Here is a 55,289-nt window from a genome sequence, read left to right on the forward strand (position 1 = left end):
ATGGTGTAATGGCAATCGTACCATTAAAACAAACGGTCACAAGGCGAAGGAAGTCGGGCGATCTCGATATATGGGGCAATCCTTCGGAAGTGGAAACGGTCGAGTTAAAATGTCGTGCGGTCGAGGGTTCGCATACCACAACCGATCGAAATAGTCAGATGCACGGCGCTACGATCGTAGTCGATCTTAAATTATTACTAGATAAGCTAGCCGATATTACGTATGCGGACGAAATAGAATACGCCAATGAGTTAGGAACGGCGTACAAAGGTAATCCAAAAAACATTAACATTCAGCGGGATTTTAGCGGTAAACCGTTAATGACCGTGGTGTATATCTAATGAGCTCGCTTACGTTCGATCTAGGTAGCTTTAACAGTAACATGACACGGATTGCTAACGGCTCAGATGCGGCGGCAATGACTGCTATGAATGATTGCGTAGATGATCTCGCACGGATTGCGTCAAATATCGCACCGATCGATAAAAGTAGTCTACGTAAGTCGCATAAGAAGAGTGTTAAGAAAGAAGGCGGAAACATAGTCGGAGAAGTCTCGTTTTCGGCGTACGGTCGCGGTAATTTTAATTACGCAATTGCGATGCATGAATGGTCGTACACACCGAGTCAACCAGGCGGTTTTAATGGCTATGCGGTCGATAGTAAGTATCTAGAACGCCCGTTAAAAGGCTAATCGCAAAAGTACCTAAAGTGGTTGGGCGAAGGTATTTTGAAGGGATTGAAGTAGATGGACATCAAACAAACAGTAGCCTACGTAAAATCGCTAGTGCCTAATAACACGTATTATGCGTTTAGTTATCCCACGACTTCGAAAGACGATTGCGTATTGGTCTTAATTCATGGCGGAATGCCTACCGAAAATACGGGCGTTAGACGACCGACAATGCAATTCTTAGTACGGGGGAAGCCGAACGATAGTAGCGGCGCATTAAAGGCGGCACTAGCTCTTTACGAAGAGTTTAAGTATAAGGAAGAAATTATGATCGGCGATACGTCGGTTACATATATACAGGCGTTACAATCCTATCCGATATGGACGGGAACGGACGAGGCGAAACGTCCTATATTTTCGCTAAACTTTCAATTAACTATTAGGAGGAAATAAAATGACAAAGAATAAATCTATCAATGTACCTATCGGTGCTGCAATCGTAGAATACGGAACGGGCGAAGATATGGTTAAATTCGATATTACAAAAGGCGGAATTAACTTCGGCGTATCTACTTCGGTACAAGAAGTTACAGTCGATCAGTACGGCGAAACACCTGTTAAATCGATCATGAAAGGTCGTAAAGCAGAAACGACTGTACCATTCGCATTACATGATTTAAAGCGACTGGGCAAAGTAATGCCTAACTCTAAATTCGTAGAAAGTGGCGATAAGCAAGCGTTATTCGTATCAGCGCAAGCGGGCTTCGATATGTTATCTACTGCGAAGAAAATGGTTATCAAGCCAACCGATCCGAACGCTACGGCTAACGATTGGATTACAGTACCAAACGCAGCGGCGTCGGCTGATCCTGATTACACGTTCGATCCCGATAATGAGCGTATTGCGAACATTACGTTCAATGCGTTCCCTGATACTGACGGCACTCTATACATCTTAGGTGACGAAACTATCAAAGAGAAAGAAACCGTGGGAGCTACGGGCAAATAAAATAAAGACGATAATCGACGACTAGGGCTACGGCTCTAGTCTTTTTTGTCGTTTATCGGCGTTTATATAAACACGAAGCACAATCAATGTGTTTTATCAACTTCGACAAGGAGGAAGATATATGCTTACGAAAATCAAAAACGTATTTACACGCAAGGAAGCACAAACGGCGATGTTATCGGACGATACGTTAACGCTAGGGTCAAAGAAGGTACGAGTTAGAAAGGTAACGCCGAAAGAGTTTAAAGAGCTAATGACGGTTACGGGAAACGTTCCGAACTTAGTAATTCAAGTTATGGGCGCGCCCGAAGATCAATACGTAGCGTATGCACTCGCAGCAGTCGAAGCAGCAACGGACGATTTCGTAACGATCACTTCGCAGCTAACGGGAATCGACGAAGATTACCTTCACAATGACGCAGGTATGGCGGAGATCGTCGAATACCTCGTACAAATGACGAAATATAACGATCTAGATCGTATGGTAAAAAACGTAATGAGCCTATTACCGAAAGCGCCGACGACGAAAGCGAAGAAGAGCGAAGAGACGACGGAAGTTTAGAAGATCCGTTCGATAGTTTCCTTCTAGAAATGGCGTCAGTAATGGGCGTAACCCAACGACAAATCGAAGAAGATTATTACCTTATCGACCTCGCAATTTATGCGGAAAAGTCGAGAAATCAAAAAGCAGCGAAGAAGCTAGACCTATTAACGATAGCTAATTCGAAAAACTTAGAACAAGAAGACTACCGCAATTTAGTCCGTAACTGGACGCGAGAAGCGGGAATAAAACCGAGGCGCGAGAAGTTCAATCGATCTAAATTCGAAGAGCTACGAGCACTATCATAAAGGGGGCATTATAGATGGCGAATGCAGGAGAAATAAGAGCTAGATTAACCCTCGATAATGCGCAATTTAGACAGGGGATGCAGGAAGCACAAAGAGAAATGCAAAACACGACTAGCAAGTCGAAACAAACTTCGGAAGGTATTTCGATGTTAAATAAAGCATCGGCGGCGGCGGGAATTGCCGTCGTAGCTGCGGTAGGTGTTTCCGTTAAAGCTGCGGCAAACTTCGAACAGTCAATGGCGAAGGTTAAGGCGATATCAGGCGCAACTGATACGGAATTCAAACAGTTAGAATCAACCGCGAAGAACTTGGGAGCGACGACACAGTTCAGCGCCTCGCAAGCGGCGGACGGACTCGCCTTCCTATCGTTAGCAGGTTTCAAAGCACAAGACAGTATCGACGCAATACCGTCGGTATTAAACTTAGCTGCTGCGGGGGCTATCGATCTAGGTAGTGCCGCCGATATCGCATCTAATATCATGACGGGTTTCGGACTAACTGCGCAAGATACGCAACATGCTACGGACGTACTAGCGAAGACCTTCACGACTGCAAATACCGATATGAATCAATTAGGTATGGCGATGAAATACGTAGCACCAGTAGCAAACGCATTAGGTTGGGGTATCGAAGATGCAGCGACCGCAATCGCTAAAATGTCCGACGCAGGTATTCAAGGATCGCAAGCAGGTACGTCGCTTCGTGCTGCACTACTATCATTAGCGAATCCAACGGGACAAACGGAAAAGGCGTTCGAAAAGTTAGGAATTTCGGTCGTAGATGCAAACGGAAGTTTCAAGCCGTTACCCGAATTGATCGGACATATTAGTTCGAAAATGGAAGGCATGACGGAAACGCAGAAGACTGTAACGGCGGCGCAATTAGTAGGTACGGAAGCGTCAGCGGGATTCTTAGCGTTATTAGCACAAGGCGAACCCGCATTGCAGAAGTATAAAACAACGTTAGAAGAATCGGGCGGAACTGCTCAACGAGTGGCGGAAATTCAGCAAGCTACGTTATTAGGCGCATGGACGCAATTACAATCCGCTTCCGAAGGTTTGGCGATCAACATCGGGCAACAATTAATACCTGCATTAACGTCTGTAACATTAGGTGCAGCAAATCTAGTAGGTGCGCTAGGGCAAGTAGACCCCGCCTTCTTAGTCGCAGGATTAGCGGCAGCAGGTTTCGCAGCTACGGCGACGCTCGTTTACCTAAATATCGGTAAGATTACAACGGCTATGAAAGTTATGGGAGCTACACTTATTTCAAGCCCTGCCACGGCATGGATCGTCGGCGTATCCGCAGCAGTCGGCGCATTATCGTTAGTACTCATGAAAGCAAAGGGCGCTACGCGAGAGTATAAAGAGGTTTCACTAGATACATATCAATCGTTAGGCGAGCAGGCACAAGGAATGTATGACTTAGCGGACAAGCACGACCAACTAAAAGGGAAAATCAACTTAACTACGGACGAGTTATTACGATATCGCGATCTAACCACCGAAATCCACAAGGCGGAAGAAGGCGCAGAAAAGCAAAAACTTATCGACGAATACGAACAGTTAGGTCAAAAGTCAGGCGCTACGAAAGACGAACTAAAAGAGTATCTAGGTGTTAATGCGGAAATCATTTCGAAAGCACCTGCGACCGAACAAGCCTTCGACAAGAAAGGTAATGCGATCGCTAAAACTTCGGACGAGGCTCGAAAGCTAGGAGATTCGTATAAGGAAATGCAGCGTATCGAACTCGAATTGCAACAAACGCAACTTATGATTAATCAGAAAAAGGATCTCGAAGATATGGTCGAGGCTTCGAAGAACTATCAGACTTCGCTAAAAGAGCGTAAGGGACTCGAAGAAGCGCAAGCCGAAGCGCAACAACGCTATAACAAAGCACGAAAAGAATATAACGACGCCGTAGATCGTGGGGACGAAAGGCAAATCAACAACGCAGGGCTGATACTAAATAGCCGACGAGATTCCCTACAAACTGCAAACGCCGATCTAGCGGTTAATAAATCTGCGGGTACTGAATTAAAGGGACATCTTAACGCAGCGCAACAACGCTTACAACTAAGTCAGAAGACAACCGACAAGATTATCGAAGAGCACGCCGCAGCCGTAGGCATTACGGGAGCAGTCGGAGAACTGGCGGGAATGGTAAACGAAAGATTATCAGCAGAGCAAAACGTCGTATCCGAATTAGAGAAGCAGAAGCAGTCAGGCGCGGTACTAACTACGGAGCAAGAAAACCAACTCGCAGCAGCGAAAGAACAAGTCGAAAAGCTACAGGAAACGAAGACGGCGATCGATCAGGCTAAAGATAATCACGCAACATATAAGCAGGGTGTCGAAGATACTACGGATTCTATCGAAGATATGAATGAGGCGCTAGGAAAGCCCGTCGATAAAAACGTAAAAACGAACATCGACGAAGAGAAGAAAAAGGCGGATGAACTGCAAGAAAAGGCGGAAAAGGATGCGACGAAGAAGACGAAAGGCGATACGTCCGATTTCGACGCGAAAGACGCAGAGGCGAACAAGAAAGGGTCGAAGGAGAATACAAAGAAGACGAAAGGCGATACGTCCGATCACGATAAGAAGAACGCCGAAGCCGATAAGAAAGGGTCGAAGGAAAACACGAAGAAGACGAAAGGCGATACGTCCGATCACGAGAAAAAGAACGCTAAAGCCGATAAGGATGCGCAAAAGGAGAATACGAAAAAGACAAAGGGCGATATCGCAGACGTAGAGAAGAAGAATGCCGACGCTGAAAGGAAAATGAAAGAAGAAGTTACGAAGAATCTTAACATGGACGATAAACAGGCGAAAGCGCGTCTCGCGGAAATTAAGAGGGAAGCGACGAAGCCCGAAGAGAAGCCCGTCTATATTCGCGTATTCGAGTCGATACAACGTACAGTATCGGAAATATTCTCGGGAGCTGAAAAGCGACATAACGGCGGTACACTATCGCAAGTAACGAAACGTCCGAAGTATCATAACGGCGGTAATCCTCGCGGACTACCTGCGGGACATCGACCGAAATTCGACGAAGTGGACGCAAGGTTATTAAAAAATGAAATGGTCTTAACACAAGCGCAGCAAGCGAATTTATTCAATATGATTCGTACGGCGAATAGACCTAGTGCGCAAGTTCCCGCAAATACAAACGGAACGGCTAAAACGAACGGTGAACGCAAAGTAACGAATAACTTCCAAATCGCGGAACTTCATGTGCGAGAAGAGGCGGACGTAGAAAAAGTGGCGGAACAATTAGCGTACTTAGAACGCTCTAAACAAAGGGCTAGGGGGATATAAATATGGCATTCATCTATCGAGGGCAACACGCTAGCAGGTACATGTTAGTTAATACGATTCAGCGGGATCTATTACCGCAGAAATCTGCGAATCTACTAAAGGCGTCGGGTAAAATCGGCGCTTATGATTTCGGATCAGAAATGGACGTAATGCGATACGACGTTATTGCAACGATTACGGCTGCTACTGAATTAGAAAGAGAAACGAAGCTAGATGCGATACGCTCATGGCTAAATAAAGACGACGGCGAATTAATCTTCGACTTTAAAAACCACGTAAGCTATACGGCAAAGCTCGACGGATCTTCACCGATAACACCAATCGGTACAAGCTGCATGATCCAGTTTACGTTACTATGTTCCGATCCAGTAGGCGACGGACTAGAGAAAGAATACGAGATCAAGCGCGGCAATATGAAAACCGAAGTCGTGAACGAAGGGACTACCGAAGCATATCCGAATGTAAAAGTCAAGTTCATGGAAGATACGCCGACAATATCGATTATCGGTAAGGATTATGCGGTAACTGCGGGACAATCGCCCGACTATACGAAAAGTACAGTTCCGTACGAAGAGCGCGTACTTTATGACGAGCTTATCGATCCGAGACAATGGAGAGACGCAAGCGACATCTATAACGGGGTCGTTCACGGTACATTCGAAAGTAACGGCTACTTATTCCATCAAAAAGGATGGGATTACGGAAAGGCGAAAGAAGGCGAAACCGATCCGAAGTTTAACGGATGGCACGGCGCATCAATGTATCGAAACATCCCCGAACCTATCGATAATTTTATGGTCGAGCTGCATTCTACGTTTAGATCATGGGATCGTCGAGATATGGGAAGAGTTGGATTCTACCTACTAGATCAGAACGGGCGAAAGTTCGGTAATGCGCATATTAACGATGTTACATGGATGAAAACGCAGCAGCTTGCGACGGTTAAGTTCGGCGATCTTAACAACGGAATCCAAATGGTTTACGATCGTGGCGGCTTCGATGGCGTATGGTCGGAATGGAATGACGGCATTATTCGATTCGGGCGAAAAGAACGTAAGGGCTACGTTACATGGTTTACGTATTTCGCGTTAAAGGATTCGAAAACAGGTCGATTCCATACCGAACTATATCGAGAATATGCCGATTATACTGGGCGTTATCTTAACAAACTAGCGGGCGTTCAACTAGAAACGTCGATGTTAGGTAATGGCGACAAACGTTATTACATGACGCTAAATCACGTTAACATATTCAAGTATAACGAGAATCAGCGCGATCAAGTAAATGATATGGCGTTCAAAAGCGGTGATACGCTAGAGGTCGATATGGGGTCGGCTGCAATCTATAAAAACGGAATTCTCGCAAACGATCTACTAGATCCGTCGAGTGATTTCTTTAGTATTCCGACGGGACGATCAGAACTAGCGATATTCCCCACGAGCGCGGGCGATACGAATATTACATTCACAAATAAATACCTTTAACACATTAAAGTGATCTTGTCAAATTACCGACGGGATCGCTTTTTTGCGTTTATATATACGTCGCTAAAGCGGCAAAGAAAGGCGGTATACAATGGCGAATATCAAAACAAACAACATGATTATCGTAACAGATCCATACGGTAGGCAAAAAACGATTCTTACTAACTACCTACCGAAAACACCTAAGTTTTTCGAGGACGGTCATTTAGAGCAACTGGACGGACTTCTAACGTATCAATTTAGTACGTTGGCAAGTGATCCCGCTACTGCGCACTTAATCGCAGGTAATAACGTGATCGTACGAAACAAAGATCGTAAGTTAATACTATTTACGATTATCAGAACGAGAGAAGAGCGCAGGGACGGAAAGTACGTCCGAACTGTATTCGCAGAAAATGCAGCTATCGACGATCTATACAATAGCGTAGTAGATGGCGAAGAGCTGCGAGCAGTTAGCGCAAAAGACGCAGCGACGAAAGTACTAGAGGGCACGGGTTGGCAATTAGGAATGATCGATTATGCAGGACTAGAAAACGTTAACCTTCACGAATACCCTACGGCATTAGCTGCGCTGCATCAGATTCGCGATACATTCGGTTTCGAAATGGAATTTACGGTAAGTTTCATCGGGACGCAAGTACGCGAGAGATTCGTACATCTAATTAAGAAGCGCGGAAACAACACGGGTAAACGATTCACATTCGGAAAGGATCTGACGGGCGTTACGCGTCAAGTAGATAGATCCGACATCGCAACGGCTATTATTCCAATCGGTAAAGCAGACGAGAACGGAAAGCGCCTTACGATCGAAGCATTCCAAAATATACACGACGGTTACGTATCACCTAAAGGTCAAAAATGGGTCGGAGACGATCAGGCATTGCAGCTATACGGAAAGAACGGAAAGCATCTATTCAAACGTTTAGATCTAAGCGGCGTAGAAAACGAATACGAGTTAATGAAAGCAGCAGTCGAAGAATTAAGACGCGTTAAACAACCGCGAGCGACGTACGAAATGTCCTGTTTACTACTCGAATCATTAACGGAATATGAACACGAGAAAGTACGACTAGGCGACGAGATTCTAGTAAAAGATACGACGTTCGATCCTGTACTAGCCGTAAAAGCGCGAGTAATTTCGATCTATCGATCTTATACAGATCCTTCGAAAGATTACGTCGTACTAGGCGAATTCGTGCCGCTAGTGATCGATAAGAACAAGCAGATCGAAGCGATTCAACAAACGATTAATCAGAATATAACAAAATGGGAACAAGGCGGCGAAGTAGTTCTTAAAAGCCCGAATGAACCCGTTAAAAGTAAACGTACGCCCGATATGCTATGGCTAGATACTTCGGCACAACCAAACATTATGAAACGTTGGGATGCTGAAAACAATCGCTGGGTTAATTCGTCGGCAACTACGCCGCAGGAAATCGGAGCAGAAACGCCCGAAGGAGCGCAGGATAAGGCAAACAAAGCCGAAGGGACTGCAATCGCAGAAGCAGCGGAAGACGCAGCGATTAAGGCGAAGAAGGCGGAAGACAAGGCGATTGAAGTAGCCGAAGAAATGGACGAAGAAATTAAGATCGAATTAAAGTCGCACGTCGAAGGTCTAGTCGAAGAAGTCGAAAAGGAATTAACGGAAGTAGCCGACAAGAAAGCGAAAGACGCCGAATTAAATGCGAAACTATTCGTAGAAGGATATGCGGAAAAGGAATGGCACTACGGCGATACACCGCCCGAAGACCTAAAGCAGATATGGTTCGATATGTCAAGTACGCCGAATAAGATCCGCAAGTACAACGAAAAGACGAAAGTATGGGACGCAGCGACGCCAACGTCACCGAAAGATATCGGCGCAGCAGATCCGACGGAAGTACTAGAAGCAGCGAACAAAGCGCGAGACGCGGCGATTAAAGAGGCGAAGACAGAAGCGAGCAAGGCGAAAGACGCAGCGATCACGGAAGCGAAGCGATTAGACGAATCGATCTTAACAGAATCGAAACGTATTGCGAAGGAAGCCGAAGACGCAGCGAGAGAGCATACGAACGAGGTAACAAAGCAGGTCGAAGAAGCGCTAAAAAAAGATTCGCAGAACAAGGCGGATCAAGCGAAAGAGGGCGCACTAAGCGAAGCAGATAAACGAATCAATGCAGCAAAAGAAGCAGCGGCAAAAGATGCACAAGCTAAAGCGGATCAGGCGAAGAAAGATGCGGAAGCAGAAGCGAAGAAGTTGTCGGACGCAGCGAAGAAAGCAGCGGAAGAAGCCGCAGCAGCGGACGCAAAGAAAAAAGCCGATGCAGCGCAAAAAGCAGCCGAAGACAAAGCAGCGAAAGAACTAGCGGACAGAATCGCAGGTTTATCGAATGTCGGTCGTAATTTATTACTGGGCACAAAGGGCGTAACGCACATCGTAAAAGATGGCGAAAACAAGAATCATACGTACTTTAAATTCGTAGATAATGCGATCAAAGATATTCAAGGAAAGTCGCTAACAGTATCGTTAAAAATGTCGGGTAAAGTAGCGTCAATGGGAACGACGAATCCGTGGGTAGGTATGGAAATAAAGATATCGTATACGGATGGGACATTCCAGTACATCAGCGGTAGAGCCGAAACAATCATAAAGCCAAACGTTGAATACAACCGACTTCAATTAGTCGGAACGGGCAATGTATTCGACAAGCCGATTAAAGAATTATCTGCGTATGTGTTAGCTCGCGACTTTACGGACGGAACGATTACGCTAGAAGAATTCAAAGTCGGAATCGGAACAATGGCGACGGATTACGATCAGCCACGAGAAGAGGAATTGCAGGAGGTTCGCGATACCATCGGATCGGCAAGCGGGCAAAACCTAGCGTTAAATAGTGCCGCGAAATTAGGGTGGATTGGTTGGAGCGCTACACAAACGACGCCCGATAAGTGGTCGATTGGTACTACTGGGGCATTAAATGGATTTACGCACGTATTCCGCCTAATTAACAAGCAGCCTTCGACGGCTGAAAACTTCTTAATCAATACGATCCCTGTCGCAAACATTCGCATACTAGGGAAGAAAGTGCAGTTCGGCGGGTGGGTTTATACGGAATCAATGACAACGGGTGGTATTCGTTTCTATGCGAGATTCAGCGGTAAAAACGCAACAGGCGCAGAGGTTTTAAAATACGCAAATGCGGGCGCAGAAAACGACATTCGCGGGAAGCATTGGCAGTGGGTAACGTTCGAATTCGATAACTGGGACGGAATGACGAGTCTTGACGAAGTTCGTATAACTGCGAACTGCTTAAAAGGATCAAACGGCGAAGCATGTGTTACTGGCGTAATGATGAAAGTATCGGAAGTATCTTCTCAATGGACGCCATCGCCGCTAGATTTCGAAGAGTTAGCGAGCGACGCGGGCGTTCTTACAAAGGGTACGTTATCAGCCGAAAGATTATACGGACAGACTATCGACGGGAATAAAGCTAACTTCGTAAATCTTAACGCTAGCAACATTAGTACGGGAACGTTAAGCGCGGAGCGTTTAGAGTTCGGCGGACGTCTTCGCAATGTCGCAGGTAATGCTAAAACAGAATATAGCAGCGGAAATTTAATAGCTAACGGAATGACGGGAATTGATAATATAGCAGTTCCACGATGGATCGTTAATAATACATTCCCTGCGACGGCTACTATCGACCTAACTACGATAGTCGGCGAAGTATGTAAGATCGGATTCACTACGTATTACACAACGGACGCACGATACATTCCGAAGAGTTTCAAAATCGAAACATCGCTAGATGGTACGAAATGGGACGGTGTAGCGGATATAACGAACAATACGTCAGGAGAGCCGAAATCATACACGTTCGGAGGTCGTCAAGTGCGATACGTTCGTATGATCGTAAGAGAGCCGCAAGCAGGACAAACCGTATGTAATATAGCTAACTTCGAAGTATTGGCAACGCAAGGCGGGTCGATCCTTACGGGCGATTCAATTCTAACAGGGCGCATCGATGCTACGAAAGTAGATGTCGATAACCTTAATGCGGGCAACATTAAATCAGGTACGCTACATTCAGATCGTATCGCAGCGAATTCGATTAATGCGGAAAAGATCGCAGCAAATGCGGTTACGGTTACAAAGATTCATGCGAATGCAGTCACGGCGGAAAAGATCGCAGCGAATTCAATCGACGCTAGCAAGATTGCAGCAAATGCGATCACGGCGGAAAAGCTGCATATACTGGCGAAGAGTCTCGTTAATAACCCAACGATCACAGGCGACATAAGTATCGGGTGGAACGTAGCTAAACATGCGTCGTCAGGCGTTGTATTGCGTGGATCTTCGAATATGGGTGATACAATTCAGCATACATTCACGACGGCAGATCATGACACGCCAACGCAGTACAATTCGAACTACTTCGAGGTCGATCCGAATCAAACGTATAAATTCAGTATTGGAATGTTTGTCGATAAGAATAATCGAGACGCTTCGCAATACTTCGGATTCAATGCGTACGATAAGAACATGAAAGAGATCGAAACGTACTTCGTTAACGCAAATGGTACGAATATCGACAATACGCCGCGTACAAATCCGTATTTCTGGTCGGGAAAAGAGGTATCGGGATCATGGCGAATGATGGACGGTTATGTAATGAGTTCGCAAGGTCAAGCGTACGAATGTCCTGCGGGTCGTAACGTACATCAGAACTTCAAAATGCACCCCGCTACGAAGTACTTACGTATGCGATTCTATTCGGGATATTATCCAACGAAGAAAAATCAGGCGATGGAAGTATTATGGCACTCACCTTCGGTAACTGCGGTCGATAGCGGTACGATCACGGCTGAAAAAATCGTAACAGGCACAATCGATGCGAATAAAGTCAACGTTACGAATCTAAAGGCGAATAACATTACGTCGGGTACTATGACTGCTGATCGAATTAATGGCGGTACAATCAACGCAACGAATACGAATATTATCAACTTAAAAGCGGGTAATATTACAAGCGGTACGATCGATGCAGCGAAAATCGCCGTTATTAACTTAGATGCGAGTAAGATCACGACAGGAATGTTAAACGTAGGGTCGGCGCAGTTAGCAAGAGGGACAGACTTTAAAGCAGGTTGGTCGCCGTGGCGTAGGTCTGACGATTTAGGCAAATGGTCAATAGGTCAAGACTTTCTAGCTATGACATCTGCGGTAACCGCGGAAAAGTTCATATGGACACCTCGATTTTCTCTAATGGGCGGACAGTCAAAAACTATGACACTATCATACGAATGGCACAGGGACGCAAACACATCGGTACAATCGGAGGTATATGTACTAGCTTCGAAAAAAGATGAAGTCGAGTTAACGGAATCATTCGGACACGACTACGCATTCGTACTAGGTGGAAACGAAAGCCCTGTAGCTCTAGGCAATAATTGGTACAGAGTTACGAAGACATTCAAACTACAAGACGACGTAAAAAGCGCCGTACTTCGATTAGATCATAACGGAAGTACTGACGGTAAAACCGCAAACTATCGCTACCGTAAAGTTATGTTAAATTACGGAGATATTGCGCTATCGTGGTCGCCACACACTGACGAGAGTCTAGGTTATGGCGCTATTACTGCGGACAAGATCCGAGCGGGCGCAATCACTACGAATAAGTTAACCGTCGGAGACTTTACGAACTTAGTACCAAATAACGCATTCATTAACGGAACTCGTGACGAATGGGATCGGGGAAATGTCGTAGGCGCAGCGACTTCGGGCGTACCTGCGGGAGCACCGACGCAATATGTAGGAACGCAAACCGAACGAGATACGTACGTGGGTGATTGGTTCGCAGTCAAAACAGGCGACCGATTCTACTGCGAATTAACTGCGGCAACGGCAAATAGTGGCGTACCGATATCGTTAGGTCTTCACTATGTCGATAAGGATAACAAACCGTACTGGACTGTCTTCACGCCTCGAATCAATCCTACGGGCGGAAAGTGGGTTACACAAGGCGGAGAAATTCACATATCTATCGAAAATGCTACGAAGGCGAAAGTCTTTATGCAGGTGGACGGCACGACGGGTTCGACGTTCGGAACATGGTACATGACTAACGCGAAGATCCATCGTAAGACGGACGCAAATCTACTCGTAGACGGATCGGTAACGGCTTCGAAGGTTGTAGCTAATGCGATCACGGCGGACAAGATCGCAGTAAATGCGGTAACTACCGATAAGATTGCAGCGAATGCAATCAACGCAAGTAAGATCGCAGCAAATTCCATCGATGCAGGAAAGATCGCAGCGGGTTCGATCACTACCGACAAGATCGCAGCAGCAGGAATTACGGCGGATAAAATCACGTCAGGTATTCTCGATGCAAACCGCGTACAAGTTCGAAATCTAAACGCAAGTGTAATTACGGCGGGAACGATGTCGGCGGATCGTATTACGGGCGGAACGATTAACGCAGCGAGTACGAACATCATTAACCTAAAGGCGCAGAACATCGCAGGCGGAACGATTAATGCGGATAACGTAGAGATCAGTAACGGGCGCGTAACGATCAACAAAGACGGCGTAACAGTAACGGACGCGCATTTCTTAGTTAAAGACGCGAGAACGGGACTATTATACACTACGGCGGCTAGTACGAACTTATTATACGATCACTCATTCGAAACGCTACAAGCGGACGGCGGGGCAATCGGTGGAATCTACTACAATGTTATGTGGGACACGGTGTCGGGCGAGCTTAACGATTCGTTTTGGAAGTGGGCGAGAGTAGGTACGCCAAAAATGGCGAATGCTTATACGCACGACGTTCCCGTAGAGGCGTCACCGTTCGGACTAAATGCGGGATTATTCAATCAAGGAAACTACCTAGCGCAGAGATTCGGCGTTACGGAAGGTAAGCAGTATACAATCTCATTCCACGCAGCGAAGCCGATGGGCGGACTAGCGGCGGGACAACCTCGATTAATTATCGAGCACATGAAGGATAACAGCGTAGTTCACTCGGAAACGAAAGACTTCCCGATCCCGTCACCTGCTGCGGGCGATTATGTCAGATATGGCACTACCATCACGGCAAATGGAAATATCGCAGGAGGTCACACAAAATCGATTCGAGTTAGATTTATGACAACGAACGGCAACTGGTGCGTATACGATGGCGTACAGGCGGTAGCGGGTAACAGAGCAGCGCAATACGACGCAGAGGATGCGTTATGGAAGTTCGGACAGAATCGTACAAAGTTAGATAGCATTAACGTACGTAAGGTATACGGATCAGATGTCGTCGAAGGAAAGGTATTACGATCCGAGAATTTCCAAGTTCCGTATAAAAACGGTCGTGCGGTAGTCGATCACGCTAACGGTAACGTATCGTTTAATGCCGCGAGTGGTAATGTTCATATCGGTAACATGAATACAAATGAGATCATCACGGACAAGGTTATGCGCGTACTGCAAGGTATGAGTATTCGAGGTAAGAACGAAAACGGCGTAGGTCTAGAAACTAATGCTATTATCCGATCGTGGGGCGCTAACGTCGAAATCAATGGTGCAGTACTAAGAGCGCCCGCAGTAACCTTCGTTAACGGAGCGTCTTCACCTTCTCACGAAGATGGTACGCTATGGTTTGGTAGCGGTTGGCAAGGTCTAGGTTTCTACGTAATGTTAGGCGGCGGTTGGCATACGGTCGTAGCGGGATTCGGCGCAGGCTAAACCGCAATAACGAAGCAGGCGCGTTTATTTAATCGTAGGCGCGACTCGCTTACAAAATTACTATATGGGGAGACGATAGTATTATGAACGAAACTAAAAACCAAAAAGCAGAACAACCGATCAAAGGACGACCGTTTTTAGGTTTCCTAGTAGATATGGACGAAAGTGGAACAGTGTCGATTCCCGATCACGTATACAAGATTGCGGGAATTGACGCAGGGACGCAAGTAGAAGTACTGGGGACTAGTGACGGCGTACTAGTAAGAACGACTACACGACGTTGTAATATGTGTAATGTTAATGCGAATACGAAGAAAATAGGATCCTTCGAATTCTGCGAACGTTGCTATAAAAGTTTAACGGGCAAGGGTTGGGACGAGGACGAAGACGACATTAACAAACCTGCGCCAAAAGACGAGTACGACGCAAACAAGCCCGTACCGAAAGAAGATCCGAAAGACGACGCTATGATCGTAGAGGTGACGCGTAATGTCTAGTACACAAGTACAAGTAAATGTCGATGAAAGTGCGATTCGTAGCGATCTAGGAAAGCAGCTAGGCGAAGCGCATGTTACTATCGCCGTACTTCGTGAGCAAGTACAAGCGCTAGCAGCCGATAAGATTAATCTAGAAAATCAAGTCGATCAGTTCCGTAACATGTTAGAACCCACGGGCGATACCGAAGTAGTCGACGCACCCGTAGCATAACGAGAGAGGGCGGTATATTACCGCTCTTTTTCTTATCTACTAATTTAGCAAGATGCGAAAAAAGGGGGGGGCGTGAGTATGACGATACACGAAAGGGAAATGACGCTAGCGGACGTTATCTATAAGCAGCAGCAACTAGAAAGAGAGATCGCAAAGCTACGATCAATCACCTATGAGACGCAGCAGGAGACGGAAGAAGCGCATAAAAAGATCGCCGTACTAGAAAGACGTATGGACGAAATAAACGCTCTACTGATCGAGTTAACGAAGTCTAGCGTTAAGCAGGGCGAAAAGATCGATAACTTCGATAAGAAACAAGACGTATTTATGACGAATCAAATGCAGCTCGTTAAGTGGTTCGTAGTAATTATCATAGCGATCTTAACGGTACTGGGCGGTCTAGTTGGAATAAAACTCGCATTACCGATCTAAATCGAGGAAGTGCCGCGTTTATATAGGCGTAGGGCGACGGCACTACACGTTCTATAAAAATTAAATCAGGGGGCGTTTAAATGACAAACGTAGAAGTAGTAATCGATGCAGGGCACGGGGCGCACGATAGCGGCGCAGTAGGAAATGGATTATTAGAGAAAGAGCGAGCGTTAAAACTATCGCACATGCTAAACGAAGAGCTACGAGCAAGCGGCGTAAGCACGTACATGACTCGTACGACTGACGTATTCGTAACGTTATCGGGTCGAGCTAAAATGGCGAATGATCGAGGCGCTAAAGTGTTTATTTCGAATCATCTTAATTCGGCAGAAAATCCGAGCGCACTAGGGTACGAGACATTCGTACTTAATCGTAATGATAAGAATACGAATCACCTGCAAGATCTGATCCATGCGGAAGGTATGAAGGTGTTAGCGCCTTTAGGATTCCGAGATCGTGGGATCAGAACGTCAAACCTAGCAGTATTACGCGAAACGCATATGCCCGCAGTTCTAACAGAAAACGGCTTTATTAGTAATGCGTCAGATATGGCACATATCCGCAAAGACGAAGTGCTACGCAAGCTAGCGCAAGCATACGCAACAGCGATCTGTACGTACTTAGGAAAGCCGTATAAAGGTAGCGGATCTACTGGCGGCAGCACACAACCACCAACGACGGGCGGCGGATCTAACGGAATCGGCATTATTACGATCAGCGGCGAAGGCTTACGAATCCGAACAGGTGCGGGAACTAACTACCCTGTAAAGCGCCCGATCGAGAAGGGCGACTATATCGTATGGGCTACGAAAGACGGTTGGGCGTGTGTAGGCGGCGACGAGTGGGTGTACGCAGATCCTTCGTATACTACTTTAAAGCTAAACGGGCAACCACCTACGCAGAAACCCGTAACGGGCGTTGCGTACATCTTAGGTACTAACGTAAATCTACGTAAAGCACCTAACGTAAACGGCGAATTTATTCGCAAGCTGAATAAGCCCGAAAACTATAAAGTATGGGGCAAGGAAGGCGACTGGCTGAATTTAGGCGGCGATCAGTGGGTTAAATACGATCCGTCGTACATCAGATTCGTACAAGACTAATAGAGAAAGAGGCGATCATATGAATTACGGATATGCGTTAGAAGAAGTTAAGCAGAATCTAAAGGGAATGCGTTTGCCGCAATGGAGCGCCGACGTCGTAGTACGGGCGCAATATCCCGACGATAATAGTAAAATGACTGCGCCGTATCTATACGTAGAATCTCGCTTCGGTCGTGTACCGTGGAAGGCTACTATGATCAAGGAATTCGCGGATAACTGGGAGGTCGTAGAATAATGTTAAAGAAAATCGGGAATAAGGTATTCTTTCGAAAACTAAAACTGCGCCTACTTAATAAGGGAACGTTACTAGCCTTAGTAGCGTTTCTCGTTAAGCAAGGACTCGCATACGGATATATTTCGACGCAAGAAGTTGCGGACAGTATCGTAACGTTAGCGGATTGGTTAACTACTGGACTTATTGCGCTAGGTGTAATTAATAACGCATCTATCGGAACGGGCTTCGGCGATAAACCTGCGGAAAATGTAACGTTCTTAGGATCGGGCGAGCGGTGGCAATACGAGCAGATTACGAAACTAGAACGAGATTTAACCGATAGAGAACTAGGATAGCGTTTATATAGGCGTAAGGGTTGTGGCGATCCTTACGAGGCTTATTCTTTTCTTCATAAAACATCTATCTCCAAAAACTGCGACAACGTTGCGCCCAACTGACGGAGCTCTAGGGCGTTTCGTTTTGTCTTTTAAAATACTACGAATGGGGTACGTGAAATTATTACGCAACTTACGTAAAATAACCGTTGACATTTCTAAGATATCACTTTAACATTAAATTAACAAATACGAATGTAACGAAAAACGGCGAAAGAAGGTACTCGATGATTGTCGACATATTAATAGGAAAATTCTCGATATTAGTAGTCGGAAACGCAGTATATGAAATTACAAAAGGAAGAAGGAAAGAGAAATGAAAAATCATACAATTGAAATGTTCAGGTGGTCACTAAAAGTGGCGGTATGTCTAGGATTTATGTATTACGCAGTTGTGTTATTCTCGAAAGCAATAGTAGCAACGATGTAGGGCGATCAACGGCGATCGCTCTTTTTTATTGCGAAAAACACGTCAATTGTATGTCGTAATTGCAGGGTCGTTGCAGGGCGCAAACTACGCAGCGTGACAATATTTCGACGAGATTCCCGACGGTGCAACTTTTTATTGACAATACGGCGATATCGGTGTATTCTGGTTTTAGGCAAAGAAAAAACCGCCAACGATTGCAGTCGCTAGCGGTAAAGATAAAGCCTTAAATTCAATTTTAAAACAAAAAACAAAAAGAGTAATGACGTACTCTACAAAAATAAAAGGATATAACAAACGTTTTTTCGTAATGCCGCGCCAACGGCAGCACGAAACCTACCACGATTATACTACACATATCCCCGTAGGTAAAGAGGCGTTGTTATAAAAAGGAGATCTTTATAATGACGAATACATCTACAAACAAACACTACATGAGTGAATACGCTAATTTATCGCAGTTTGATTCTATCGAAGTAATGGACGAGACGATCGCAATTGCTAAAAGTTACCACGCAGAAGAGTTAAGCTATACGCAAATGGAAGTTCTAGACTTCATCGCACAACATGCCGTTAAAGTCGTAGGCGTAGCGAAATTACTCGTACAAACTATTGCGGATGCAGTCGGCAAATCACTTCGTACAATTAACTACGCAACTAAGAAATTAGAAGATCTAGGAATCTTATATAAAGTAGAGACTCGCCGCAAGAAATCGGGCGGATTGGGCGCAAATGTTTACGTAGTTTCTAGCGAGATTGCAGGATCAGTTGCAGAGTCAGTTGCAGGATCAATTGCAGAGTGCCAACCTAGCGAAATCCCTTGCGAGAGTAGGGACGATCAGCCGAATCCCGAAAGTGAAACTCTTTCTAAAACCCCAGTTAAAACCCTTATTAAAATCTTAAATAATAAAACATTAAAAGACTTCGAAAAGAATAATAATACTAATCTAGTTAAAGATATAGATCTAGTTGAAACGCAGCTTTTTGCAGATACGCCGCAATGTTTACGAACTGCATACGCAGGTTTAGAAAATGATTTAGGTAACAAACTAACAAAAGATATCGTGATAGCATTCAAGAAAAGCGGACTATCTCAAAAAACAGAGTGGACACTACAAGAGCTATGCACGCAAGACGATCTGTTTGCTGCGGAACTAAGTACACGTATTAGAGATTGCGTAATTAAACATCGTAACGGCGATATACATACGACACTAGGCGGCTATATTTATACTACTGCGTTAGAAATGTTTAAGGATCGCTTAACAATGATCGAAGCGCCTATCGTTGATCCTGACGAAGAACTAGACTTATTTAACAACGAGTATGCAAGTATATTAAAAAACGCGAAGATTGAGCGACCTACCTTCGTAATGACTAACGTTTATGATAGCGTACATACAGGTTTAAATGATTTTAATAACGACGATCTACCGTATTAACTAGTAATACATACATTACGCTACACTTTTGTCGATATTGTGTAGCGGAGTATCGAAAATTATATGAAATACTACCGTTAACTATATTGCACTACGATGTCGGGTGTAGTATAATGTAGTTAACGATAGTTAACTACATTAATTTGGTGGGGGTTATACACATGGCGGTAGATTATATCGGTGTAGAGGCTGCGAATTCGTTCGTAAAAGTTGCATCAGTAAACGAAGATTTATGTTATTTGAACACATCACGAAGAGTAGAATCATTCGAAGATACAACGGGGCTAACGGTTTATACATACGAAGGCGTACGATACGTTATCGGTGAAGAAGAGAGCGCAAGCAGCAGCGCAAGAAATGATGATCGCTATTCTAGTGCGGGATATCGCACAGAAACGATCCTAGCGGTAGCGCAGCTAGTTAAGGACGGCGACGAAGTGGTTATCGGCACGGGACTTCCTAGCGAAGATTATAAAAACGAAGAGAATCACGAAAAGGTAAAACGAAATTTGATCGGAAAACATACGGTTAAAATTAACGATATAGAAAAGACATTTGAAGTAGTTCGCGTTTATACACCTATGCAGCCGATCGGATCGGTAGTGAATCGTATCTACGACTATAATTTAAAGATCCGCAAAGGTATGGAATGGGAAAAAGATGCGCGTAAATTAGTAATTGATATCGGGTTCGGTACTACTGACGTATGCGAAGCGAAGGGACTACGTACAATACGTTACGATGGCGTACAAGTCGGAATGATGGAAGCAAACCGCATTATTAAGGATGAACTTACGAAACAGGGCGCTAGAGGTATCATGTCATTCTTGCATATGGATAGCTTGTTACGAAGCGCTGAACGTGAATACACTAAAGACGAATTTACCGACAAGGAAGTCTTATCGAAAGTAATAATCGAGACGGGCGGCAAGTCATACGAAATTAAAGATATTATGGAACAAGCGCTAGAATATACCGCACGTACTGTAATGCAGCGTGTAGATAATTTAGGCTATGTATTAAAAGACTACGACGTAGTACTATTCACGGGTGGTAGCTTACTAGCATTACACGAATACATTAAACCGTACTTAACAGGCGTTAACACGAAAGCAGAACAAGGCGCACAAACGGCAAACGCGAAGGGCTACGCTAAATATGCGATGGTTCAAGACGTAAAAGCAGCGGTTTAACGAGGGGGTTTACGAATGACTATCAAGCAGCATTCTTTCAAGGCGGATTCGTCCAAACCCGACGAAAAGATGATAAACGATTTTCTCGAAGGGAAGCCGACGCAGTACCATTTAATAGAAGCAATGAAGATTTACGTTAGAATCGAGAATGCGAAAAAGGCGGCTATCGATCAAATGGTTTCGAATATGCAAACGGGACTATTCGCACAACCTAGCGAACAAGCACCGAAAGAAGTGCCGAAGGCTAATGATTCGATAAAAGATTTCGATCTATAATTTAATATAAAATTGACGATAGTCGATACCGCGAAGGTGTCGTCTTTTTTGTCGTTTCTTCGCGTTTATATAAATGTCTGAACGTAAGGAGGCGATAGTATTGCGCGATGATGAAGTACAAAACGGCGAGGTTTACGTAAAGTTTTTCGTAGGTGCTCGTAATGGATTAATAGCGGAAATGGGTGCGAAGTTATGGACGACGTATAGCGTGCTAGCAACGTACATGGATCGTGACGGGTATTGCTATCCTTCGCAGGATCAACTAGCGCGAAATTTAGGGATTCGTAGGGAAACGGTGAGTCGTCGCATAAAAGAGCTACTCGATTTTCGTTGGAAGGGCGATCCACTCGTAACGGTCGAACGTAAGCGAGTTAATGGGAATCAGTTTACGAATCTAGTTTATTGCGTGAATCCGACGTACGCATATCGGATATTTACGGAAAGTATCGAGGGGGACGAATAGCGCCCCGTGTGACGTTTCTGTCACGTGAGTATTTCGTCACACTAACTATAACTACTCTTTTAAAAGATAGCTATTATATATAAATATATTAATGCGTAAAGATACGCATTAAATAATACGCAGCCTATATATAAAATCTATTGCGTTTATATAACCGATGATAAACGAAAGAGAGGCGATAGTATGGCGAAGCAAAAGTTACCACATGCGAAGAATTGGAAAGAACGAAATATCGATAATTGGAATGCAACAACGTTCTTTAACTATCTGTGCGATCAGCACCGCATTGTACGGGGGATCGATTACATTACGAAGACAACTGTAAAAATGGATATGATCCTTATCAATCAGGTGTATAAGAAATACGGACGATTAGAAACGAAGATGTTTATCGATAAATGTTTAAAAGATTATAACGGCACGTCTCAATACAAGATTTGTACGTTTTGGTTTATGAGAACGTATATGTTAGCGCAGGTAATGCCGCAAGTACAAACGAGTATCAAACGTACCGAAGACATTCAAAATGCGTTAGAAGAGAATCTCGACGATCTGACGTTCTAAGGAGGAATTAACATGTTCGAAAGAATGATCGAAGCAAGACGAAAAGCAGTGTACCACAAGCCCATGAGAATTACGAATATGAATTTCTACGATCGTTACGGTAGTGAGTTTTATTTCTATCGCGCTTTACAACATAAACGAATGCAGCAGCGTTATGAATTGCGCTGCAAAGTTCTAAAACAAATGTACTACGGTTACTAGGAGGCGGAAACATGACGAGACATATCGATCCATATACGGAAGAGTACAGAGAGTACGAAGAAGCATTTAATCTCTACTGGGACACGAAAAAGAAGATCGAAAAGTATGCGGACGAATATCGAATTACTTCGGACGATTCTATATTAACGCTACTACGTCCTTTAAAGCGCAAATTACCGCAGCTAGCGGGCGATAAGTGTAGAGCAAAGGTATTGCGACTAACTAGGGAGGCGCAGAACGATGAATAAAGGCATATTACGCAATGTGCTTCACGACGGCATTTCAGACACCGAAGCATTGCCGCATATCGTAGCAATTCACGGATATAGCGGAAACGGCGGACGAGTGCACGCAGCGAATGTACCGAAGCAATATCGTAATGAATTAATTTCAGATACGAAAGTACGCGAAAGCGAACCGAAGATCTATATGGCGATCGATCGTTACGTTAAAACATTCGTTAGACAGTGGGAAACGTTCGAAAAGAGCGATCAGATAATGGGGTTATACCTTTATAGCCCTAACACTGGAAACGGCAAGACAACGACCGCTAGCGCCATTCTAAACGAATTCATTCTGCGCCATTATGTAGGATCGTTAAAACGTGGATTACGCCCATTACATCAGCCCGCATATTTCTTCGATGCGAACGAATGGCATACGTTGTATACGCAATTCGCAAGATCAAACGTACCGCGCCACGTTGCCGAACCTGCTGCGGAAGAGTACTACCGAAGGGCGAAAATAGCGAAAGAAGTTCCGTTTCTTGTAATGGACGACATCGGCGTTAGAGAGGATGTTACGGAAGCATTCCGAATGGATCTACACGCATTGATAAATCACCGCAATGTCGAAGAATTACCGACGGTATATACGAGCAATGTTCCGCTAAAAGATCTAGCGACGTTGTATAAAGATCCGAGGCTTCCCGATCGTATTCGAGATATGACGCGAGAACTAACGTTCACGGGAACAAGTAAGCGAGGTAAACGAAAATGAGACAAAAATATATCGTAAATATTGCAGCGAGTACATTACGACTTCACGATTTAGAGGCGGCAATAAAACAGACGCAATGGTCGCTAGGAATGTGCCGACAAGATGCGAAATAAGCAGCCGAAGCGTGTAAGCAATTAGCCGCAGCAGGATTCGTTAAATATGACGAAGAGGACTTCGAAAAGGAAGTAAAAGAAAACTCACGAAAATTTATAGCGCATAAATGCGGGAAGCGAGGGCGTTATTAATGTCAAGGACAGGCGAAAAGCTATTAAGTAAGATCATTCAAACGAACGATCCGCAAGCGATAGTACGCTACAATCTTCGATCGAATCACTTCCGAACGCACGAAGAGCGAGAAGTATTACGATTCATTAAGGATTATGCGGAAAAGAATCAGAATCAAGCGCCGCCATTCGATACGGTAGTAGAGGAAATACTAGAATTCAATTACGAGCCGAACGTAGGCGACACATACGATTACTTAGTAAATGATCTAAAAGGTACGAACGCAAAATACGGATTCTTGCAATTATTGCAGGGAGAGGCATCGAAGAAATTCGGAGAAATGCCCGATAGTGAAGGGATCGCATACGGTCAATGGTTGGGCGAAAAGGTTAAAAACGTTCTCGATATGAACTCGATCGGCGGAAAGATTGGCGTAGACGCGAAGATGGATACGGAAGATTTCTTGTACGAGCTGCGACGCAGACAACAAGGCGAATCTTTCAAGATATGGCTATCGAAATTCCACGACATTAACGAAGCGATTGGCGGCTACTTTACGGGGAATATGTATACGTTCTATGGACGATCAGGTCGAGGGAAATCGGCTACTACTCTAGCAGAATGCGTACATATGGCGATGGAAGGCGCTAACGTTTTAGTATGGGCGTTAGAAATGGCGAAATATGAAGTACTCGTACGTATCTACTCGATAGTAGCAGCGACGAAAAAGATGTTCAATACGAAGTTTAAAGGCGTTGAGTACGGCGTGGGATTCGATACAAAAGAGTTATTAATGGGTACGATCAGCGACGAACATATGGCGCATTTCGAGAACTTCTTAAAAAACATTAACGATCACATTGCGGGAAATCTAGTTATTCGCGGCGTAGATTGCGAAAATTTCACTGACCGTAGTGTAAAGGCATTAGAGAAAGACATTATAAACAGTAATGCGGACGTTGTTCTAGTAGATCCGTTCTACTACATGCATACACCGAAGAATGATAGCGGCGTAAATGGCGGTAACTTCGCAGCCCTATCGATGCACCTACGACATTTAGCAGGTCGAACGAAAGTTGTTCTTATGGTAATTACGCAAGCAGAAGAAACGAAAGATGAGAACGACAAGGATAACGATACGCGGATCTTGCGACCGCCGCATAGGGACGAGATCAAGAAAACGAAGCAGGTTCTCGAAGATGCGACGAACACATTCGGGATCGATACGCTCGACGGCGAAGGCGTTATAAAACTGGGTAAAGGAAGAAACGGCGGCGAAGGGGTCGAAGTTAACTTATTATACCTAGCAGGTTACGGCGTTATTGCGCAAATGCCTACGGGAACAGTCGCAGCGGAAGCATTAAAGGATGATTGGTAGGGGGCGATAATATGATTATGTTAGGAATATCGATATTAATAGGACTTATCGTAGGATTTATCATCGAAGAATTATGCAACAACGGTATAAAAGGGTTTCTCGTCATGTCGGGAATCATAGGTACTGCGCTCGTAATATTCTTTGGTCTATTCTTCACTATCGATAAAAATGTCGAAATGGTAACGAAACGCGATGTAACGGAATTAGTCGCATTAGGTGACGGACAACAAACGAAAGGTCGAATGTTCTTAGGTTCGGGATATGTAGACGGCGAATTAACGTACAAGTATGCATATAAAAAGGGCGAAGGATATGGAATCGATATGGAGCGAGCGGATTACGTAGATGAATTACGATACATCAAAGATGGATCAAAACCACGTATCGAGCGTACGGAAGTCGTATATAAATCGACGTGGGCGAATGTACTAGTCGCACCATTCTTCGATACCGCGAAACATATCTATGTACCCGAAGGTACGATACAAGAAACGTTTAATATCGATCTGAATTAGGGGGCGCACATATGGCGATCATTAAAGTACACGGAAGAGGGATCGATGTAGATGTCGAGAAGGAAATACAAAAATATTCGTGGGATCGTCCGAAGTGGAGGGCGGACAGGCTGATCGCTTGTTCTCCTTTCCGTGCGGATTCGTCACCGTCATTTTACGTTTACTTCGAAGATACTGCGACGGCATTTGCAGGGTCGTGGGGCGATAGCGGAGGCGGTCAATTCCAAAAAGGGCATTTTACGCAGCTACTCGCATTTTTAGAGAATTGCAGCGAAGAGGAAATTGTAGAGTATTTACTTTCCGAATATGCGTCAGACTGGGACGGCGAATCGAAGCTAGAAATCGATCTATCACGTTTAAAAATGAAAACGAAAGAGAGAGGGTTATGTATGTCATTACTCGATAGTTTAGCGATCACAAGCGAATATCTACTAGGTCGTGGGATCTCATACGAAACACAAAAATACTATAATAACGGTTACGACGAAGCGAAAAACCTCGTAACATTTCCATATGTAACGCCAAACCGACGACTCGCAGCGTTAAAGAAACGACGTACAGATTCGAAGTTATTCTTTTATGCGGGCGGCGGTATTCCTATGCGTGAGCTAGTATACGGAATTGATCTTGCATATCGCGATAATCATAAGATCGCAATCGCAACGGAAGCCGAAATCGATGCGGAATACGCATATGAAGTTACGGGAATTTTGGGCGTAGCTATGGGAACGTCTTCGATCACTGACGAAAAAACATCGGTAATCGAACGAAGTCCGATCGAAGAATTAATAATCGCATCGGATAATGACGAGGCGGGCGAGAAGCTAAAAGCGCAGATTTTAAAGCGTTTCGGAATGATCCGCCTATATACGATTGAGTTTCCCGAGGGCTGCAAGGATCTAAACGATATGACACCGCAGCAACTACGAAAAGCAATCGAAAATAAAAAAGCCGTGGAAACTTCGCTATTTAATGTAGCTTAGTTTGCGGCTTTCTGCTATATTATACTAATACATTAAAAAAGAACACATGTTCTCTATTTTCGGTAAATCCCGCGTGTTACTATATTGATTGTAACAAATATGCTTATATATAAATAACTTGCGGCAACTACTCGCTATGTCTTCGATATAAAGCTACGACATCGTTAAAAAGCTCGTCTTTCTGCTGATCGTTAAGCACTTCGCAGTTTGTCACGTCGTAGATCATTCTTAAAATATCCTGACGTCTCGTTAAAGTATCTAGTACGGAAGTCGGTATTTTGCGATAGGCGATCGCTATTTCGCATTCGTCCATTTCGTAAACTCTCGCAATGCCGCTAATGGCTGCGGTAGATGGCGCTTTTAAAGCTCGTTCGATTTCACTTAGGAATACGAAGCCGATTCCGACCTTTTCACTTGCCTCAACTAATGTAAGACCTTTCGCCTCGCGTTGGCGTCGAAGTTTTTGCGATATATCGACAAATTCGGGATGAATTTGCGGCTTCTTTTGCGCTCTCTTTTTAGTTGGTTTTTCTGCATTTTCTTTCATTAAAAACACCCCTGTAATATAGTGATATCAACGTTAATATAAACCGACTATATATATCGGAATATCGTTTACAGTATGGATAAACTTTGATATAATAGAAAAGTGTGGCAAAAGACTAACCATCTTTTACACAACTTGCGAAAAGAGGTCTAACCAATCTCTATTTTATGTATATGACTAACCATCTTATACCTTTATTTTTACACAAAACGAACTAAGGGAGCGTCACCACAACGCACCCCTAAACCAAAAACTATAAAACTTAATATAGATCGTATCGCTCACCACAAGCGAGACAATGCCTTATTGTACCTGTTTTATACCACAAAAACAAGTAGTACAATTCTGCCATTTTTTAGATATGACATATATTGTAATATTGTAGAATATATTTCCTATTACCTTCTACAAAACTTATTATATATTAGGATTTTTGAGTTGAAAAGAGAACGGCTGTTCTGTTTTATCTCTTTTTTCGCATATTGCTTAATTTTTTTAGGTGAGTACCTGACTAATTTAGTCGGGTTACTCGCCTTTTTTATTTGCCTAAATTTAGCAAGTTGCGTAAAAGAATGCGTCAACGGCGCGGGTTGAGGCGTACGTGCGTTCTTAATTACGCAAGTTGCGTAATAGGTCTGACGAATAGAAAATCTGACGAAAAAACTTTCTTAAAAAAACTTAAAAAAATTTAACCCAAAACGAAAAACACGCAAGTTTATGTCCCCGTCACGATAACAAACACATTTGAAAGAGGTCGATTATTAACTATGAGAAACGAACTTACTTTAAGCAAAACGATGATTAAGCTAAAAACGAATTTTACGGACAAGATGAACACAGATTTAAACGAATTAGCAGCAGCAGCGGGCGACGAATTAGTAGTAGCCGAAGAACGTACGGGCGAAAAGGTTCAGTCTAGTCAAGTTTTCGCTAATCATTGCGGCAACTTCGATAACGCACAAGAATTATTCATTTACTTTACGAAAGATATCGAGAATCTTCGCGAGAAGCATTGGCATTTAATGAATAACGACGAATCGTTCGTTACAGATTGCTACAACAAATTACGTTATGCGGCGAGAACATACGATATAGATAAAAGTAATTTCATTTCGAGAGTACATATGCTATTCCAACGCGTATTAGGCGATCATTGCAGCAGACGCGGCGACAAACGAAAAGCACTAAAGTCACGCGATCAAATGCTAGAAGGTGCGGAAGGTAGGCACGGAAATATCGAAACGTATCACGAAATCGATCCGAATACTAACGTACAAGACGAAGTATTAGCGGAAGCACGCGAACAAGAATTAATTAATAAATACGGAAAAGACGACCGCAGCACGGCGATCATGGAGATCATCATGGGCGATAAGGGTTACATAAAACAGGCGGATATTGCTAGACAACTAGCGGACAAGTTATCGATTTCATTCGATAGTGCTCGCAGCTCTGTAAGAACATTTCTTAAAAACATGAAGGAGGATATTACAACAAATGAACGTTTCAGCGCTTAAATTCACACACCACGCAATTATGGAAATGAGAGTAGAACTACAACAAGACGAAATGATTACGGCTGCGGGTCGAATCAATGACGAAAGGGTTCGTCAATATATGCGAGAATATATAAAAATTGCTACATATTTAGGAGAAATCATGGATAATAATGGGAAAATCGATCGATTATTTGCTTATCGTCGATATTGCTTCGTATTAGATCAAAATGAAGACGTAGTTATCACGGCGTATCGTCGTAACATTGCTTCGGACGATCTACGGGAAATCATTAAACCTATGTTAATGTCGAAGTTGCAATCGATGGATTACGAGATTAAGGGATTACAAGAAACATTCGATAGAACGGATCGCGAATACAAACTAGAAACGAAAATGTATAACGCACTAGGTAAAAACGGCTATACGACTGGGCACGCTAGGTCGCTACGTCGAAAGGCGAAGTCGAATCTAATTGCTGCGAAAGTTGAACGTAGCAAGATCGCAAAAGGAATCGCACTATTCATATGAGTACGGAACATTTAACAATACTGGAATTCGTAGGGCTATGCGTCGGGATCGTAATAATTTACGGTCTATCGGCGTTAGTAGGTTACGGGGCAAGTGTACTAATAGATAAATTCATAAATCGAAATAGGGGGAATTAACATGAAAGAAACTATCACATTAAAACTAGATTGGAAACAACAAATCGCATTAACTGGGGCTTTATTCGCTATTATGTCCGAAGACAATATCGAGATTAAGGACGAAGATAAGATCGATTTCGAGGCGTGGGAAAAGTCAGGAAGAGAAGAACAATTCGAGCGACTAGGTAACGACATCGACGACAAGCAATCTAACGAGGATATCGGTCATACGCTTAACGACATCTTCGCAAATGTAGCGAAAGCATTCTTAAAAACAGGGGGTAACGAATAATGAAAATTCAAGACTTCAAATTAACGCCAATCGAACAAAAGGTAGTCGCGCTATCTATCGTCGGAATCTTAGAACGCAACGGGATTAAGGATCACGGCGTAGACGACTGGAAATTAGCGGTCGATGTATCGCAAGAATTAATGACGCAAGCGGACAAAGTCATTCCATCGCATGAAATTAACGAAATGCAATCGCTGCTACCAATATTCAGCGAAGGTTATGGGAAGTAGGGCGGCATATAGTCGCTCTTCTCTTTTGTGAAATTTAGCATTGACATTTGACCGATTACATGATCGGCATTGCGTTTATATAAGCGTAAGGCGAAACGCCAATAACTCACAAAGGGGATTGATATTATGTCATTTATCGTATCTAAAGGAACGGAAGCGGTCGAAGCTGCATTAACGGAAAAAACGGACACATCGAAAATGCTCGTACAGGTTAAAGTCGGCAAGGTGTTTAAGGTTCGTGCATTACCTATGGCGGTAGTTAATTATTACGCACACGGTGTGTACAAAACGTTCAATACGACGCCATGTACGAAACCTATGGGAATCGAAGATCTTTACGATAAGGCTACGAACATGTTATACGATGATGCGAAAGCTGCTGCGGACGCGGGTGCATCGGAAGACGAAGTTAAGAAGTTAAAAGATCGCGCTTATCAGATGAAAGCGAAAGAACGATTCATGATCGGATTCGTTAATTTAGAAGATGGGCAACCGATTATCGCCGACTTTACTTCGAATCAAGGAAAAGGGATCGTCGCTATTATGCAAAAATATGCGAAACGTCTCGATAAATTCCCGTTCGAATTAACGAAAACAGGCGCATCAACTGATACGAAAGTATCGTTCTCATTACTGTTAGATCCCGAAGAAGATTTAACGGAAGCTGAACAAAAGAAATTCGAAGAGTCGAAAGGTTACGAGTTCCCTATGGACGCGTTTGGCGAAGTGCTATCGATTAACGATCAAGCGCAACAAATCGAAGATCTACGCGCATTCGGTTTCGATATCGCTCGTTTAGGCTTAGGTGGCGAAGAGAAAACGGAAGAGCAAAAAGAAGAAGGCAAGGGCGATACAGGATTTTAAGAGATAGGGCGCTATATGCGCTCTTTCTTTTTATCTAAAATACGAAAGGATTGGTCGTATGAAACTGGACTTAAAAATTAATTTAGTGATGGCGGATAATAGCGAAGCTAAACGAAGCCGATCGAAAGAAGTCAAAAAGAAAGTATCGGACGCTAACGAAACAATTCAAGAAGCGTTACAACGAATTTCTAAAATGTCATTGACGAAAAAAGAAGCCGCACAAGTCGAAGCCGCGATCGAAGCCATTAACGCGGGTAAGGCGGGAAGAATTAAAGAGGGCAAAATGTCAAAGGGCGAAGCATGTACGATCGGCGAAGTATTCCGAAGACAGAACGAAGTCGCAATACGTAAGCAACGCATACGAGACGTACTCGACAATCATCCGAAAAATTTCCACGTATTAACGGAAGATCGTCAATTAGAGCCGTTTCTTAATAGATTGCGTGAAGAAGTACGATTACAAATGGCGCAATGGAAAGATAGATTCGAAATGCTAGGCGTAAAGTCATTAACCGCAAACGATTTCGAGGGTACGGGAATCGATTCGTTTCTAGATCTATCGATAGGTTTTTCGATATGGTTGCCGATATTAAACGAAGGTTACTATCTAGCGTATGGGCACGTCGAGATCGAAGACGAGTCGATCCCGTCGGAATATGCGCACAAAGATAGCGATCAGCAATTAACAAGATCGAAAGCACTCGCGGCAATTACGCCGTACTTATCGAATGGAGATCACGGGAAATCGTTTCATATGGGAAGCGCTCGTTACGATTTACATATTGCCGAAAATGACGGCTACACAATTAACGGCTGCATATGGGATTCACTGGACGCAATGAAAATCATGACGGAATCACTAGATCGATACGGTTTAAAACCGTTAATCCAGCGATACGGAAGTCGATTTTTAGGGATTCATAACGAAGTTTATACGTTCGACGATCTATTCGGTGCGCGATCACCTGCACCATTTAATACGACTATTGTAGGGATCTACGCAATATACGACGTTTACTACAGTTGGAAGTTGACCGAATGGCAATTCGAAACAATGAAGAAAACGGATCGACTTCTAGAATGTTACGCACTAGTCGATAGTAAGTTGCCGCAAGTTGATACGTATTTAATGCGATCAGGATTCCACGTAGATCTCGACGAGCTGCGAGGACTAGAAGATGAATTCAGACGGAAAGCCGAAGAAGCTACGCAAGCCGTATACGACGCATATCGAATCGACGCTGAATTTCTAGAGGCGATGGCGTATACGAATAACAGTAAGAAGATTATCGAATGGCGTACGAAGAATAAAAAGAAACTCGATACGTTAGACAAGCGATTAACGAAGATAGGCGCGGACAGGTCGAAGGCTGAATATGAAAACAAGACTCATACGAAACGCTATGCGGACATTCTCGCAAGACAACAAAAGCATAGAGGCGAAAGACTTGCGTTACTGGACGTTATCAAGCACGACGATCACCCGCACAAGATCGAATCCTTCGAATTCACTAACGGAAATCATATCGGTTACTTAATCTACGATCATCTAGGGATTAAGGATCGTACGTACAAGATCCAAAAAGGAAAGAAACGATCGACATCGGCGGACGTACTGAAAATGTACTTCGAAGACGAGCCGACATTAAAACCACTCGCAACGGTGGCGGAATACCAAACGTTATTAAATACATTCGTATTGAAAATCCCGCAAGTAATGGAAGTAGACGGGCGTTTTCATTCGAAGTTTGATGCGGGCGGAACGACTACGGGGCGCTATAGTTCTGCGGCATACAACGGAAGACCGATCGACATACTGGACGAATTTAGATAGGGCGCTATATGCGCTCTTTCTTTTTTTTATATAGATGAAACCCGAATCGAAAATGTGGTGCGTTTATATAGGCGTAAGGACATAGAGCCTTAACAAAACAATTGAAAGAGGTAATTAATTATGAATAACACACAAGCAAATGAAATTAAAATCGGTGCAATCGTAACAGGAGCGCAAGCAATCGAAGCATTACAAACGTTCAAGATCCGCAATACGGAAGATCCTAACTTTACATTTTGGTTTAATGATGAAGGTACGTTATTAGGACACGGAATGGGCGTAGCTGCTGAACCACTAAAGCGCGACCGCGATATCACATATTTCATGAAACACAAATTCGAAGTAATCGAAACTATTAAACCCGCATTCGAGCACGGCGATCTAGTAGAAATCGTATCGGCGAATGCCGACGCTGAACTATCGAAGGGTGAAATCGTAAGATTCGATAAGTACCGCGATGGATTCTATCCAGTACGAGTTGTTAAAGAAAACGGTGTAGGCGCGATCATCTTCGAAAATGATATGCGCAAGCTAACGGACGAAGAAGTACGAGCACATGAAAAGGCGGTGCATAAACGTAAAGCTAACGCATTAGTAAAAGGCGATATCGTTAAGGTTAAAAATGGCGACGCATTCGGATCGAAATACGAAACGGGCGATCTAGTCGTAGTAGTTCGTCAAGATCCACATGATAGCGAAGTACCTGTACGAGTTGCTCCGCTAGATAAAGGCGAAGGCTATGTCGATAGCGAATGGGCACGATTCTATGAAATCGAATTCCCAACGAAAGAGGAAATCGAACAAGCGAAAGCAATCGTAAAAGTTACGAAGGTCGCTGCGGGTACATTAATCCGAATCACTGGACGCGATGCAACGAAGCCGAAGTACGGCGATCACACATTATCAAGCGGAAGAGTAGTCGAGGTATCTAGATTGCGCGCAGGTAGTAAAGATGCAATTCGCGGTTTCGTAGATGATCCGAAAACTGGAAAAGGTAACTTCGAATATACAGTACATGCGGGCGACTTCGAAGTACTAACGAAAGACGAAATCAAAGCGCACGAAGCTAGAAAGTTAGATTTATCGAAAGGTTCATACCTAGTAGTTACGCATAAAGGCGCGGGCGAAATCGAATTGGGAACGATAGTTGTATCTAGCGGTGTAACGAATAGCGACGGCGTAGAAGTTAACGATCTAGAAGGTAATGCGCTAGGGTTCAAATACGCATACAACTTACGAAGAGCCGAAGCGTCAGAAGTCGAAAAGGCTAAAGAAGACATGAAAGAAGCGAAAGCACGTAAGATGTTCGAGAAGTTAGGGCGTTATTATGGCGAAATCAAAGCGGGCGATATTGTTCGCGTAACAGATACACTGGGCGGAGACTTTAAAGTAGGGGAAGTTGCCGAAGCGCAAAACGAAAACGGATTAGCTTTCCGTGTAGTACTAGTAGCGAATAACCCAACACAAAAAGGGTGCTACGCCGAAGTAGAGCTTATTACACCAGTAGAACAACGATTAGATAAATAAAGAATAGGACGCCTTCGGGCGTTCTTTTTATATCCAACGAAAAGGAGACGATAATATGGCGGCATTTCCTATCGACGTTAACGATAGCAATTATATCGATGTTGTAAAGAAACTCGTACAAAATGACGATAAGGTATCGAAAGGATCGAATCTACAAAACATTCCCGCTAGATCTCGCGAAGGAAAGCGAGTACGTGGCGCATTTAAACCGCGTGAAGGTTGGTTTTATTTAGCTGCGGATTTATCGCAAATTGAACCGCGAATCATGGCGCATATCATGTGGACGGTATACGGTGATAATTCACTACGATCTATTTTTACTGCGGGCAAGGATCTATATACGACAATGGCGATGATGGTATTTAAGTTAGACGAAAAGTATTGCGTAGACAAGGCGTATGATCCTACGGGATCTTTCCAACCCCGCGCACTAATGAAAACGGGCGTACTAGCGAAATCTTACGATCAGAAGGTCGATAATTTCTGTACAAATATGAGCGTGTCGCGCGAGGTTGGTCTAGACTTCTACGAGAAGTTCGATACGGCGTTTCCATCGTTTATGCAAATGGTTCGCGACAAACGTAAATTCGCGTACGATCACGGATATAGCGAGACATTATACGGACGAAAGCGCCGCTTCCCTTATCTCGCTGAACATTCGAAACTAGTAAAACGTAATGAGCGCAAACTTATGGATTTCTATATTGAACGTAAGCGAGTACGTAAGCAATACGCGGAATCAAAGGCGGATCATTTAAAAGAACGTCTCGACGAATTAGAAGAGTTAATAAAACCACTCGCGGATATGCGCAATATGGTTTCGTACTGGGAACGGGCTTCGTTCAATAGTGTAATTCAAGGTACGGGCGCGGATATCCTAAAGATTAACATGATCGGATTATACGAAGAGTGCGTTAAACGTGGTTGGTATTTTAACGCAAGTATTCACGATGAAATTAAAGTCGAAGTACCTGCGAAGGATCTAACGAAAGAAAACTGCGATCTGATTACTAAGTATATGACGGAATCCGTAGAACTATCGTTACCGCTAAAATCAGATACCGTTATAGAAACGGTTTGGGGTGCTGAATACGATCCCGACGACTGGGACTTCGAAAAACAAATACCGAAAGTTTCATAGAGTTAACCGAAAGGGCGATCTTTCTTGCGTTTATATAGGCGTAAGGGAAATCGCCCTTAAATTTTATTTGAAAAGAGGAATTAAAATGTTCGACTCTATTAAAAAGGTAAAAGAGAAAGTAATTAACTATTTAGGAAGAGAAACAACATACACGAAGAAAGATGCGGTAATTGATATCGCCGTAGGCGCGGGGTCTGTATTCGTTTTTGTAGAGTTAGCGCGTCAAGGTAGTTTTGTATCAGTCGGAGCATTCGCTGCGGTAGCAATGGCGGGGAACTTCGCGAAAGGTATGGTACTAGGCGAGACACGCGGTCGTAAGAAGTTAGGGGGCGAGGTTACGAAAGAAGCGCCGAAGGTAGCGACGATTCGAAATCTGATCGCACAAGAAAACCTCGACGAAACGTTTGTCGTACGATTCTATACGAAGAATGGAAAACCGATCATGCAATCAGCTAAACCGATTTATACGTACATGAATGCGGTTATCGAAGGATCGGAAGGACTCGAAAATATAGAGTTAGCCGCATCGTTTAATATCGAAAAATACTATACACGTAAAGGGGATAAGTAATATGCACGCAATCTACGATAAAAAGAAAAATACGGTATTGGTCGAAATGACGCCGCAAGAATTGGCGCTACAAGTAGTAGTAAACGGATCTACTTCGTTACACTGGGTAAAAGAAAATCGCATGGGCGGAAATCAAAATGTATCGATGGAAATGCTAGAGGGCGAAAAAGGTCACAATAAATTTAGTAGCTATAACACATTGCGCGACATTATGGAAGAAGTAAAAGCCGAAGGAGGTTACGGACAATGACGACATTATTCAATTATGAAAACGTACTAGCGAATGCACCTGCGAAAGAGGTATTTACGGTATTCGACTTCGAAACGACTGGACTCGATTATATGAGTGAACAAGTCGTAGAGGTTGCTGCAATCAGAACGGACTTAAAACGAGAACTAGGACGCCTACATATGTACGTATGTTTAGAGAGTGGAAAAGTATTGCCGCAATTCTTAATCGATAATACAGATCTACGCGATCACATGCTAGTAAATGGCGTTACTGAATTGCATATGATGATCGTATTACAAGGGTTCATCGGTAATAGTACGTTAGTTGCGCACTACCTTCCGTTCGACGGCGCGTACTTATCGACATACGGCATCAAGCCCGAAACATTCTTATGTACACGATCAATCGAACGTTTCCTAAACTGGGGAGAGTCGGCAAGTCTAGAACCTACGGCAAAACGTCGAGGCGTTAAGTTAGAGGGTGCACATAGAGCGATGAACGACGTAGAAGCGACTATCGGTGTATTAGCATCGCAATTACAAGAAATCGAAGCACGACGCATTCCACGCGCTCATATTTCGAATATGATTATCGATAGCGACGAGCGACCGAACCGTTTCAGCCCCGTACATGCGAAGGTTAAAACGAAGAAGGAAATCGAGCTAGTAGGTACGCGAATCAAAGTTCGCAACAAAGCAAACCGATTCCATAACGAAAAAGGGACGATCACCGAAGCGTACATGTACGGCGTAGTAGCCGAAAACAAGGCGGCGGAAATCGAAGCTAATAAAGGCGTACGCAAACTAGTAATTCAACTAGATAACGGATTAGGCGAAACGGTACTAGAGGAGCAATTCGTCAAGTATAACGGGGGTTTTAAAGCATGGTCGAATATGAAATTCACGAAGTAATTAGCGAAAAGCGAATGCGCAAGCTAACATACGAAATGACTTCGCAAGGGTTGCGACCAATCGTTAAACGTTTTACTAACGTAGAAATGACGGTAGGCGCACCGAATAATCTAACAACAATTAAAGTGGACTTCGGCTCGAATCTATGGGACGTAATGAAGAAGTGCGGCTACGTGGCAGTCGCTTAATATATACGAAGATAGGGCGGCGTATGGTCGCTCTATTTTTTTTATTTATTTATTATTGAAATGACAAAGGTGTCTGTTTAATATAATGGAAAAGAAAGAAAAGTAGCCGATAGACGGGCTTAACTGCGGATGTGACGACTAAGGCGCGGGACTTAAATATAAAATAATGATAAGTTTGTCATATACATGAAATTAACTAAAGGATATTCAGAAAAGCTATTTACACTTACGATAGAACAAGGAATCGAGCCAAAGTACTTCGCAATCTGCGATTACGGTGTAACTGGCTTCGCTGCGATTATCGTAGCTACTGACGATCAGGCGGCGGAAAGATTCTACGATAATGTGATCGGAAGCGATTCGCCATTATGTCAGAAGTTCGGATGTACTGCGATGGAGGTCGGACTAGATAATGCAATGCGAGCGCGAGGCGTTGGCGTTAAGACTTACGATGCATTTGGATTACAGGAGGTTTCGAAATAATGAATAGATATGGAATCAAATTAGAAAATACGCAAGGATATCGATTAATAGTAAAGGCAACAAACGAAAAAGGCGCATTAAATACGTTCTTCTACTATATGAGTATGGACGAAGATCACGTTATGCGATCGGCATATACTGCGGAAGAGTTGAGCGAATACGCAATAGCGAAGATCTTTGAAGCGCAACAAGTATCTATCGTCGAAGAGGTGACGAAATGATTAAAGCACGCATTAAATTGAAATCAGGCGAGATCGTAACGAAAACATTCGATAGTATTTCGGAACTGGACTCGTTTCTACATAACGGCGGGCACGAACTAATACGAGCAATCGAGAAATAGGGCGCTATATAGGCGCTCATTTTTGTGCGTAAAAATAAACTTGACAGATAACCGGAAGTATGCGTAGTCGTGCGTTTATATAGGCGTAAGTAATTAACGATCATTGACAACTATATAGGAGGCGATAGGGTGAGTAGTTTATTTAAACCCGTAAACGTGCTAGGCACGGCGACAAAGACGACCGCACCAAAATCGAAGAAAGATATCTCAGAGCTTCCGAAACGTGGCGATAGCGACGTAGCAAATCGTTTTCTAGATATGCTCGACAAATGGCACGGATCTCAGGAAGTTTGGGACGACGATCTCGACGCGCAAATACACCTATGGGAATACGAGATTCGTACGACCAATAAGAAGCGCCTACCGTGGGGGAAACGCGGTACAAAGTATTTCACGCCATCGAGCACGAATAGCGATAGCCGCGAATTGTACATGAAACACGTTAAGTCACCTCGTGATAAACATACGGGGCGTCCGCATCAAGGGCGATGGACTCGAATGGGTACTGCATACGGCGATATGATCCAACGTGATCTACTATTCATCGAAAAGCATTGGAAAGCGCAATTCGGCGAAGATCCGCCATTCGTACCATACTATATCGAAGTTAATGGGAAACGTTATCCCGCGTGGGAAAAGTTCAGTCAAACGATCTCACACGTTGAGCATAACGGGCAATTAGTTTCGATACTGGGGCAATGTGACGGAATTCTCGTAGATACGAAGACGGGCGAACTAGTGCTGCTAGAAGTAAAGTCGAAGCAAACGACGAGCGCACAAACGGGATTCTATTCGATGAAAGAAGTCGGCGAGGATCACAAAATGCAATCGATCACGTATTCGATGTTGTTTAAAGATATGCACATTAGTCGAGGGATTGTATTATACGGCAATCTATCGAAAAAGTCGTGGATCATGAGCGAAGAAGATTATATCGCAAATCCCGATATTAGGGCATTCGAAATCGATTTCGCACAAGAAACGCAACAACGAATTATGGACAAGTTCAAACATATTCTAGATTGCGTAGATGCGAAGAAACCGCCGAAATTCGATGTAACGAAATTCACGTTCAATTCATTCAAGGAAGCGACCGTTAAGTCGTTGACTGCCGAAGAATATGCGGAAATTAACGAACAAGTAAAACGTATTTCAAGATCCCGTATGCCGCAATGGAAGAAAAATAGCGTATTAGAGGCATGGCGCTATATCGAGGGAAATTGGAAAGGTGACGACGCACAATGCGACGCCGCTTTCTAGGACTCGATCTTTCATTAGCGAGCGCGGGCGTAGCGATCATCGATCTAGAAGACGGGAAGTTAGATCTTGTTCACAAATTCCGCATTAAAACGAATCCGAGGCAACGACACGGGCAACGCCTACACGTAATCGCGACGGAACTCAAAAAGGCATCGATAGAATTCGCGCCATTCGATACGATCATCCGCGAAAAGGGGTTTTCTAGATTCGCACAAACTACGCAAGCATTATTTAAAGTCGTAGGTGTTAGCGATCTAGTATTGCGAGATTATGCGATCGAAGAGATTTCGCCGACAACGATTAAACGCGTAATGACAGGCGACGGAAAGGCGGATAAAGCTGCGGTGGAAAAAGCCGTACGCCGCTATCTGAATTTAATCGATGATTTTATCTTTATATCTGACGATGAATCCGACGCGTGTGCGGTTATTCTAACTCATTTAGTAGAGAAGAAAATTATCGAGAAGAGGGGTAATTAATATGCACAAGGGGGAAAAGAATGTGATCGTAATCGACGGCGTAGTAGGCTGCGGAAAGTCTACACTAGCGGAATTAATAGAAAAGGAAATCGGTATTAAACTATATCCCGAAATCGGAGGTCAGGACACGTTAAATCTGCTCGATCGATTCTATGCGAAGAAAACACGATGGGCGTTTACTACGCAAATCCACTTCTTAAATACGAGATTCGCGCAAATCAAAGAGATTCACCGCAAAGACGGCGGGATCTTAGATCGTTCGATCTTCGGCGATAGAATCTTCGCGGAAATGTTAGCGGAAGATCTCGAAGATGGCGGTGAGGGCATGACGTGGGAAGAGTACCGTACATACGATACGTTACTAGATTCGATGTTAGAACATGCGAAAGAGCCTACGTTACTAATCTATCTAGAGTGCGACGTAGATACGGCGATCGATCGTATCGCTAAACGTAATCGCGGAATCGAAAGCGAAGTCGAGCGCGGCTACTGGGAACGCCTAAACGCAAAGTATACGAAATGGTACACGACGTACGATAAGTCTCCAAAAATCAAAATTAACGTAGCCGAACTCGACTATGCAAATAGCGAGGAAGACAAAAAGAAAGTCGTACAGATCGTTAAAGACGCATTAATTAAAATCGGGAGGTTACAATAATGATTAGAGGATTAATAGGAATTATGGCGATTCTAGCGATCGCCTTTCTACTATCGAAGGATAAACGCAATATCAAACTACAACCTATTATCGTAGGTTTGGCGATGCTGATCGGCTTCGCTGCGTTCGTAATGAAGTCAGATATCGGAATCGCTGCGTTAGCTGCTGCAAGTAATGGAATTCAACACTTCATGGGCTATTCGAAGGGCGGGATCGAATTCGTATTCGGCGATCTAGCGACTGGGAATTTCGTATTCTTCTTCCATGCATTAATGGTTATCGTGTTCATTAGTTCGTTAGTATCGTTACTATACTACTTCGGCATTATGCAAAAGTTTGTTAATGCACTAGGTACTGTTATCGCGAAATTAATGGGCGTATCTAAATTAGAGGGCGTTAATGCGGTCGGTTGCGTAGCGTTAGGCGCATCGGAAGCACCGATCTTAATTAAACCGTATCTAACGAAATTAAGTAAGGCGGAATTATTTACGGTAATGACTTCGGCACTAGCATCGGTAGCGGGTTCGATCTTAATCGGGTACGCCGCACTAGGTATCGAATTAAAATACTTATTAACGGCTGCGGTTATGGCGATTCCATCGGCGTTACTTATCGCAAAAATTATTATGCCTTCGACTGAAAAGTCGGAAGTACAAGACATCGCATTAGTTAAGGATAAGGAAAGTGCGAATATGTTCGATGCTATGGCACGAGGCGCACAAGAAGGAATACAGATTGTAGTTTCCGTCGCTGCTATGTTAATGGCATTTATCGCAATCGTGGCGTTCTTTAACGGCATTATTGGCGGTATCGGCTCATTATTCGGCGTACAGGGCTTATCGATCGAATTAATTCTAGGTTACTTATTCGCGCCGTTGGCGTGGGTGATCGGCGTACCTGCTGCGGACGTAATGCAAGCTGCGACGTTCATCGGACAAAAGACGGTATTAAACGAATTCGTAGCGTTTGGATCACTGATCGACGCAACTATGTCACTTAAAGCGACTATGATCGTAACATTCGCGCTATGTGGCTTCGCTAACTTTAGCGTAATCGCGATTCTATTAGGATCAATCGGAGCGTTAGCGCCTTCTATTCGTCCTAAGGTTGCGAAACTGGGATTACTGGCATTAACTGGCGGACTGTTGGCGAACTTATTAAGCGCTGCGGTCGCGGGTATGATGTTTTAAAATATGAGAATTAAAGGGCGGGATCTTCGGATCTCGTCTTTTTTGCGTTTATGCGGCGTTTATATAGTCGTAAATATAAGGAGGCGATCGTATGGAAATTACACCACGATATATCATTGCGATTTATGACACGAAAGAAGATAGGGACACGGCAAACAATGTATATAAGGGCTTTTACAAAGGAACGTTTATGGAAAATAAGCTAAAGATCGAAGCTATCTGCGTAGGCGATCAAATTCGCGGCAAGCATTGGCAAGGACAACGCATCGGAAAGGTAATCGACTGTACTACGAAGCGACCGATTAATTTTAATTGGTGGTATAGACACGTTAAACCGTTTTTAGCGCTAGATTGCAAATTCGATCATGGCGAGGTGTTTATTAATGAAATCTAAAGAACTAGAAGCGAAAACATTCGTAATCACGTTTAAGGGCGACGTTTCTGCTAGAAGATTAGAAGACGCACTATATCACGGATTGGAGCGCAAACGAGGAAACGTGGCGATCATTCAGTATAAAAGAGGTGGTAAACGATGAAAAGAACGATCAGTAAATTAATCGATACTGCGGCATTATTCGTCGTACTATCGTTAGTATGGGCGCAATCAGTATTCGGGAGGGATCGCCGTCATGATTAAATTAACACATGCGAAGACAGTCGGCGAGCTTATCGAAGTCTTATCGCAATATAGATTCAGTACACCGATCAATACGTCTTGTAACGAATGTCGTCACGGTTGGTCGGGCGGATCTGTTAGCGTAGAAGATTTTACGAATCAAACATACGGATATATAGACCTACATATAAACCAATCGGGATATAAATCGAATCTATCGCGCGATAAGAAGATCTTTAAATGCTATCAAATGGCGCACCTACTGGGGTATGATACTTCGGAAATGCCGTGCTGCTTTTACGATATGCTAGACGAAAATCTACACGTAGCGTATACGGATTTATGGAAAGAGTTGTTCGAAAGGTTTACAAGGATATGAACGAAGCTATTCGCGATAAGATCACGCAACGACGTCACCAAATCATGGTACATTCGTGTATTTACTATCAATACAATACGAATATCATAGACGATCATACTTACGATCGATGGGCGATGGAACTGGGTGACCTTCATGCGCAATATCCTGCGGAAGCAAAAGTCGCTGAAATGGCGAAAGAGTTCGAAGGATTCACGAAGGAAACCGCATCGGGCTTCGATCTAGCGTATCACGATCCGCGTGCAGTTCGAAAGGCTGCGTGGTTAATCGAATTTCATAAAGAACAAATAAAAAAGAGGCGCTCAATTTAATGAGTCGCCTTTTCTCTTTGTTTTATATTATGAATACTATCGCTTTCCGTGTATTCGGTATTTTGTATTGGTACTGTTATCATAATGTCGGTAATGTCACAACCCAGTACGCTGCATATGCGCACAAGATGTGTAACGTTTAATAATAACGCTCGATTCTCGCAAATGTCATTTACAGTCGGTTGATTTAGCCCGCTTAATTCGGCTAGTGATCGTTGTGATAATCCGATCTTTTCAAGGTATTCACGTAATACAAATCGTATGCCCGTACCTGTATTTGTACGGTGTAACGGCTCGAATTCCTTGTATTTAGCCTTTTCCCAACGTGGCTCGTCTTTTGTAGCATTGTAGAAATTCACATACTTTAAATTGTTCATCTATATAACCCCCGATAATATCGATATCCTATTAATATGTACTTATTTTACCACATTTATGCGCACCGCTGCAACGTTTAAAATTTATTATTGACATACTTGCGGTATCGTTATATGATTAACTCAACAAATTAATACGACGTAGGTTTCAGAAATAGAACAAATGAATTTATTCGAAATATCTGTTACAACTGTGGTGGTAACGAAACGAGAAGAAAATGTCTTTAACTTAACGGCAAACAGTGAATGTATAAAGATATCGTAAGAGGTCGTCGAATCGGAGCTAGCGCCTACATGGGAAGTTCATTATTATGATAAGGCTAAACGAAGCCGAATCGATTGGATTCGATCAGAAACCGAGATACAAGCATCGCAATTACTGTGCGAAAAAGTTAAAGATAACGTGTATTTTGTTGATAAGATCGTTAGAAGAAATCGAAATGCTCGATTAATTTTTTAACTATAATTACGCAACTTGCGTAACGAGAACATACGACGGGGGATATTTTAATATGAGAAACATTACAACTACATTAGAAATAAACGCATTAGTAGAAATGGCGGCACACGCTCGACTAGTTGCGTCGCAATCCGATAACATGGATCTAATGATCGCATCGGGCGAAATGGCTAAATCAGTCGAAGAAATGATCGTAAATACATCGTATACGCCCGCTGAATTTCATCGAATGTCTATCAATAGATATAAGAAATTAGTAGAAGAGCAAACGAAGGACGTCGAATAGGGCGTCTTTTAAGTCGTTATAAGTACTTGATTAATTACGCAAGTTGTGTAATAATATTCGTGGATAATTAAATGCGGAGGTTATTATATATGAATATGCAACAAACGGGACGATCATCGATCACGGTAATTTTTAGATTGGCTGCGCTAATCACGGCGGTACTTTTCGGGGTATTCGCTATCGTCAGTTTTCTCGAAGACGGCTACGGAAATGACGGCGTTTTCGGCGGGATCGTACTCTTAGTATTGGGCGGGCTATCTGCTGCGCTATTTATGTTCATGGCGACGGTCATCGAACTGAAAGAAGCCGCGCTAATCGAATTACGACAACTTAACGAAAAAGAATAGAACATCGAAGAAGGACGCCTACGGGCGTCTTTTTTTGCGTTTATATAGGCGTAAGCAACCGAAAGGAGGGTGCTATATGAGTGCAAAGGCATACGCAAAACTAGGCGTAATGGCTGCGGGGAAGTCGTTAGAACTTCTTAAAACTGCGGACACGTACGAACGATCGGGGCGTAGGGTTCTCGTATTTAAACCGAGTGCAGATACGCGTGAAGGCGACGATCGTGTAGTTAGTAGAATCGGAATTGGTCATACGGCGAAGGCGATAGATCCCGATAGAGGTGCGGGCACGGTGCTAGCATTCGCAATCATGCGAAGCCCCGACGTTATTCTAATCGACGAAGCGCAATTCTTATCACGATATTGTATCGAGGGTATTATTACGCAAATAGTCGATAAGAGAGACATTCCCGTAATATTCTACGGACTGAAAACGAACTTCAAAGGCGAGCTATTCGAAGGATCTGCGGCATTATTCGCACTAGCGGACGACGTTTCCGAGATTAAGGGATTATGTCAATGCTGCGATCGTAAAGCTACGATGAATCTACGATTCGTAGACGGCGAGCCAACGAAGCAAGGCGAAGAAGTACAGATCGGCGACGAGGAATACAAAAGCGTTTGCCGCAAACATTTCTATAACTGGGAGGAATTTTAATATGAAAGTCAAAACACAAACGAAAAAGAATCTAGTACCTATTAAATGCGAATTACGTGTCGCACCAACCGATCCAAAAACGTTTCATCTAATCGAATTGAAAACAGGGAAAGAAAAGCTCGTGGCGTTCGGCGCGATCTTCCCGCTAAAAGGATCGAAGAACTTCTTAAATGAATTAAAACAAGATCTACGAATCGAAATCGTTAATCAGGTCGAATATTTCCGCGGCGTGCGTAAGGCGATTAAAGAAGGATTGATGTCATAATGAGAAAACTACGAGTATTACTGATCGTATTCGGCTTTATGCTCACGTTTACCGCCATGACGCTATCTATCGATAAGATGCGAGAATCTAAGGTAACTATCGAAAATCTCGAAAATAACCTAGCACGCGAAAAGGCGAATCATAATAGCGTTAAGGAGGATCGCAAGAAATCCGAAGATAAGGTCTACGAACTGAATTCGAAAGTTAACGAACTAGAGATCGAAGTGGGCGCATTACAACAAGATTTAGCCGTAGAGCGCGAGAATTATAATAAGACGAAACTCGAAGATCATTCGAAGAGTGAAGTTATCGAAAACTTAACGGGCGAGGTCGATAAGCTAAAAAAGACACGGGCGTCCATCGTTGATAAGCAAAAGAAGGTAGAGCCGCAAAAGGCGAAGCCGTCCGAAGCTAACGAAGGTGGGCGCAAAATAGATATGAGAGTTACGGCGTACGGTGCTGATTGCATCGGCTGCGAAGGGAAGACGGCTAGCGGAACGGACTACACACAAGGTCGTACGCTCGCTTGTCCACCGCAATATAAATTCGGCACTAAGATCAGTATTCCCGATCTAGGTAGTACATATATTTGCGAGGATCGCGGCGGCGCAATACAGGGCAATACGTTCGATATGTTTCACGGATCTAGCGAGGCTGCGACGGCATCGTTCGGCGTGAAATATGTAACGGGATATATACGAGAGTGAGGGCTATACGCCTTCGCTCTTTTTTATTTGCCTACATCGCCGCAAACCGCATCATGACGCGTTTATATAAGCGTAAGAACAACAACGAAAAGAGGCGATGAAATGAAACATATAGTAGTAGGGAATTTATTTACATGGATCGGGTCGGGCACGTTTGCAATTGGAATTCAATACGGCGTAAATGGTAATCCGTTCGGACAATTTATCCAATTTGCATTGGCTATGGTCATGCTTTCGTATGGTATGAGTCAGATCGTGAAGGGCGGTAAAGAGCTATGAGATTCGGAATCGCTATGTATTTAGGTCTTTTATGTACGGCGGGCGCTATCCGCTATCTAGATGCGCAAAATTTACCGATGTCGATCGTTATTGGTATTTGTGCGGTCGTAATGTTCTCGAATGCGAAAGGAGCTTTTAAAGATGAATAATACGGTAATTATCGGCATCGCGGGCAAGATGCGAACGGGAAAAGATACGATCGCCCGATTAATGGCGAAGGATCGTCGCGGTAAGTTTCAACGTGGCGCATATGCGGACGAACTAAAAATGCAAGTGGATCGCAAGTACGGAAAGCAAGAAAGCGGGAAGCGCCGTGCATTGCTGCAACACGAAGGACAAGAAGAGCGCAAACATGATGCATTAGTTTGGATCAAACGACTACAACCGAAAATCGACTTCTTACGATCAACGGGACATAACGTAGTTATCACGGACGTACGACAACAAAATGAAATCGACTCGCTGCGAGAACAGGGCGCATATATCATTCGCGTAAATGTGAGCGACGAGATCCGAAAGCAACGCATTATCGATGCGGGCGACGAGTTCAAAGAAGAAGATTTCTATCACGAGACAGAAACGGCAATCGAAGCATTCGAAGTAGATTACGAAATCAATAACGAAGGCGGCTTAATTCAACTAGTGCAACAACTGGAAGCGATTCTATTAAGCATTCATAACATCGAACGTCGTCGCGTTGCTGCTGCGAAATCGTGGCGTGAATTTATGGAGAAGATCAATTCAGATCTACAAACGATTTCACGTAAGGAGGCGTTAAGAAATGGGCGTATCTAACTTCGATAAACAGGCGGCAACAAAACGATTAGAAGTACGTTTCGAATTACGTACGATCGTAGGTGTTAAAAAATTACTAGAACAACAACATAATATACGCTCTACGGCGGAAGCACGCGGCGATATGGCTGCAATCGATATGTTAGCGGATCTAGAGAACGCAATCTATCAGGCGGAACTTACTGCGTTGCAAGCTCGCTGCATTGAACTTCGATATAATCAAGACTTAACAATGACGGACACGGCGTTACGTATGGGCGTAGATACATCGACGGCAAGCCGTAATACACGTAGCGCACTAAAGAAAATAGCCGACGTTTATACGGCGTGGGAATACTAGGGGGAAGTACAATGACAAAGGCAACTGAAACGAAGATTACTAACATCGAAGAATATAAGATCAACTTTACGAGAATGTTTGTCGGCGACTATAAAGCCGTATTGATCGAAGAGGCTCGCAAGCTAGTCGAACTAATGCTACCGATTAATGATCGTATGGCTGCGGTAGAGTTCTTACTAGACGCATATGTAAGACAAACGGGTAAAATGCCGAATAAAGTACGCATTCGCAACGATAAGAATAAGATGATCGATGTATGCGAATATCTAGCGGATCATATTCTATACGAAGCGTTAGAAGGCGACGCACGCGTAGATAAAATTACGTTAGAAGAATATCCCGTAATGACGGACAACCAAAACAAACGACGTATGTTAAGTCGTGGCGAAATTCCGATCGATTTAAATATGGCGTGCCGTACGTATGGTGCGGACGGTAACAACTATCGTAAGCAAGGGCGGAGAAAATTAAAGCCTTATGAACAAGAAAGACTTACGAAAGCACAAGACGAAGCGTTAGCGAATCGTAACGAGGCTTATCGAAAGGCGACGAATCCTAGCAAAATCACACGAAAGAGGGTCGCTTAATATGTTCGAAAAGTTCTTCGCACGATTCAGAAAAGCACCGCACGTACGTAAAGTATTGCGTGATAACTATCTAGATCTTACGAAAGGGCAATACGAAAACTTATGCGACTGGGGAAACATACACGTCAATATGATTCCAATATCGAAGGAATATCGACTATACGACGGTATAAATATAATTGAAGTGTTTCATAAGAATGCGACGTTTAAATTATATACCGAAGTCAGTAATAATAAGGTTTTTAGAGCTTACGTTATGTAGGCTCTTTTTTATTTACAATTATTTATTGACACCTTTATGATATCGATTTTATTAATCTAATTAAGCAACATGCGAAAAAAGTTACGAAAGGGGTGCTCATAATGAAAAAAGAGCAAATTAAAATCGCTATTATCGCACTATTACAAGAAAACGACGAGTTATTAGTAAAAGAAATCGCAACAAAGTTAAACGATCGTTATCACGGTGGTTACGAGCAATACACGAACGAATACATTTTAGAGTTATTACAGGAAATTCAAGCGGACAACGGCGTAACTGGTGGATCTTTAGAGTTATCAGCGCCTACGCAAGTAGTCGCACAAGATCCAACGATATCGGGCGTACTAGTAGTTCCGTTACCGTGGGATTTCTATTATAGATTACAACCGTGGAAACGGTACACGCTGAAAGCGATTAAGCGTCGCGCGGTTCGTAGAATGTTCTATTAAAATAACGAAAGAGGTTGATATTATGTTTAAGAAAATCACGAAATTAACTATTGTACTAGGAATGGCGGCAACATTATTCACGGGCTGCGTATATGCGGACGAAAAAGAAGAGACTGTACAACGCTATGAGATCGGTCATATTGAATTTATAGGCGTAAGTGAAGATCCGAACGATAACGTCGTAATCTATCTTTCAGAAATTGACGAATCACTAAGCGTCGAGCATGGCGAAATTATCGAAGTTACATACGGACAGGCTCACGATGATATCAAAAACGTGAAGAAAACGAACGATGCGCGATATGACATCAGCGATAAGGCGGGAGTTGAGCTATGAACGAAAAATACATGAAGTTACTAGAGCGTGTATACGGTCTATTTGAAAGTCGAAAGTGTACCGCAAAATGGTTCGATGATACCGCGGATCACATACATAAAAAATTATGGAAATTGGAAACGAAGGACGCCTAAATGGGCGTCTTTTTTGCGTTTATGTAGGCGTTAGGATGACGAAAAAATACGATAAGGAGGCGATTATATGAGTAAAATCTATATCGCGGTAAGTAAAACGACGGGTCAATTATTGACAGGTGCAAAAGGGCAAGCGGCATTCGAAGATCGTAATTTCTTAGGTCGTTCGATGGGTCAAACGAATAACAAAAAGGGTACGTACTACGTAATCGAAGTAGATTCGCAAGAATTGATCCGAACGACTACGAATGAGCAAGAATTTAAGATTCACGTAATCAATACTGCGGGCGGTATGTGGCGAGGATCACACGTAGAAATGATTATGCCGAAAGGTTTAAGCGACGTTAGCTGCGGCGATATGCACGAGTGTCCCGAAGATGCGAATTTAGAACGTGATCTAGATTTCGTACGAGATATTCCCGAAATGATGGAAGCCGCATACAAAGCGGGCTTGCGTGGCGATAAGTTCGTAGTAACTTACGAAGAAGAAGGCGAGGAAGAATAGTGGTTACGGCGGGCGTATTAATCGACGGGTGCGGACTAACTACGATCCCGTGCCCGAAATGTCGAGAAGAAGGGCGAGAAAAGAATCTACTATGGCGATATGATCGCGGTGCTTACGTTCATTACGAATGTGATCTACTGTCATGCGCATATGAAAGGTATGTAGACAATGTATAACGTAAAGAGACGAATTATACGAGGGTATGCCGTGATCGCTTCGATCGCTGCTATTCTCACATATGTACTAATTACACAATAGGGCGCTATATAAGCGCTCTTTTTAATAGGGGGAATCTATATGTTAAAAGCGGGCGATAAGGCTATATTAAAGATCTCATTCGAAATGGTAGAGCGTGGCGGCGATTATACATTCGACGATCATGCGGACGTAGAACGACATATACGTGGTGATATGGTCGAGATCCTACGAATTATCGATAACAAAACGGACAAGCGAAAACATGATAAACTAGCGGTTATTTATAACCCGAAAACATTCGCATCGACTACGGTATCTATCGAGCATTTAGATCCGACCAAAGGCGAAATTAATATTAACGTACCTGTAAAGGTTGATATCGATCATAAGAAGATTGCGGACGCATTAACGAGTTTAAGCGAAAGCGTTAAGGTATTCGTAGGCGATCCGAAAAAGGTCGTCAAAGGGGATCTAGGAAAAGATATGAAGATCACGGCGAAAGAAATATTCAAAGATACGTCGATACACGTTGGCGGCGTGCTGCATAACAACAATAAAATAACATACTAAGGGGTGGCGAAAATGGGGAAATTACGCACAAAGAAAGCGAAGGTAGAGTATATATTACGAAAATATCCTGCTACGAGGATCAACGATAGATTACTTATTCTTATGTACTGGAAACACTTCGATAACATTACAACGATCGACGATTGTGCTACGGCAACGCCATCGGAAACGATCACGAGATTAAAGCGTAAGATCAACGAAGAGGGGCGCTACGTGGTATCGGACGAGCAACGAAAAGAGATCTTAAAAGCTGAATTCGAAAAGGCTGCGAAGTTTAAAGAGAAGTTAAACGATAATCGATTCGACGACGGTATGATCTCGATTAAAGCACCTAGCGTACGTAAATCGGTGTTTATCGATCATTTAAAAAGCGATATGCGTATTATCGAAGATCTGAAAATGGTAGGCGGCATATATACGATATACAACAAGTTTAGCAATCCTTTATATGTCGGCATATCAAACGATCTATTCATGCGTACATATTCGCACGTTAACGTAGTTAGCTCAAATAAGAGATTAGCGCATTTAATTCGTGAAGGCGTGGCGCATAGAATCGACTATATGTATGTTAGTGATATTACGCATAGAGAAGTATACGAAGCCCACTTAATTCGTACTATGCGACCGTACTGCAATATCGGAAAGACTGGACTTCGCCGTAGTGCCGACGAAGACATTATAAAAGAATACAGAAATCATATACGGAGCGCCTAAAGGTGCTCTTTTTTGCGTTTATATAGGCGTAAGCACAAAAACATTTGAAAGAGGCGGTAAATATGATTCTAGACGTACAGATTAATGATCGAAAGCCGACGGTCGGCGATGTAGTGGCGATTTAATGGAAAACAAATCGAGGTAAAAACGGTATGGAGGGCTATATTTTAAGCAATCATCGACTAGATGATTGCGGCAAAACGTACAAGCTGCTTAATGTTAATGGTGAATCAATAGCGTTCGATAACAATTCGATCGATGGACTAATGAAAGAGCTTGCGAAACATAGTACCGTAGCTGCATTCGAAGTATATCCGAAACACGAATTCAAACTAGCGCTAGTACCGATTGGCGGTGCTGAATAATGGAAGGGCGATATCATTAAAGAGAAAGCGGCGTACTTATGCGTCAGGGTTCACGGTGGTATGAGACACGCCCGCGTAGCGTTGCAAAATTTAAACGGAAAGAACTTCACATTCTTAAAGCCTAACGAAAAATCGATTATGTGCGAGCTGCATCGATTAAACGAAAAGGGCGATTTAACATTCGAACATTATCCGCAAGACGTATCATTCGCATATGAGAATAGCAAACGTAAATATAAATAAGAAGACAAAAAGAAGGCGGCGATCTATTTTCAGATCCCGCCTTTTTCTGCGTTTGTCAACAGCTATTTTATGCGCCTTATAATCTTCTCTATATTTCGTTATCCTTTCAGTTAAGAGCGCTAATGCAACGGACAAGCCGAAAGTGACGCCGATAGCTGCTACGATTAAATTGCCGCTTGCTTTTGCTGCGGTCATGATTACGAATGTGACTGCGATTAACAGATAGAAATTACGTCTATTTTTCATAGTATATTCGTGGGCTTTACGTGTTATAATGAGAGAAGGCGTATTGTGAGTACGCCCTCTATTCAATTATTTTTTCGCAAACCTTGACGAGATTTTAAATCGCTTCGTTTTCTTTCCGTCTTCGTTTATGTATTCAAATTCGAATTCAACAACTAGGGCGGAAATGATAAACGTTGCAATTGTATATCCGTGGTCTACAAAAGTTGTAACACGTTGTCCACTTCGTAACCTCCTTTCTTTAACTTACTTATATTATAAAATTGATATGACGAAGATGTCAATAATTTATTTTAGACAAGTTTTTTAATATAAGAAACCGTGTGGTTTTACTTATATTTTTAACGTAAATAACGCTAAATTAACGATAAATGTACGGTATCACCGCTAATACGTACCACATTACATATAATTGACGGTATTTATATGATAAATGTAGTTAAATGTACGCTAAATAGGGCGTTATATAGTCTCTATTTTTACACATAATTAACGATAAATATATGCCGTTATATAACAAGGCGACATACTGATATAACAATAGCCCGCACGTATTTCACAATAGCCCGTTACCTATACGCAATAGCTCGTTATATAACACCCCGATATAACAAGGCGCATATATGTCGGTAGTAATAGGCGTAATAGGTTACGTATGTTTACGGGGATTAGATACTCACAACGTTAATAATGCACGTTAAATGTACGGTTAACAGGCGCTAATATATCGGTAGTTATATGGGTATGTATGGCGTAGTGTGTCGATAGTATTATGTGATAGTGATATGCGCATAGTGTACGAGTGAGTGGCGTGAAGAGTTGCGATTACTTTCATCAGCAAATCTCTTTGAGAGAGAAGGACTTCAAAACTCGAGGGGTTTCGAAAGAGTCATCGACTTTCTTTATTCATTATCTTATTCATTCAATCGAAATCATTTGCGAAAGAAGAATCGCTTTGAATCAACGTTTTGTTTCGTGCATAAAACTTATTCGAAATCATTTTTTCATTGAATGTCTTCGAAAGTCTTTTAAATCAATATTTCAAAGTAATTAACGAAAGTAACAAAAGTAACTTGTGTTGCATTCTTCATGCATCGAAATGAATGAGTCATTCACCAATCGAGCCGCCCCGAATCGAAATTCGCCGAAGCCCCCGCAGCAACGGTATTCACAAAGCGCGCACCATTTTTAACTCGAAGGGTTTATACGCAGCAGCTAACGACACTTTTGCGCAGCCTATACAAAATCCTATCGTAATTTATGACGTTAAGAACTTCTTAACGACTAACTACCCAAGATCCTGCCGAATATCTTCCGAATCTAGTCGAGTCTCGACCGATGTTTTTAAATATGATATCGCAGCAAGTCCGCCTTTATAAAATGTTACGTCGCTATCCGTTCCCTTTTTTCGTGCCTCGTCGATCAATCCGTGTAATAATCCTTCGTGCAACGCTATCCAGTCGTATAATTGATCTCTTTTTACGTACATACAACGACCTCCTTTTCTACATTATCGACTATTTCCGCATATTTTAATCCTATCGCATATCTATCGATTACAATTACGCAACTAGCTTAAATGGCGTTCTAACGTATATTCGAGTCCTATCGTATTCCTAGCGTATAAAACGTCTTACGATCGAATCTGAAGCATTTAAAGAGTGTCGACCTTTTTATCGTAATTAATATCGCATTCTTTTATTAACGTATTTACGCATTAATTATCGTTCTAACGTACTTACGATCTTTGGGCGGCTTTTTGCACTTATTATTTATATATTCGCTGCGTAATTATCTACGAGAACGTAGTGATCGTTAATATATATATTTATATATTATAGCTATTGTTTAAAAGAGTAGTTATAGTTAGTGTGACGTTTTACTCATGTGAGCGTTTCGTCAGACGGGTAATAATTCAAATAATACAATATAGTAAGATCCGCCCCCATAATGCGTAAAATAGATTAGTTTACATCGTGTATACAATTAATACGCAATCTATCGCACATATATTATGAAGAGAACTACGGATATAACGCAAAAAAGAGCGCTACCCACACGGGCGGCGCTTTTTGTCGTTCTCTTATAACGATAGTGAAACGGTGTTATAAACATCGTCGATCTTATCTTGCGTAATTCCGATATAGTGTAGCGTTGTTTTTTCGCTCGCATGGTTAAAGATGCGTTGCAATAGCGATAACTTAACGCCACCTTTATAAGCGTGATAGCCGAAAGTTTTTCGCAGCGTGTGCGTGCCGACTTCTTCAAGTCCTGCGCGTTCTGCGGCTTCGTTAAGAATTCGATACGCTTGTACGCGTCCGATCGGATTCGATCCTTTACGCGATGGAAATACATAGTCTTCGCTATATCCAGTAATTCCCGCATCTTTGATCTCTTTCTTAACTGCGTCACTGATCGTTAGTTTTCGCGTTTTCTTCGTTTTCTGCTCAACGATCACGATATGAGAGTGAAAACGATTCTTTTCATTATAGAAATGCGACGCTTTTAACGATAGAAGATCCGAGATTCGAAGACCTAAGTTAATTCCCAAAACAAATAGTAATTTATTGCGACCGTGTAAGGCACGTTTCATTTTATTTATATCTTTCTTGTGTCTGATTGGTTGTACTTCTTTCATTTGGTGTTGCCCCCTTATGTATCATGACGAATGTTTTTGTTACATTCATTATCACATGATATCGCAAGGGTGTCAACGACTTTTTTAATCCAATTAAGGAGGGCTAAAAATGGCAACGAAAAAAGAATTAGAATCGAGATTAAATTTAAAGCAGCGAGAAGCGGCTTTTATGTTAGTAGAAAATGAGTTAGCAATGGACGAAGACAAGAAAACGCAAGAAGAAATCGCGACCGAACTAGGCGTGACGCGCATGTGTCTTTATAAATGGCGCACGAAGAATAAAGCGTTTATCGATTATAAAAACATGATCGCGGACGAGTTTCTATCGGAAATGCGACCGTTCGTATATAAACAGTTAATGCGTACAATCGGCGGCGCACAACCATCGATTAAAGGTATCGACCTGTACTTCCGACGACATGCGTTACTTACGGATAAGAAGATTATCGAGGATAGCACGTCAGACGGCGTTCGCAGCAACGCAGATCTAGCGAAAGAGTTAGAGGAAATCAAGGCTATGACGCAAGGTACGAAAGAAGGCGATCAATAATGTGGATCGGCTCGAAGTTTTTAAACCGTGAAGAAAGGGCGGAAAGGATCGCGATCGTAAAAGATCGCCTTTCCTCCTTCGTCAAGCTATACGAAAGCGGCGACGCAAGCGAATACCATATCGAAACTATGCTGCAAGATAAGGCGGATCTAGTGCGATTAGAACGCGTACACCGCGCCGAAGTCGATAATGCATACTTTACGA

General features: G+C 43.1%; 76 protein-coding genes and 1 pseudogene (1 of these 77 running past the window's edge). 72 read left to right on the top strand and 5 right to left on the bottom strand.

Features of this window, described 5'->3' with window-relative positions:
• The 8 genes and pseudogenes from MKX31_RS27960 to MKX31_RS27995 form a co-directional block, all read left to right on the top strand.
• The coding region (locus MKX31_RS27960) for a hypothetical protein (protein WP_340981804.1) at window positions 1-341 on the top strand (341 nt) is incomplete at its 5' end.
• A gap of 86 nt (window positions 342-427) precedes the next feature.
• Window positions 428-691: a hypothetical protein gene (locus MKX31_RS27965; protein WP_340981805.1), complete on the top strand. Its 264-nt coding sequence runs from the start codon at window positions 428-430 to the stop codon at window positions 689-691.
• Between the two features lie 54 nt (window positions 692-745).
• A complete protein-coding gene (locus tag MKX31_RS27970; protein ID WP_340981807.1) occupies window positions 746-1,123 on the top strand; it encodes a minor capsid protein in 378 nt (125 codons plus the stop codon).
• A 1-nt stretch (window position 1,124) separates the two neighbouring features.
• Complete coding sequence (locus MKX31_RS27975) at window positions 1,125-1,679, top strand: hypothetical protein (RefSeq protein WP_340981808.1); 555 nt, start codon at window positions 1,125-1,127, stop codon at window positions 1,677-1,679.
• A 121-nt stretch (window positions 1,680-1,800) separates the two neighbouring features.
• The gene (locus MKX31_RS27980; protein ID WP_340981810.1) at window positions 1,801-2,241 is read left to right on the top strand and encodes a hypothetical protein; all 441 of its coding nucleotides are present in this window, start codon (window positions 1,801-1,803) and stop codon (window positions 2,239-2,241) included.
• Between the two features lie 41 nt (window positions 2,242-2,282).
• Window positions 2,283-2,528, top strand: coding sequence for a hypothetical protein (locus MKX31_RS27985; protein WP_340981811.1), 246 nt, complete (start codon window positions 2,283-2,285; stop codon window positions 2,526-2,528).
• Window positions 2,529-2,542: 14 nt separating this feature from the next.
• Window positions 2,543-5,848, top strand: coding sequence for a phage tail tape measure protein (locus MKX31_RS27990; protein WP_340981813.1), 3,306 nt, complete (start codon window positions 2,543-2,545; stop codon window positions 5,846-5,848).
• Window positions 5,849-5,889: 41 nt separating this feature from the next.
• A pseudogene (locus MKX31_RS27995) lies at window positions 5,890-6,159 on the top strand (phage tail domain-containing protein); the annotation flags it as partial.
• On the opposite strand, the gene MKX31_RS28000 reads toward MKX31_RS27995, so the two are convergent.
• On the bottom strand, window positions 6,129-6,260 hold the full coding sequence (locus tag MKX31_RS28000) for a hypothetical protein (protein WP_340981900.1): 132 nt from the start codon (window positions 6,258-6,260) through the stop codon (window positions 6,129-6,131). The pseudogene MKX31_RS27995 and the gene MKX31_RS28000 sit on opposite strands and share 31 nt — an antisense overlap.
• 16 nt (window positions 6,261-6,276) lie before the next feature.
• On the opposite strand from MKX31_RS28000, the gene MKX31_RS28005 reads away from it, so the two are divergent.
• From MKX31_RS28005 to MKX31_RS28095, 19 genes are all read left to right on the top strand, one after another.
• Window positions 6,277-7,332 carry a phage distal tail protein gene (locus MKX31_RS28005; RefSeq protein WP_340981901.1) on the top strand — a complete coding sequence of 352 codons (1,056 nt, stop codon included), beginning with the start codon at window positions 6,277-6,279 and terminating at the stop codon, window positions 7,330-7,332.
• 91 nt (window positions 7,333-7,423) lie between these two features.
• Entirely contained in the window at window positions 7,424-15,055 is a 7,632-nt protein-coding gene (locus MKX31_RS28010) for a phage tail spike protein (RefSeq protein ID WP_340981815.1), read from the top strand.
• Window positions 15,056-15,138: 83 nt separating this feature from the next.
• On the top strand, window positions 15,139-15,552 hold the full coding sequence (locus MKX31_RS28015) for a hypothetical protein (RefSeq protein ID WP_340981816.1): 414 nt from the start codon (window positions 15,139-15,141) through the stop codon (window positions 15,550-15,552).
• On the top strand, window positions 15,545-15,763 hold the full coding sequence (locus tag MKX31_RS28020; protein WP_340981817.1) for a hypothetical protein: 219 nt from the start codon (window positions 15,545-15,547) through the stop codon (window positions 15,761-15,763). Before MKX31_RS28015 ends, MKX31_RS28020 begins: the two co-directional genes overlap by 8 nt.
• Window positions 15,764-15,841: 78 nt before the next feature.
• Complete coding sequence (locus tag MKX31_RS28025) at window positions 15,842-16,195, top strand: hypothetical protein (protein ID WP_327896757.1); 354 nt, start codon at window positions 15,842-15,844, stop codon at window positions 16,193-16,195.
• Between the two features lie 80 nt (window positions 16,196-16,275).
• On the top strand, window positions 16,276-17,298 hold the full coding sequence (locus MKX31_RS28030; RefSeq protein WP_340981820.1) for an N-acetylmuramoyl-L-alanine amidase: 1,023 nt from the start codon (window positions 16,276-16,278) through the stop codon (window positions 17,296-17,298).
• Between the two features lie 19 nt (window positions 17,299-17,317).
• Window positions 17,318-17,533 carry a Thoeris anti-defense Tad2 family protein gene (locus tag MKX31_RS28035; protein WP_340981822.1) on the top strand — a complete coding sequence of 72 codons (216 nt, stop codon included), beginning with the start codon at window positions 17,318-17,320 and terminating at the stop codon, window positions 17,531-17,533.
• Window positions 17,533-17,868, top strand: a complete 336-nt coding sequence (locus tag MKX31_RS28040; RefSeq protein WP_340981823.1) for a hypothetical protein — start codon at window positions 17,533-17,535, stop codon at window positions 17,866-17,868. The genes MKX31_RS28035 and MKX31_RS28040 overlap by 1 nt, the downstream gene beginning before the upstream one ends.
• Before the next feature lie 870 nt (window positions 17,869-18,738).
• The gene (locus MKX31_RS28045) at window positions 18,739-19,776 is read left to right on the top strand and encodes a helix-turn-helix domain-containing protein (RefSeq protein ID WP_340981824.1); all 1,038 of its coding nucleotides are present in this window, start codon (window positions 18,739-18,741) and stop codon (window positions 19,774-19,776) included.
• Between the two features lie 161 nt (window positions 19,777-19,937).
• Window positions 19,938-20,969: a ParM/StbA family protein gene (locus MKX31_RS28050; protein ID WP_340981825.1), complete on the top strand. Its 1,032-nt coding sequence runs from the start codon at window positions 19,938-19,940 to the stop codon at window positions 20,967-20,969.
• Window positions 20,970-20,984: 15 nt separating this feature from the next.
• Window positions 20,985-21,245 (top strand): hypothetical protein, encoded by a 261-nt coding sequence (locus MKX31_RS28055; RefSeq protein WP_340981826.1) that lies wholly within the window; start codon window positions 20,985-20,987, stop codon window positions 21,243-21,245.
• A 100-nt stretch (window positions 21,246-21,345) separates the two neighbouring features.
• Window positions 21,346-21,708, top strand: a complete 363-nt coding sequence (locus tag MKX31_RS28060) for a helix-turn-helix domain-containing protein (protein WP_340981827.1) — start codon at window positions 21,346-21,348, stop codon at window positions 21,706-21,708.
• Between the two features lie 183 nt (window positions 21,709-21,891).
• Complete coding sequence (locus MKX31_RS28065; RefSeq protein ID WP_340981828.1) at window positions 21,892-22,272, top strand: hypothetical protein; 381 nt, start codon at window positions 21,892-21,894, stop codon at window positions 22,270-22,272.
• 12 nt (window positions 22,273-22,284) lie between these two features.
• The gene (locus MKX31_RS28070) at window positions 22,285-22,473 is read left to right on the top strand and encodes a hypothetical protein (protein ID WP_340981829.1); all 189 of its coding nucleotides are present in this window, start codon (window positions 22,285-22,287) and stop codon (window positions 22,471-22,473) included.
• Window positions 22,474-22,484: 11 nt separating this feature from the next.
• Window positions 22,485-22,721 carry a hypothetical protein gene (locus MKX31_RS28075; RefSeq protein ID WP_340981830.1) on the top strand — a complete coding sequence of 79 codons (237 nt, stop codon included), beginning with the start codon at window positions 22,485-22,487 and terminating at the stop codon, window positions 22,719-22,721.
• Complete coding sequence (locus MKX31_RS28080; RefSeq protein ID WP_340981831.1) at window positions 22,714-23,472, top strand: DNA replication protein; 759 nt, start codon at window positions 22,714-22,716, stop codon at window positions 23,470-23,472. The genes MKX31_RS28075 and MKX31_RS28080 overlap by 8 nt, the downstream gene beginning before the upstream one ends.
• A 244-nt stretch (window positions 23,473-23,716) precedes the next feature.
• Window positions 23,717-25,075: a DnaB-like helicase C-terminal domain-containing protein gene (locus MKX31_RS28085; protein ID WP_340981832.1), complete on the top strand. Its 1,359-nt coding sequence runs from the start codon at window positions 23,717-23,719 to the stop codon at window positions 25,073-25,075.
• An 11-nt stretch (window positions 25,076-25,086) separates the two neighbouring features.
• Window positions 25,087-25,590: a hypothetical protein gene (locus MKX31_RS28090; RefSeq protein WP_340981833.1), complete on the top strand. Its 504-nt coding sequence runs from the start codon at window positions 25,087-25,089 to the stop codon at window positions 25,588-25,590.
• A gap of 11 nt (window positions 25,591-25,601) precedes the next feature.
• Window positions 25,602-26,573 (top strand): toprim domain-containing protein, encoded by a 972-nt coding sequence (locus MKX31_RS28095; RefSeq protein ID WP_340981835.1) that lies wholly within the window; start codon window positions 25,602-25,604, stop codon window positions 26,571-26,573.
• Window positions 26,574-26,700: 127 nt separating this feature from the next.
• On the opposite strand, the gene MKX31_RS28100 is transcribed toward MKX31_RS28095, so the two are convergent.
• Window positions 26,701-27,120: a helix-turn-helix domain-containing protein gene (locus tag MKX31_RS28100; RefSeq protein ID WP_340981836.1), complete on the bottom strand. Its 420-nt coding sequence runs from the start codon at window positions 27,118-27,120 to the stop codon at window positions 26,701-26,703.
• Between the two features lie 767 nt (window positions 27,121-27,887).
• On the opposite strand from MKX31_RS28100, the gene MKX31_RS28105 reads away from it, so the two are divergent.
• The 23 genes from MKX31_RS28105 to MKX31_RS28215 all read left to right on the top strand — a co-directional run bounded on the left by MKX31_RS28105 (window position 27,888) and on the right by MKX31_RS28215 (window position 42,776).
• Window positions 27,888-28,637 (top strand): hypothetical protein, encoded by a 750-nt coding sequence (locus tag MKX31_RS28105; RefSeq protein ID WP_340981837.1) that lies wholly within the window; start codon window positions 27,888-27,890, stop codon window positions 28,635-28,637.
• Window positions 28,618-29,148, top strand: a complete 531-nt coding sequence (locus tag MKX31_RS28110; RefSeq protein WP_340981838.1) for a hypothetical protein — start codon at window positions 28,618-28,620, stop codon at window positions 29,146-29,148. The genes MKX31_RS28105 and MKX31_RS28110 overlap by 20 nt, the downstream gene beginning before the upstream one ends.
• Window positions 29,149-29,286: 138 nt before the next feature.
• Window positions 29,287-29,559, top strand: a complete 273-nt coding sequence (locus tag MKX31_RS28115; RefSeq protein ID WP_327896735.1) for a hypothetical protein — start codon at window positions 29,287-29,289, stop codon at window positions 29,557-29,559.
• Entirely contained in the window at window positions 29,559-29,789 is a 231-nt protein-coding gene (locus MKX31_RS28120) for a hypothetical protein (protein WP_340981839.1), read from the top strand. The genes MKX31_RS28115 and MKX31_RS28120 overlap by 1 nt, the downstream gene beginning before the upstream one ends.
• Before the next feature lie 126 nt (window positions 29,790-29,915).
• Entirely contained in the window at window positions 29,916-30,653 is a 738-nt protein-coding gene (locus MKX31_RS28125) for a hypothetical protein (protein WP_340981840.1), read from the top strand.
• 58 nt (window positions 30,654-30,711) lie between these two features.
• Complete coding sequence (locus MKX31_RS28130; RefSeq protein ID WP_340981841.1) at window positions 30,712-32,487, top strand: DNA polymerase; 1,776 nt, start codon at window positions 30,712-30,714, stop codon at window positions 32,485-32,487.
• A gap of 120 nt (window positions 32,488-32,607) precedes the next feature.
• The gene (locus MKX31_RS28135) at window positions 32,608-34,014 is read left to right on the top strand and encodes a hypothetical protein (protein ID WP_340981842.1); all 1,407 of its coding nucleotides are present in this window, start codon (window positions 32,608-32,610) and stop codon (window positions 34,012-34,014) included.
• A gap of 55 nt (window positions 34,015-34,069) precedes the next feature.
• Window positions 34,070-35,155, top strand: a complete 1,086-nt coding sequence (locus MKX31_RS28140; protein ID WP_340981844.1) for a DNA polymerase — start codon at window positions 34,070-34,072, stop codon at window positions 35,153-35,155.
• A gap of 85 nt (window positions 35,156-35,240) precedes the next feature.
• Window positions 35,241-35,726: a hypothetical protein gene (locus MKX31_RS28145; protein ID WP_340981845.1), complete on the top strand. Its 486-nt coding sequence runs from the start codon at window positions 35,241-35,243 to the stop codon at window positions 35,724-35,726.
• 1 nt (window position 35,727) lies between these two features.
• Window positions 35,728-35,976 carry a hypothetical protein gene (locus tag MKX31_RS28150; RefSeq protein ID WP_340981846.1) on the top strand — a complete coding sequence of 83 codons (249 nt, stop codon included), beginning with the start codon at window positions 35,728-35,730 and terminating at the stop codon, window positions 35,974-35,976.
• Window positions 35,973-36,869, top strand: a complete 897-nt coding sequence (locus MKX31_RS28155; protein ID WP_340981847.1) for a 3'-5' exonuclease — start codon at window positions 35,973-35,975, stop codon at window positions 36,867-36,869. Before MKX31_RS28150 ends, MKX31_RS28155 begins: the two co-directional genes overlap by 4 nt.
• Window positions 36,842-37,057, top strand: coding sequence for a hypothetical protein (locus MKX31_RS28160; RefSeq protein ID WP_340981848.1), 216 nt, complete (start codon window positions 36,842-36,844; stop codon window positions 37,055-37,057). The genes MKX31_RS28155 and MKX31_RS28160 overlap by 28 nt, the downstream gene beginning before the upstream one ends.
• A gap of 186 nt (window positions 37,058-37,243) precedes the next feature.
• Window positions 37,244-37,540: a hypothetical protein gene (locus MKX31_RS28165; RefSeq protein ID WP_340981849.1), complete on the top strand. Its 297-nt coding sequence runs from the start codon at window positions 37,244-37,246 to the stop codon at window positions 37,538-37,540.
• On the top strand, window positions 37,540-37,761 hold the full coding sequence (locus MKX31_RS28170) for a hypothetical protein (protein ID WP_340981850.1): 222 nt from the start codon (window positions 37,540-37,542) through the stop codon (window positions 37,759-37,761). The genes MKX31_RS28165 and MKX31_RS28170 overlap by 1 nt, the downstream gene beginning before the upstream one ends.
• Window positions 37,758-37,883, top strand: coding sequence for a hypothetical protein (locus MKX31_RS28175; RefSeq protein WP_340981851.1), 126 nt, complete (start codon window positions 37,758-37,760; stop codon window positions 37,881-37,883). Before MKX31_RS28170 ends, MKX31_RS28175 begins: the two co-directional genes overlap by 4 nt.
• Window positions 37,884-38,315: 432 nt before the next feature.
• A complete protein-coding gene (locus MKX31_RS28180) occupies window positions 38,316-39,143 on the top strand; it encodes a hypothetical protein (protein ID WP_340981853.1) in 828 nt (275 codons plus the stop codon).
• Window positions 39,125-39,622, top strand: a complete 498-nt coding sequence (locus MKX31_RS28185) for a crossover junction endodeoxyribonuclease RuvC (RefSeq protein ID WP_340981854.1) — start codon at window positions 39,125-39,127, stop codon at window positions 39,620-39,622. The genes MKX31_RS28180 and MKX31_RS28185 overlap by 19 nt, the downstream gene beginning before the upstream one ends.
• A gap of 22 nt (window positions 39,623-39,644) precedes the next feature.
• A complete protein-coding gene (locus tag MKX31_RS28190; RefSeq protein WP_340981855.1) occupies window positions 39,645-40,280 on the top strand; it encodes a deoxynucleoside kinase in 636 nt (211 codons plus the stop codon).
• Window positions 40,280-41,470, top strand: coding sequence for a NupC/NupG family nucleoside CNT transporter (locus MKX31_RS28195; RefSeq protein WP_340981856.1), 1,191 nt, complete (start codon window positions 40,280-40,282; stop codon window positions 41,468-41,470). Before MKX31_RS28190 ends, MKX31_RS28195 begins: the two co-directional genes overlap by 1 nt.
• 91 nt (window positions 41,471-41,561) lie before the next feature.
• Complete coding sequence (locus MKX31_RS28200; protein WP_340981857.1) at window positions 41,562-41,864, top strand: hypothetical protein; 303 nt, start codon at window positions 41,562-41,564, stop codon at window positions 41,862-41,864.
• Window positions 41,854-42,006 (top strand): hypothetical protein, encoded by a 153-nt coding sequence (locus MKX31_RS28205; RefSeq protein WP_340981858.1) that lies wholly within the window; start codon window positions 41,854-41,856, stop codon window positions 42,004-42,006. The genes MKX31_RS28200 and MKX31_RS28205 overlap by 11 nt, the downstream gene beginning before the upstream one ends.
• A gap of 93 nt (window positions 42,007-42,099) precedes the next feature.
• A complete protein-coding gene (locus tag MKX31_RS28210; RefSeq protein ID WP_340981859.1) occupies window positions 42,100-42,465 on the top strand; it encodes a hypothetical protein in 366 nt (121 codons plus the stop codon).
• Window positions 42,462-42,776, top strand: coding sequence for a DNA ligase LigA-related protein (locus MKX31_RS28215; protein WP_445661310.1), 315 nt, complete (start codon window positions 42,462-42,464; stop codon window positions 42,774-42,776). Before MKX31_RS28210 ends, MKX31_RS28215 begins: the two co-directional genes overlap by 4 nt.
• Here MKX31_RS28215 and MKX31_RS28220 read toward each other — a convergent pair.
• A complete protein-coding gene (locus tag MKX31_RS28220) occupies window positions 42,773-43,153 on the bottom strand; it encodes a helix-turn-helix domain-containing protein (protein ID WP_340981861.1) in 381 nt (126 codons plus the stop codon). The two genes, MKX31_RS28215 and MKX31_RS28220, sit on opposite strands and share 4 nt — an antisense overlap.
• 512 nt (window positions 43,154-43,665) lie before the next feature.
• On the opposite strand from MKX31_RS28220, the gene MKX31_RS28225 reads away from it, so the two are divergent.
• From MKX31_RS28225 to MKX31_RS28320, 20 genes are all read left to right on the top strand, one after another.
• A complete protein-coding gene (locus MKX31_RS28225; protein WP_340981862.1) occupies window positions 43,666-43,899 on the top strand; it encodes a hypothetical protein in 234 nt (77 codons plus the stop codon).
• Window positions 43,900-43,988: 89 nt separating this feature from the next.
• Window positions 43,989-44,246, top strand: coding sequence for a hypothetical protein (locus MKX31_RS28230; RefSeq protein ID WP_340981863.1), 258 nt, complete (start codon window positions 43,989-43,991; stop codon window positions 44,244-44,246).
• A 76-nt stretch (window positions 44,247-44,322) separates the two neighbouring features.
• Complete coding sequence (locus tag MKX31_RS28235) at window positions 44,323-44,901, top strand: thymidine kinase (RefSeq protein ID WP_340981864.1); 579 nt, start codon at window positions 44,323-44,325, stop codon at window positions 44,899-44,901.
• Window position 44,902: 1 nt separating this feature from the next.
• Window positions 44,903-45,166, top strand: a complete 264-nt coding sequence (locus MKX31_RS28240; RefSeq protein ID WP_264462796.1) for a hypothetical protein — start codon at window positions 44,903-44,905, stop codon at window positions 45,164-45,166.
• Window positions 45,166-45,873 (top strand): 3D domain-containing protein, encoded by a 708-nt coding sequence (locus MKX31_RS28245; protein WP_340981865.1) that lies wholly within the window; start codon window positions 45,166-45,168, stop codon window positions 45,871-45,873. The genes MKX31_RS28240 and MKX31_RS28245 overlap by 1 nt, the downstream gene beginning before the upstream one ends.
• 102 nt (window positions 45,874-45,975) lie before the next feature.
• Window positions 45,976-46,152, top strand: a complete 177-nt coding sequence (locus MKX31_RS28250; protein WP_340981866.1) for a hypothetical protein — start codon at window positions 45,976-45,978, stop codon at window positions 46,150-46,152.
• Window positions 46,149-46,301, top strand: a complete 153-nt coding sequence (locus tag MKX31_RS28255) for a hypothetical protein (RefSeq protein WP_340981868.1) — start codon at window positions 46,149-46,151, stop codon at window positions 46,299-46,301. Before MKX31_RS28250 ends, MKX31_RS28255 begins: the two co-directional genes overlap by 4 nt.
• On the top strand, window positions 46,294-46,947 hold the full coding sequence (locus MKX31_RS28260) for a deoxynucleotide monophosphate kinase family protein (RefSeq protein WP_340981869.1): 654 nt from the start codon (window positions 46,294-46,296) through the stop codon (window positions 46,945-46,947). Before MKX31_RS28255 ends, MKX31_RS28260 begins: the two co-directional genes overlap by 8 nt.
• Window positions 46,934-47,287: a sigma factor-like helix-turn-helix DNA-binding protein gene (locus MKX31_RS28265; RefSeq protein ID WP_327896707.1), complete on the top strand. Its 354-nt coding sequence runs from the start codon at window positions 46,934-46,936 to the stop codon at window positions 47,285-47,287. The genes MKX31_RS28260 and MKX31_RS28265 overlap by 14 nt, the downstream gene beginning before the upstream one ends.
• An 11-nt stretch (window positions 47,288-47,298) precedes the next feature.
• The gene (locus MKX31_RS28270; protein ID WP_340981873.1) at window positions 47,299-47,874 is read left to right on the top strand and encodes a hypothetical protein; all 576 of its coding nucleotides are present in this window, start codon (window positions 47,299-47,301) and stop codon (window positions 47,872-47,874) included.
• A 1-nt stretch (window position 47,875) separates the two neighbouring features.
• Entirely contained in the window at window positions 47,876-48,136 is a 261-nt protein-coding gene (locus MKX31_RS28275; RefSeq protein WP_340981875.1) for a hypothetical protein, read from the top strand.
• A gap of 101 nt (window positions 48,137-48,237) precedes the next feature.
• Window positions 48,238-48,585, top strand: coding sequence for a hypothetical protein (locus MKX31_RS28280; RefSeq protein ID WP_340981876.1), 348 nt, complete (start codon window positions 48,238-48,240; stop codon window positions 48,583-48,585).
• Window positions 48,586-48,607: 22 nt separating this feature from the next.
• Window positions 48,608-48,922, top strand: coding sequence for a hypothetical protein (locus tag MKX31_RS28285; RefSeq protein WP_340981878.1), 315 nt, complete (start codon window positions 48,608-48,610; stop codon window positions 48,920-48,922).
• A complete protein-coding gene (locus MKX31_RS28290) occupies window positions 48,919-49,056 on the top strand; it encodes a hypothetical protein (protein WP_327896702.1) in 138 nt (45 codons plus the stop codon). Before MKX31_RS28285 ends, MKX31_RS28290 begins: the two co-directional genes overlap by 4 nt.
• Window positions 49,057-49,123: 67 nt before the next feature.
• On the top strand, window positions 49,124-49,561 hold the full coding sequence (locus MKX31_RS28295; protein ID WP_340981880.1) for a hypothetical protein: 438 nt from the start codon (window positions 49,124-49,126) through the stop codon (window positions 49,559-49,561).
• Window positions 49,561-49,737: a hypothetical protein gene (locus MKX31_RS28300; RefSeq protein WP_340981882.1), complete on the top strand. Its 177-nt coding sequence runs from the start codon at window positions 49,561-49,563 to the stop codon at window positions 49,735-49,737. Before MKX31_RS28295 ends, MKX31_RS28300 begins: the two co-directional genes overlap by 1 nt.
• 121 nt (window positions 49,738-49,858) lie before the next feature.
• On the top strand, window positions 49,859-50,329 hold the full coding sequence (locus MKX31_RS28305; RefSeq protein ID WP_340981884.1) for a hypothetical protein: 471 nt from the start codon (window positions 49,859-49,861) through the stop codon (window positions 50,327-50,329).
• Window positions 50,330-50,341: 12 nt separating this feature from the next.
• Window positions 50,342-51,046 (top strand): nucleotide excision repair endonuclease, encoded by a 705-nt coding sequence (locus MKX31_RS28310; RefSeq protein WP_340981885.1) that lies wholly within the window; start codon window positions 50,342-50,344, stop codon window positions 51,044-51,046.
• Between the two features lie 152 nt (window positions 51,047-51,198).
• Window positions 51,199-51,411: a hypothetical protein gene (locus MKX31_RS28315; RefSeq protein ID WP_340981887.1), complete on the top strand. Its 213-nt coding sequence runs from the start codon at window positions 51,199-51,201 to the stop codon at window positions 51,409-51,411.
• A gap of 60 nt (window positions 51,412-51,471) precedes the next feature.
• Window positions 51,472-51,654, top strand: coding sequence for a hypothetical protein (locus tag MKX31_RS28320; protein ID WP_340981888.1), 183 nt, complete (start codon window positions 51,472-51,474; stop codon window positions 51,652-51,654).
• A gap of 1,531 nt (window positions 51,655-53,185) precedes the next feature.
• Here the strand turns inward: MKX31_RS28320 and MKX31_RS28325 are convergent.
• The gene (locus MKX31_RS28325) at window positions 53,186-53,386 is read right to left on the bottom strand and encodes a hypothetical protein (protein WP_340981889.1); all 201 of its coding nucleotides are present in this window, start codon (window positions 53,384-53,386) and stop codon (window positions 53,186-53,188) included.
• A 594-nt stretch (window positions 53,387-53,980) separates the two neighbouring features.
• Window positions 53,981-54,535, bottom strand: a complete 555-nt coding sequence (locus tag MKX31_RS28330) for a tyrosine-type recombinase/integrase (RefSeq protein ID WP_340981890.1) — start codon at window positions 54,533-54,535, stop codon at window positions 53,981-53,983.
• A 109-nt stretch (window positions 54,536-54,644) separates the two neighbouring features.
• Here MKX31_RS28330 and MKX31_RS28335 point away from each other — a divergent pair, with 109 nt between their 5' ends.
• Together MKX31_RS28335 and terL are read left to right on the top strand one after the other, a co-directional pair.
• Window positions 54,645-55,085, top strand: coding sequence for a phBC6A51 family helix-turn-helix protein (locus tag MKX31_RS28335; protein WP_340981891.1), 441 nt, complete (start codon window positions 54,645-54,647; stop codon window positions 55,083-55,085).
• On the top strand, window positions 55,085-55,289 hold the beginning of the coding sequence (terL, locus tag MKX31_RS28340; RefSeq protein ID WP_340981892.1) for a phage terminase large subunit. 1,553 nt of this gene lie beyond the right edge of the window; 205 of the gene's 1,758 nt are visible here — the first part of the coding sequence; its start codon is at window positions 55,085-55,087; its stop codon lies beyond the right edge, outside the window. Before MKX31_RS28335 ends, terL begins: the two co-directional genes overlap by 1 nt.

The organism is Bacillus sp. FSL M8-0063 (genome assembly GCF_038005545.1).
Lineage (GTDB): Bacteria > Bacillota > Bacilli > Bacillales > Bacillaceae_G > Bacillus_A > Bacillus_A wiedmannii.

Excerpts from the sequence above, each read along its gene's own strand:
- MKX31_RS27965 (WP_340981805.1), top strand. The coding sequence starts at position 428 with ATGAATGATTGCGTAGATGATCTCGCACGGATTGCGTCAAATATCGCA.
- MKX31_RS27970 (WP_340981807.1), top strand. The coding sequence starts at position 746 with ATGGACATCAAACAAACAGTAGCCTACGTAAAATCGCTAGTGCCTAAT.
- MKX31_RS27975 (WP_340981808.1), top strand. The coding sequence starts at position 1,125 with ATGACAAAGAATAAATCTATCAATGTACCTATCGGTGCTGCAATCGTA.
- MKX31_RS27980 (WP_340981810.1), top strand. The coding sequence starts at position 1,801 with ATGCTTACGAAAATCAAAAACGTATTTACACGCAAGGAAGCACAAACG.
- MKX31_RS27985 (WP_340981811.1), top strand. The coding sequence starts at position 2,283 with ATGGGCGTAACCCAACGACAAATCGAAGAAGATTATTACCTTATCGAC.
- MKX31_RS27990 (WP_340981813.1), top strand. The coding sequence starts at position 2,543 with ATGGCGAATGCAGGAGAAATAAGAGCTAGATTAACCCTCGATAATGCG.
- MKX31_RS28010 (WP_340981815.1), top strand. The coding sequence starts at position 7,424 with ATGGCGAATATCAAAACAAACAACATGATTATCGTAACAGATCCATAC.
- MKX31_RS28015 (WP_340981816.1), top strand. The coding sequence starts at position 15,139 with ATGAACGAAACTAAAAACCAAAAAGCAGAACAACCGATCAAAGGACGA.
- MKX31_RS28020 (WP_340981817.1), top strand. The coding sequence starts at position 15,545 with ATGTCTAGTACACAAGTACAAGTAAATGTCGATGAAAGTGCGATTCGT.
- MKX31_RS28025 (WP_327896757.1), top strand. The coding sequence starts at position 15,842 with ATGACGATACACGAAAGGGAAATGACGCTAGCGGACGTTATCTATAAG.
- MKX31_RS28030 (WP_340981820.1), top strand. The coding sequence starts at position 16,276 with ATGACAAACGTAGAAGTAGTAATCGATGCAGGGCACGGGGCGCACGAT.
- MKX31_RS28035 (WP_340981822.1), top strand. The coding sequence starts at position 17,318 with ATGAATTACGGATATGCGTTAGAAGAAGTTAAGCAGAATCTAAAGGGA.
- MKX31_RS28040 (WP_340981823.1), top strand. The coding sequence starts at position 17,533 with ATGTTAAAGAAAATCGGGAATAAGGTATTCTTTCGAAAACTAAAACTG.
- MKX31_RS28045 (WP_340981824.1), top strand. The coding sequence starts at position 18,739 with ATGACGAATACATCTACAAACAAACACTACATGAGTGAATACGCTAAT.
- MKX31_RS28050 (WP_340981825.1), top strand. The coding sequence starts at position 19,938 with ATGGCGGTAGATTATATCGGTGTAGAGGCTGCGAATTCGTTCGTAAAA.
- MKX31_RS28055 (WP_340981826.1), top strand. The coding sequence starts at position 20,985 with ATGACTATCAAGCAGCATTCTTTCAAGGCGGATTCGTCCAAACCCGAC.
- MKX31_RS28065 (WP_340981828.1), top strand. The coding sequence starts at position 21,892 with ATGGCGAAGCAAAAGTTACCACATGCGAAGAATTGGAAAGAACGAAAT.
- MKX31_RS28070 (WP_340981829.1), top strand. The coding sequence starts at position 22,285 with ATGTTCGAAAGAATGATCGAAGCAAGACGAAAAGCAGTGTACCACAAG.
- MKX31_RS28075 (WP_340981830.1), top strand. The coding sequence starts at position 22,485 with ATGACGAGACATATCGATCCATATACGGAAGAGTACAGAGAGTACGAA.
- MKX31_RS28080 (WP_340981831.1), top strand. The coding sequence starts at position 22,714 with ATGAATAAAGGCATATTACGCAATGTGCTTCACGACGGCATTTCAGAC.
- MKX31_RS28085 (WP_340981832.1), top strand. The coding sequence starts at position 23,717 with ATGTCAAGGACAGGCGAAAAGCTATTAAGTAAGATCATTCAAACGAAC.
- MKX31_RS28090 (WP_340981833.1), top strand. The coding sequence starts at position 25,087 with ATGATTATGTTAGGAATATCGATATTAATAGGACTTATCGTAGGATTT.
- MKX31_RS28095 (WP_340981835.1), top strand. The coding sequence starts at position 25,602 with ATGGCGATCATTAAAGTACACGGAAGAGGGATCGATGTAGATGTCGAG.
- MKX31_RS28100 (WP_340981836.1), bottom strand. The coding sequence starts at position 27,120 with ATGAAAGAAAATGCAGAAAAACCAACTAAAAAGAGAGCGCAAAAGAAG.
- MKX31_RS28105 (WP_340981837.1), top strand. The coding sequence starts at position 27,888 with ATGAGAAACGAACTTACTTTAAGCAAAACGATGATTAAGCTAAAAACG.
- MKX31_RS28110 (WP_340981838.1), top strand. The coding sequence starts at position 28,618 with ATGAACGTTTCAGCGCTTAAATTCACACACCACGCAATTATGGAAATG.
- MKX31_RS28115 (WP_327896735.1), top strand. The coding sequence starts at position 29,287 with ATGAAAGAAACTATCACATTAAAACTAGATTGGAAACAACAAATCGCA.
- MKX31_RS28120 (WP_340981839.1), top strand. The coding sequence starts at position 29,559 with ATGAAAATTCAAGACTTCAAATTAACGCCAATCGAACAAAAGGTAGTC.
- MKX31_RS28125 (WP_340981840.1), top strand. The coding sequence starts at position 29,916 with ATGTCATTTATCGTATCTAAAGGAACGGAAGCGGTCGAAGCTGCATTA.
- MKX31_RS28130 (WP_340981841.1), top strand. The coding sequence starts at position 30,712 with ATGAAACTGGACTTAAAAATTAATTTAGTGATGGCGGATAATAGCGAA.
- MKX31_RS28135 (WP_340981842.1), top strand. The coding sequence starts at position 32,608 with ATGAATAACACACAAGCAAATGAAATTAAAATCGGTGCAATCGTAACA.
- MKX31_RS28140 (WP_340981844.1), top strand. The coding sequence starts at position 34,070 with ATGGCGGCATTTCCTATCGACGTTAACGATAGCAATTATATCGATGTT.
- MKX31_RS28145 (WP_340981845.1), top strand. The coding sequence starts at position 35,241 with ATGTTCGACTCTATTAAAAAGGTAAAAGAGAAAGTAATTAACTATTTA.
- MKX31_RS28150 (WP_340981846.1), top strand. The coding sequence starts at position 35,728 with ATGCACGCAATCTACGATAAAAAGAAAAATACGGTATTGGTCGAAATG.
- MKX31_RS28155 (WP_340981847.1), top strand. The coding sequence starts at position 35,973 with ATGACGACATTATTCAATTATGAAAACGTACTAGCGAATGCACCTGCG.
- MKX31_RS28160 (WP_340981848.1), top strand. The coding sequence starts at position 36,842 with ATGGTCGAATATGAAATTCACGAAGTAATTAGCGAAAAGCGAATGCGC.
- MKX31_RS28165 (WP_340981849.1), top strand. The coding sequence starts at position 37,244 with ATGAAATTAACTAAAGGATATTCAGAAAAGCTATTTACACTTACGATA.
- MKX31_RS28170 (WP_340981850.1), top strand. The coding sequence starts at position 37,540 with ATGAATAGATATGGAATCAAATTAGAAAATACGCAAGGATATCGATTA.
- MKX31_RS28175 (WP_340981851.1), top strand. The coding sequence starts at position 37,758 with ATGATTAAAGCACGCATTAAATTGAAATCAGGCGAGATCGTAACGAAA.
- MKX31_RS28180 (WP_340981853.1), top strand. The coding sequence starts at position 38,316 with ATGAAACACGTTAAGTCACCTCGTGATAAACATACGGGGCGTCCGCAT.
- MKX31_RS28185 (WP_340981854.1), top strand. The coding sequence starts at position 39,125 with ATGCGACGCCGCTTTCTAGGACTCGATCTTTCATTAGCGAGCGCGGGC.
- MKX31_RS28195 (WP_340981856.1), top strand. The coding sequence starts at position 40,280 with ATGATTAGAGGATTAATAGGAATTATGGCGATTCTAGCGATCGCCTTT.
- MKX31_RS28200 (WP_340981857.1), top strand. The coding sequence starts at position 41,562 with ATGGAAATTACACCACGATATATCATTGCGATTTATGACACGAAAGAA.
- MKX31_RS28205 (WP_340981858.1), top strand. The coding sequence starts at position 41,854 with ATGAAATCTAAAGAACTAGAAGCGAAAACATTCGTAATCACGTTTAAG.
- MKX31_RS28210 (WP_340981859.1), top strand. The coding sequence starts at position 42,100 with ATGATTAAATTAACACATGCGAAGACAGTCGGCGAGCTTATCGAAGTC.
- MKX31_RS28215 (WP_445661310.1), top strand. The coding sequence starts at position 42,462 with ATGAACGAAGCTATTCGCGATAAGATCACGCAACGACGTCACCAAATC.
- MKX31_RS28220 (WP_340981861.1), bottom strand. The coding sequence starts at position 43,153 with ATGAACAATTTAAAGTATGTGAATTTCTACAATGCTACAAAAGACGAG.
- MKX31_RS28225 (WP_340981862.1), top strand. The coding sequence starts at position 43,666 with ATGAGAAACATTACAACTACATTAGAAATAAACGCATTAGTAGAAATG.
- MKX31_RS28230 (WP_340981863.1), top strand. The coding sequence starts at position 43,989 with ATGAATATGCAACAAACGGGACGATCATCGATCACGGTAATTTTTAGA.
- MKX31_RS28235 (WP_340981864.1), top strand. The coding sequence starts at position 44,323 with ATGAGTGCAAAGGCATACGCAAAACTAGGCGTAATGGCTGCGGGGAAG.
- MKX31_RS28240 (WP_264462796.1), top strand. The coding sequence starts at position 44,903 with ATGAAAGTCAAAACACAAACGAAAAAGAATCTAGTACCTATTAAATGC.
- MKX31_RS28245 (WP_340981865.1), top strand. The coding sequence starts at position 45,166 with ATGAGAAAACTACGAGTATTACTGATCGTATTCGGCTTTATGCTCACG.
- MKX31_RS28250 (WP_340981866.1), top strand. The coding sequence starts at position 45,976 with ATGAAACATATAGTAGTAGGGAATTTATTTACATGGATCGGGTCGGGC.
- MKX31_RS28255 (WP_340981868.1), top strand. The coding sequence starts at position 46,149 with ATGAGATTCGGAATCGCTATGTATTTAGGTCTTTTATGTACGGCGGGC.
- MKX31_RS28260 (WP_340981869.1), top strand. The coding sequence starts at position 46,294 with ATGAATAATACGGTAATTATCGGCATCGCGGGCAAGATGCGAACGGGA.
- MKX31_RS28265 (WP_327896707.1), top strand. The coding sequence starts at position 46,934 with ATGGGCGTATCTAACTTCGATAAACAGGCGGCAACAAAACGATTAGAA.
- MKX31_RS28270 (WP_340981873.1), top strand. The coding sequence starts at position 47,299 with ATGACAAAGGCAACTGAAACGAAGATTACTAACATCGAAGAATATAAG.
- MKX31_RS28275 (WP_340981875.1), top strand. The coding sequence starts at position 47,876 with ATGTTCGAAAAGTTCTTCGCACGATTCAGAAAAGCACCGCACGTACGT.
- MKX31_RS28280 (WP_340981876.1), top strand. The coding sequence starts at position 48,238 with ATGAAAAAAGAGCAAATTAAAATCGCTATTATCGCACTATTACAAGAA.
- MKX31_RS28285 (WP_340981878.1), top strand. The coding sequence starts at position 48,608 with ATGTTTAAGAAAATCACGAAATTAACTATTGTACTAGGAATGGCGGCA.
- MKX31_RS28290 (WP_327896702.1), top strand. The coding sequence starts at position 48,919 with ATGAACGAAAAATACATGAAGTTACTAGAGCGTGTATACGGTCTATTT.
- MKX31_RS28295 (WP_340981880.1), top strand. The coding sequence starts at position 49,124 with ATGAGTAAAATCTATATCGCGGTAAGTAAAACGACGGGTCAATTATTG.
- MKX31_RS28305 (WP_340981884.1), top strand. The coding sequence starts at position 49,859 with ATGTTAAAAGCGGGCGATAAGGCTATATTAAAGATCTCATTCGAAATG.
- MKX31_RS28310 (WP_340981885.1), top strand. The coding sequence starts at position 50,342 with ATGGGGAAATTACGCACAAAGAAAGCGAAGGTAGAGTATATATTACGA.
- MKX31_RS28315 (WP_340981887.1), top strand. The coding sequence starts at position 51,199 with ATGGAGGGCTATATTTTAAGCAATCATCGACTAGATGATTGCGGCAAA.
- MKX31_RS28320 (WP_340981888.1), top strand. The coding sequence starts at position 51,472 with ATGAGACACGCCCGCGTAGCGTTGCAAAATTTAAACGGAAAGAACTTC.
- MKX31_RS28325 (WP_340981889.1), bottom strand. The coding sequence starts at position 53,386 with ATGTACGTAAAAAGAGATCAATTATACGACTGGATAGCGTTGCACGAA.
- MKX31_RS28330 (WP_340981890.1), bottom strand. The coding sequence starts at position 54,535 with ATGAAAGAAGTACAACCAATCAGACACAAGAAAGATATAAATAAAATG.
- MKX31_RS28335 (WP_340981891.1), top strand. The coding sequence starts at position 54,645 with ATGGCAACGAAAAAAGAATTAGAATCGAGATTAAATTTAAAGCAGCGA.